The following is a 57,671-nucleotide window of genomic DNA, read 5'->3' as shown; positions in this document are numbered from 1 at the left end:
CCCGGAACGCAACACCCAGCCCTGCAATGGCCAGCATTGGCAGGTCATTGGCACCATCGCCCACGGCAATGGTTTGCTCCATCTGCAAGCCTTCCTTGCGTGCCAGCTCGGTCAGCAGATCAGCCTTGCGCTGTGCATCGACAATCGGCTCTACCGCCACACCGGTGACCTTGCCATCGACGACTTCCAGCTCGTTGGCATAGACATAGTCAATACCCAGACGGGCCTGCAACTGCTTGGCGAAGTAGGTGAAGCCGCCGGACAGGATGGCGGTCTTGTAGCCCAGGCGCTTGAGCTCGGCAAACAGGGTCTCGGCACCCTCGGTCAAACGCAGCGACGCACCGATTTCATCCAGCACGCTGACATCCAGCCCTTTGAGCAACGCCAGGCGCTCCTTGAAGCTGGCCCGAAAATCCAGCTCGCCGCGCATCGCGCGCTCGGTGATCTCCGAGACCTGCTCACCCACACCCGCAGCCTTGGCCAACTCATCAATGACTTCGGCTTCGATCAGGGTGGAGTCCATGTCGAATACCGCCAGACGACGGTTACGGCGGAACAGCGAGTCCTGCTGGAAAGCGATGTCGACGTTCAGTTCCTGAGCCACGCTGAGAAATTCGGCGCGCAGGGCTTGGGGGTCGGCGGGTTCGCCACGTACCGAGAACTCGATGCAACCCTTGCTCTTTTCCACCGGCGTATCCAACGCAACGCGGCCGGACAGACGGTCGATGTGGTCGATATTCAGGCCGTATTGCGCGGTAATCGCGCTCACTCGCTGCACTTGCTCAGCGGTTACCTTGCGGGTCAGCAACGTAACGATATGCCGTGGCTTGCCCTGACCCTCTACCCAGGCCTGGTAATCGGCTTCGGAAACCGGCGTAAAACGCACCTGCTGATCCAGCTCGTAGCCAGCGAACAGGATGTCCTTGAGGACCGAAGAGGCATGCTCGCTTTCTGGAATTTCGACCAGAATGCCAAAGGACAGGGTGTCATGAATCACCGCCTGACCGATATCGAGGATGTTCACACCGCTCCTCGCCAGGACACCGGTGATGGCGGCGGTGAGACCCGGACGGTCCTCACCAGTGATGTTGATCAGGACGATTTCGCGCAAGACGGGCTCCGACTCGTTGAAAAAAAGCGCATTCTACCGACTTTCACTGACTATCGGGCACCGCCGATACTTTGCCGCCCTGTAGCTGCTCGCTATACTGCGCAGCAACTTAACCGACATAAAGAGCCGCGCTCTGTGAACCGGCCTACGCCTGTAAAAACCGACAACTTCTTCCTGCTGATCTTTCGTGCCCTGCGCCAGCGCCGAGTACCGTTGGCGCTGCGGATCGCCTGCCATAACGTCTTCCTGGTCGCCTTGGCACTGGTGATCTATGCCGTTGTGATGGGCCTGCAGTTCAAGGAAGCCATGCATGAACAGGCTGATGCCCTGGGCCAGAGCCTGACGACCCAGACGGCCACCTCGGCTACCGAACTGCTGGTGTCCAACGACATCCTCAGTCTCAACGTGCTGCTGGGCAACCTGGTGAAGAACCCGCTGGTGGCCCACGCGGCCATCTACAGCGTCGATAACCGGATTCTGGCCGAGGCTGGCCAGCGCCCGAAAAACGGCCTGCTGGGCGAAGCGGAAGGCCTCTACCAGACCAAAATCACCTTCCAGGACGTGACGGCAGGGCAACTGCGCATCAGCCTGGACATGAGCCAGTTCCAGCAACCGCTGACCATCAGCCTGCAAAGCATGGGCATTCTGGCCGGTATCCTGCTGGCACTGGCACTGGCCTTAAGCCTTCGTCTGGGGCGTTTCATCTCCACGCCGCTGCTGCAACTGCGCGTATGGCTGCGTGACCTGAATGAATTCACCCCGGCCACTGAGCGCCAGGACGAGATTGGCGACCTGGCGCGCCAACTGCATGCCCGCTTCGCCCCGCCGCCGCGTGAGGTAGAGCCAGAAGCAGAGGATGACGACTTGCTGGAAAGCGAGGCGGACGAACCGACATTTGAAGTGCGTAATCTGCGCGACCCAAGCTTTGACGAAACCCCGGCCATTGCACGCCCTACCGTCCGAGCTGTCGTGGACGAGGACGAGGACGACGAGGCGTTCGCCGACCTGCATGATGACACCGACGTCGCCCGCCCGGCCCCGCAAGCAGTTGCACGCCCACCGCAGGCCAGTGCAGTTCTGGCCATACAACTGGGCTCGCAGGAACAACTGCGTCGCCTACCACGCGCGCGCCTGACTGAACTGCTGGAACGCTACCGCGACTGCCTCGACCAGGCCGCCTCGCTGTATGAAGGCGAAGTGCAGACGCTCAATGACGGCAGCACCCTGATGCTGTTCCACCGCCAGGACAGCGGTGACGACTACCTGACCAACGCCATTTGCTGCGGCGAACTGCTGCGCGCACTCGGCCATGCACTGCAGATCGAGGTCGCGGACAGCGGCATCACCCTGCAACTGCAGCTGGGTCTGGTGTTGGGTGAAGGCCTGCATGGCCTGAGCCAGATCGACCTGCTGCTGACCGAAAAGGCCCAGGATGCCCTGGCCTTGTCCCAGCACAGCCGCAATTTGTTGCTGGTCGAACGCAAGATCAGCGACGACGCCCTGATTCGCCAGCGCGCCCGCATTCGCCCGATCGCCAGCCCTGAAGGGGCCTGCTGCGTCGAACGACTGATGGAACCTTATCCATCGATGCTGGAACGCCAACTGGCACGCATGCACGAAAGCCGCGTCAAGAACTAGCCCACCCACCGAGGCAGGCTTGCCTGCGATGACGTTAGCGCAGGCGCCAGTGATTACGCGGCGCCTGCATCGTTGGCAAGCCAACAGGGGGCCGCGCAGAACGCTACATTTCCCTGTGGGAGCAGGCTTGCCTGCGATGGCGTCAGCACGGGTACCCGTAAGTGCGCAGCGTCGACGGCCTGAACCCGCATCGCTGCGGGCTCGTTCTTCAGAAGCGGAACACTTCCATTTCGGTGCGGATTGGCGAAGCCAGCGGGATCTTCGACTTTTCAGGCCCCTCCTTGCGCACCTGCACAGGAGCAGCCTTGCGTGGTGTTTCTTCGACCACAGGCGGCTGATTGGCCAGCGGTTTGAGCGCAGCGCTCAACTGTTCAGACAATCGCTGCAGCAACACACCCTGAGCCTTGACCTGATCAGCAGAGCTACCCAGATGCCGTTCCTCAAGGTGGATGATACGGTTGTCACGAACCTTGCCACGACGGTCAATCAAACGCCACTGGGCATCCAGAATGGCAGGCTGATGCACGCCCGAATCCAGACGTGTGATCGACAGCAACACTTGCACGTCAGGACTGAAACCCGAGGTGGCCGGCGCCAGCACGACGCGATGGCTGTCCAGACGCCAGGCCAACTGACGTACCAGCAGTTGATCGATGTCAGCTGACAGGCTGCCTGCCCAACGACCATCGGTAGCAGCAGTCAGGCTGCCATCCGCCTGACGCTGCAGGAAGGTTTCACGTTGCAAGTAATCAGCAACCGACACCGGCCCCAGCACAACGGCCATGCCGCCCGCCTGTTTAGGCTGCTCAGGCTGACCATCGTCGAGCTGATACAGCGCAACCGGTTGATGCATGCTACAGCCAGCCAGGCCCAATACCCCTGCCAGCAGTAGAACAAATGGAAGGCGCAGAAAAGTCATCATCCCATCCAGGCGGTCGCCACTCGGCTCACCGCAGTGATACACATAAATTCACTCGGGCACCCAGCTACCTGGGCACCACAAGGCGCCTATCATCCGCGAATATGCGGCGCGACTCCAGCATTTGTGCCGTATACCCGACCAAAAAAGCCGGGTATGCGGCCCACGAGCACACTAGCCAAGGCTCTCGACCAGCAACGCGTCAACCCGCTGGAAACCACGTGGCAGCTTGCTACCGCGCCGCCCTCGCTCACCCTTGTAGTGCTCCAGGTCATCAGCCTTGAGAGACAGGGTACGCTTGCCGGCCTGCAATACAAGGGTTGAACCCTCAGGAACGACCGCCAAATCAGTGACGTACTCTTCGCGGCTAGCAACCCGCTCACCTGGAATACCAATGATTTTATTGCCCTTTCCTTTGCCTAACTGCGGCAAGTCGCTGACCTTGAACACCAGCAACCGACCTTCGGTCGTGACGGCTGCCAGCCAATCCTGCTCACGATCGGACAAGGCGCGCGGCGCAATGACCTTGGCACCATTGGGCAAGCTGAGCAGCGCCTTGCCCGCCTTGTTTTTGGCCTGCAGGTCTTCGCCCTTGGCCACAAAGCCATAGCCGGCATCGGAAGCGATCACATACAGCGCGTCATCGTCAGGCAGCAGCACGCACTCAAAAGTAGCCCCTGGCGGCGGTGTCAGTCGGCCGGTCAGCGGCTCTCCCTGCCCCCGCGCCGACGGCAGGGTATGAGCCGCCACCGAATAGCTGCGGCCTGTCGAGTCGATGAATACCGCGAATTGGTTGGAACGCCCCGCAGCGGCAGTCTTGAAACCATCGCCGGCCTTGTAGGAAAGCCCCGTTGCATCGATGTCGTGACCTTTGGCGCAACGCACCCAGCCCTTCTCCGAGAGCACCACGGTAACCGGCTCGGTCGGCATCAACTCGTTTTCCGAGAGGGCCTTGGCCTCGGCACGCTCGATGATCGGCGAGCGGCGATCATCGCCGTAAGTCTCGGCATCCTTGATCAGTTCCGTGCGCACCAGCTTGCGCAGCTTGGATTCGCTACCCAGCAAGGCGATCAGGCGAGCCTGCTCTTTGGCCAACTCGTCCTGCTCATTGCGAATTTTCATTTCTTCCAGCCGCGCCAGTTGGCGCAGGCGGGTTTCGAGAATGTACTCCGCCTGGGTTTCGGTCAGGCCGAAACGGGCGATCAGCGCAGCCTTCGGCTGATCCTCGGTGCGGATGATATGAATCACTTCATCCAGGTTGAGGAACGCCACCAGCAAACCTTCCAACAGGTGCAGGCGCCGCTCGACCTTGTCCAGGCGGAACTGCAGACGACGACGCACAGTACCAACCCGGAACTCCAGCCACTCGCTGAGCAGCGCCCGCAGATTCTTGAGCTGAGGGCGACCGTCAAGGCCGATGATGTTCATGTTGACCCGGTAGCTGGACTCCAGATCCGTGGTCGCAAACAGGTGCTGCATCAACTCGTCGAGGTCGACCCGGTTGGAGCGGGCGATGATCACGATCCGGCACGGGTTTTCATGGTCAGATTCGTCCCGCAGATCGGCCACCATCGGCAGCTTCTTGGCTTGCATCTGCGCGGCGATCTGCTCCAGCACCTTGGCGCCGGAGACCTGATGCGGCAACGAGGTAACGACGATATCGCCATCCTCGATGCGGTAGACCGCGCGCATGCGCACCGAACCCCGACCGGTTTCGTAGATTTTCAGCAGGTCGGCCCGTGGCGTAATGATTTCCGCCTCGGTCGGATAGTCTGGGCCCTGGATATGCTCACACAGCTGTTCGACGGTCGCTTTCGGCTCATCGAGCAGCCGCACACAGGCACTGGCCACTTCGCGCAGGTTGTGGGGCGGCACGTCAGTCGCCATGCCCACTGCGATACCGGTGGTACCGTTGAGCAGAATGTTCGGCAGACGTGCTGGCAGCACGGCAGGTTCGTCGAGGGTACCGTCAAAGTTCGGCACCCAGTCGGCGGTACCCTGGCCCAGCTCACTGAGCAGTACTTCGGAGTAACGCGACAGGCGTGCCTCGGTGTAACGCATGGCGGCAAAGGACTTCGGATCATCCGGTGCGCCCCAGTTACCCTGGCCATCGACCAGTGTGTAGCGGTAACTGAACGGCTGAGCCATCAACACCATGGCTTCATAACAGGCCGAATCACCATGGGGGTGGAATTTGCCGAGTACATCACCAACGGTACGTGCTGATTTCTTGTGCTTGGCGTCAGCATCCAGCCCCAGCTCGCTCATGGCATAGACGATACGTCGCTGCACCGGTTTCAGGCCATCGCCGATATGTGGCAGCGCACGGTCCATGATCACGTACATGGAGTAGTTGAGGTAGGCCTGTTCGGTGAAGTCAGCCAGTGACCGGCGCTCTACGCCATCGAGGCTGAGATCAAGGGAGTCGCTCATGCGGGCCTCATCATTTCAAGGTCTGGCGCAGCAGCAAGGTGCCGCTGCGCTGGGTAAATTCAAGTCGTTTCAGGGCACTCATGCCCAACAGCACCTGCTCGCCGCCTAGCCCCGGCACCACCAGGGCACGCACATCGAGCAAGCGAATATCGCCCAACTGCAGTTCGTCCAGCCGCGTGCGGTAACCCTCTGTACGGCCATTGGCAGTGCTCAGGGTGACCGGAGCGCCGCGCTCAAGACCGAGCCGGGTTGCCAGACGCTCGGGGATAGCCACATCGGTCGCCCCGGTATCCAGCATAAAATGCACCGCCTGACCATTGATCTGGCCATCGGCGACGAAGTGACCCTGGCCATTACCGACCAGTTGCACCTCGATGTAATCCTCGCCCCGCACCGAACTGACGACCTTGTTCGGGTTTTCCTGACGCTGCTCCCACTGCCCGAAAAAGCGTGTCGCCAGAAACAGACCGGCGGCCCACGCCAGAATCAGGAACACCCGACCGGCACGCTTGCCCGGGGCCTGGCTCATGGTTTGGCGCTCCAGCCGTCCTTGGGCGCAGCAAAGCGCCAGACGATCGGGCGACTTTCGCCATCGGCACGGCTGCCACCATTGTTATCCAGGCCTACCCAGGCACCTTCAGCGTCAATCACCAACGCTTCAGCCAGGCCGAAGGGCTGTGAATAGCGACGCGGCTCCGTCAAGGCTTCAGCAGCAAACGACCAGCAGCGCTCGACCACGGCCGTGGCGGGGTCTCGGCGGCAGATTCGAAACGCATTGCGTTCCAGGGTGAACAGCTTGTCATTGAACAACGCCAGGTCGGCAAAATCACGCTCCCAGGCTTTCGCGTTGGGCATCTGCGACGGCTGAAGTTCAGCCCCCCCTTCACTGAGCAATACACAACCGCCATTGCAGTCCCAGGTCGTCTGCTGTCGCTTGATCAACAGCAAACCGCGCCTTTCACGCTCGGCAGCCAGCCAGATACGGTCACCGGACGGGTTGACGGCAAGCCCCTCAAACAAGGCATTGAAGTGCAGCAGCATGCCACTGCCACGAGCCTGACGAATAACGCCGGGGTCAATTTTCAACCAGTTTGGCGCACCATCAACCGGCACCTGAAGTACGGCCGCATGGGCCTCGCTGACCAGGTACTTGTTGCCAGCGGCGTCACAGCTCACGGCTTCGAAATCAATCGAGCCACCCCGCACCCAGGACGCAGCCCAGTTACGCATGCGCACCCCCCAAGGCAATGCGCTGGTCGGCGCAGGGGGCAACACCATTGTGCTAGCGATGGCCTGCCAGACGGGCGCCGAGGTGTCCAGGCGGTACAGCAGGTCATCATCACGATCCGAGACCGCCCACAGGTCCTTGCCACACAAGGCCAGCCCCGAAAGGTTGCCGCCACGCATGCCGTCGACAGGATGCTCGGCCTGGAGTGTCAGTTCCGGCCAGGGCGCAGCCAGCGTCGGCAAGGCGAAAAGCAGCAGCACGCTCGCCAGCAGCGAACGAATCAAGCCATGACCTCGGCCAGATTCCCTTTGGTTTCCAGCCAGTTCTTGCGGTCGCCCGCACGCTTCTTGGCCAGCAGCATGTCCATGATCTCGCTGGTTTGCGCGAAATCATCCAGGGTCAGTTGAACCAGGCGCCGGGTGTTTGGGTCCATCGTGGTTTCGCGCAGTTGTGGCGGGTTCATCTCACCCAGACCTTTGAAGCGCGTCACCTGAGGCTTGCCACGCTTCTTCTCGGCGACCAGGCGATCGAGAATGCCATCGCGCTCCGCCTCGTCGAGGGCGTAGTAGATCTCCTTGCCCAGGTCGATCCGGTACAACGGCGGCATGGCGACGTAGACATGGCCCGCCTCGACCAGCGGGCGGAAGTGCTGAACGAACAACGCGCACAGCAAAGTGGCGATATGCAGGCCGTCGGAGTCGGCGTCGGCCAGGATGCAGATCTTGCCGTAACGCAGTTGGCTCATGTCACTGGCACCTGGATCGACACCGATGGCGACTGCAATGTTGTGCACTTCCTGGCTGGCCAGGACTTCACCACCATCGACCTCCCAGGTATTGAGGATCTTCCCGCGCAACGGCAGGATCGCCTGGAACTCCTTGTCCCGTGCCTGCTTGGCCGAGCCGCCTGCCGAATCACCCTCGACCAGGAACAGTTCAGCGCGCATCGGGTCCTGCCCGGCGCAGTCAGCAAGCTTGCCGGGCAGGGCCGGCCCTTGAGTGACACGCTTGCGCTCAACCTTCTTGCTCGCCTTGAGGCGACGCCCGGCGTTACTGATCGCCAGTTCGGCCAGTTGCATGCCCAGCTCTGGGTGGGCGTTGAGCCACAGGCTGAAGGCATCCTTGACCACGCCGGAGACAAACGCAGCCGCCTCGCGTGAGGACAGGCGTTCCTTGGTCTGCCCGGAGAACTGCGGTTCCTGCATTTTCATCGAGAGCACAAAGGTAATGCGCTCCCAGACATCTTCAGGCGCCAGCTTGACCCCACGCGGCAGCAGGTTGCGGAACTCGCAGAACTCCCGCATGGCGTCGAGCAGCCCCTGACGCAGGCCGTTGACGTGGGTACCGCCCTGGGCGGTCGGGATCAGGTTGACGTAGCTTTCCTGAACGCTGTCGCCGCCTTCGGGCAGCCACAGCAAGGCCCAGTCCACGGCTTCCTTGTTACCGGCCAGGCTGCCGCAGAACGGTTCGTCCGGCAGACGCAGGTAGTCGCTGACCGAGTCGACCAGGTAGGAACGCAGGCCGTCTTCGTAGTGCCACTCGACTTTCTCACCACTGGCCTTGTCCTCGAAGCTGACCAGCAACCCCGGGCACAACACCGCCTTGGCCTTGAGCACATGCTTGAGGCGGCTGATGGAGAACTTCGGCGAGTCGAAGTACTTTGGATCGGGCGCGAAGTAGACGCTGGTACCCGTGTTGCGCTTGCCGACCGTACCGACCACTTCCAGCTCGCTGGCCTTGTAGCCGTCGGCGAAGGTCATCTGGTACTCGTTGCCATCACGCTTGACCTTGACCCGAACCTGACTGGACAAGGCGTTGACCACCGAAATACCGACCCCATGCAAACCGCCGGAGAACTGGTAGTTCTTATTGGAAAACTTACCGCCCGCGTGCAGTTTGGTCAGGATCAGCTCGACCCCGCTGACCCCTTCTTCAGGGTGGATGTCCACCGGCATGCCACGACCGTCATCCGAGACTTCCAGAGAATGGTCGGCGTGCAGGATTACCTGAACCGACTTGGCGTGCCCGGCCAAGGCCTCGTCGACACTGTTGTCGATGACTTCCTGAGCAAGGTGGTTCGGCCGGCTGGTATCGGTGTACATGCCCGGGCGCTTGCGCACAGGGTCAAGGCCGGAGAGGACTTCGATGGCGTCTGCGTTATAGGCGCTAGCGCTGGGATTGGCCATGGGTTCTCGTCGTCATTCGTAGGTAAAAATAAGCAATCAAAATACAGAAAAATCGAGCGTTTGATACTGTTTCGGCGCAATTCCTGCAAAGTTCAGCAAGGCCGGCAAACGTTCGGCGAAGCCCTGGAAGCTATGGTCGCCCCCTGCCTGGATCCGCAAGGCGCATGCCCGGTAGAAGGCTTCGGCACGGCGATAATCAAGGGTTTCATCAGCGGTCTGCAACCAGACCTGGAAGCGCTCGGCATCGCGTGGCGGGGCCACTTCCAGTTCGGCCAATGCGTGCACATGATCGACCGTCAGTTCCCATGTTTCACCGGTGTAGAGGTTCTGCTGGCTACCCAGGTAGCCGTCGAACAACTGGTGCGGATTGACTGCCGGGTTGATCAACAGAGCCTTCAGACCGTGGCGCTCGGCCAGGCTGGTCGCATAGTAGCCGCCGAGTGAGCTGCCGACCAGTAATGGCGCACCGAGTTCGGCGATGGCTGCTTCCAGTTGCGCGATTGCCTCACGGGGATGGTGGTGCAGCGCCGGAACCCGAAGCTGTTCCTCCAAGCCCAGCTGCTGCATGACCGCCACCAACTGAGTGGCCTTTTTCGATGACGGCGCGCTATTGAACCCGTGGATATAAAGAATCGAACCCGACATACCACCCCCGCGCATCGACATGGCCCACACTGCGGGCGCAAAAGCATGCAGTTTAGCGTGTCCGGCGGGCGTTGGATCAGCTTTGGAGACTTCGCAACACTTTGTACTCAGTAACCCGTGCTACCGTAGTCCACCGTGAAGGCAAAATCGCTGACACGGGACACGCCGGTATCGATCTGACCGTTGCCGTGGAGTCGCAACCAGCGGTACCCCGGCGCCTGTGCACCTACGGTGAAGTCTTCGCTGCCTGGCTCGAACTGAATACAGGTGGACGGTGAGGCGAGCAGACGAATGTCACCACGCTGTTCATCCCACTCCTGATGGACATGCCCCCAGAGTACTGCCCTGACCTGTGGATAACGCTCAAGTACGGCGAACAGGGCATCGCCATTACGCAGGCCGATCGGCGCCAACCAGGCGCAGTCAATCGAGACCGGATGATGATGCAGGCAGACCAGATGATGGCGCTCGGGCGCCGTGGCCAGCGCCTGCTCAAGCAATTGCAGTTGATCATCGGCCAGCAGGCCTGGCACGGCACCCGACACCGCCGAATTGAGCAGAATGACCCGCCAGGCGCCGATATCCATGACCGGTTCAAGCGCATCCGAGCCTTGCGCGGCCTGCGCCATGGGCAAGGGCTCGTCATGATTGCCCGCCAACCAGCGTACCGGTGCAGAAATTTGCTCGCTCATCTGGCGAAACCGCTCGTAGGACGCCTGCGTACCGTCCTGGGACAGATCGCCCGTTGCCAACACCAGATCGATACGTGGCTGCTCGTTCAGCACCTGCCCGATGACCCGCTGCAGGCTGTCACCGGTGTTCATGCCAAGCAGCGTGCTGCCTTCATCGGCAAACAGATGGCTGTCGGAAAGCTGGACCAGTAGCACTGAGGCATCACTGGTGGAAGTCGATTGAGGTTGCAAGGCTCGCTCCTGGGGCGGATTCGGCACGATTATGGTGGCGAGGAAACGTCGGAGCAAACCCGTTACACGACCGGCTTCACATTTTTAACGCACCGCCGCCAACTCGTGCCCACAGGCCAGGCAGTGGCTCAGCCACTCGCCGAGGAACAGGTTGAGCTGAGCCTTTTCATCCGGCTGATGCATCTGCGTGTTCGGATAAGGGTAGATGCTGCGAAAGCGTCGGGCATGCTCAGCGCTGACCACTTCGGCCATGCGCGCATCATGATAGACCTGCACCTCCAACTGCGGCACCGGCAACCAGGGCAGGCTGTGTTCCTGACGTACGCGGAGCGTGGTGGTGTAAGGACAGGCAAGGACAACATCGAGCACCAGAACGCCAAGCATCTGGTCGCCCTGGGTCATACCGATACGGCGCGAGCTTTGGGTGTTGCGCATGTCCGGCAACAGCCGCATCAGGCGCGCATAGTTGGCCTCGCAGGCAGCCTGCAAGCCCACCAGATCGACCCGATAGCGCTCACGCAACAGATTCACGACCATAGCCCCCTGACTTCATCGCGGTTCAACGCCAACCATTGCAAGGCAATGATGCTTGCCGCGTTGATGATTTGCCCATCGCGCACGGCCTGAAGGGCATCCTCGAATGCCCAGACCTTCACGCGAATATCTTCGCCCTCAGCCTCCAAACCGTGCAAGCCACCCGCCCCCACGCTGCTGCAACGGCCAAGGTACAAATGAACGTACTCATCACTGCCGCCCGGCGATGGAAAATACCGCGTCATGGGCCACAGGGCAGTGAACTTCAGGCCAGCTTCCTCCTCGGCTTCGCGGTGTGCAACTTCTTCCGGTTGTTCGTCCTTATCGATCAGACCAGCAACCAGTTCTATCAGCCAAGGGTTCTCAACCTTGCCTATGGCACCGACGCGAAACTGCTCGATCAGCACTACTTCATCACGCTGCGGGTCGTACGGCAGCACACACACGGCATCGTGACGCACAAACAGCTCACGGCTTATCTCCCGCCCCATGCCGCCTGCGAACAGCTCATGACGCAGGCGCACCTTATCGAGCCGGTAAAAGCCCTTGTAGCAGTTGTCCCGTTGAACGATCTCAACGGCGCTGGGCACAGCACTAGCCTTGTCTGTCATGGAAATCCTCATTGCTTCGGTGTACCGCTTGGCGCCATCCTAACGCGCACTCGGCCAGCTTTCACCTCTTTAAAGATACCGGCGAGGCTGCGAGGATAGGCAGCCCGCTGGTCTATTCAGCTTAGTGGCGAACCGAAGGCGCCGCCGACGGTCAAAGCCCGATTACCTTAGCCTTACAGGGACCATCATGACGCTTGCGAAACTGACTTCCGTGGCCGTACTGGCACTGGCGCTGGGCGCTTGCCAAAGCGTGTTCCAGCCCAACATGCGTACGCCACTGGAGGTCAAACGCGAGGCCTGGGAACACATCAAGCCAGGCTGCAACAACACCGACTGCCCGCTGGTAAACATCGACACGATTCACTTCCCGGCACAGCCAAAGCTGGATGCACTCGTCGAGCGGCGCCTGTTGCAAATGACCCAGGACAACAACCGCACAGCACTGCCTGCCTCGCTCAAAGCCTACGAAGAACAGTTTTTGCGTGACGCAGAAAGCCGCAACAGCAGCTACCTGCAAGCCAAGGTACGTGAACAGCATGACGGACTGGTGATCATTGAACTGTCCAGCTACCTGGACACCGGCGGTGCCCACGGTATGCCCGGGCGCGGCTTCATCAACTACTCGCGCCAACAGGACAAGGTACTGACGTTGCAGGACATGCTCCTGCCTGGTCAGGAGGAAGCCTTCTGGCAGCAAGCGCAACTGGCTCACAAGAGCTGGCTGGCGAGCGTCAAGATGGATCAGGACCCGGAGTTCGTGCAAACCTGGCCCTTCCGCAAGACCCCACACATTGCCCTGACGTACGGCGCGCTGGTGCTCAAATATGAGGTCTACACCATCGCGCCCTACTCCATGGGCCACACTGAGCTGAAGATCCCTTACCCGCGCCTGAACGGCATCCTCAAGCCGGAGCTTTTTCCTGGCCGCGGCTGAATACGCCCGCTGAGAGCCCGTACAACAACCCTGCCGAAAGCAATGCGGGCAGGGTTGCGCCGACTTCAGGGTAGTAATTCGCCAGCAGGTGGTAGATCAGCACACCGCCGCACCAGGCCAGCAATGCCCCCCAGTGCAGTGCCCGTATGCTGACGTCCGCACGGCGGCGGCGCCAGATGAAGTGATCCACCAGCACGACGCCAAACAGCGGGGCAAACACCGAGCCAATCAGCAACAAGAAGTTCTGGTACTGCGCCAGTGGCGCAAAACACGCGATCAGTGTGCACACCAGGCCGATGACCAACGCCAGATGCTCGACTTTCAAGGGCAGCAGCAGGCCTGTCGAAACAGCGGCCGAGTGAATATCGGCAAACGCGTTTTCCGACTCGTCGAGCAAAATCAATAACAAGGGAATGCCCAGGCCAGCACCGGCCAGGGCCAACAGCAGTGCATTGGTTTCACCGCTTGGGGCAAATGCCAGGGTGTACGCTACGCCCAGGCTCATCAGCCAGAAGTTACCGATAAAAAAGCCGAGCGCCGTGCCACCGAACACCCGCGAAGCACGCTGACCGAAACGCGAGTAGTCGGCAATCAACGGCAGCCAGGACAACGGCATCGCAATCGCGATATCAAAGCCCAGTGCAAATGACAGCGAACCATCTCCCGTACGTTGCCAGAGGCTGGCCAGATCTGCCTTGGCGAACAGGTTCCAGGTCAGCCACAGGCAGGCACCCAGCAGCAACCAGATGCCCCACTTGCGCAGGATCCGCCGTACGAAGGTCAACGGGCCACTGACGGCCAGCAAGGTCGCCAGGCCACCAAAGAACAGCGTCCAAAGCAACGGACCGGCCCAGAGACTCCCGTCACCGAACGCCCGCGCCCCTAACAAGCTGGCGGCATCGCGCATGACAATGATCTCGAACGCGCCCCAACCGATCAGTTGCAGCAGGTTCAACAGTGCCGGCAAGGCCGCCCCCTGCCGCCCCAGGCTCAACCGCAAAGCGGCCATGGCCGAAAGGCCGGTATCACTGCCGATGACGCCGACCGCCGCCAGCAACAACACGCCCACGGCCGTGCCGAGGATAATCGCCAGTAACGCACCCGCAAGCCCCAGCCCCGGACCAAGCAAGGCGCCGGTCTGCAGCACCATCAGGCCAATGCCAAGGGAAAACCACAGGGAAAACAGGTCACGTGCACCGAAGGTACGCTGATGACTGGGAACAGGATGGTCGGGGGAGTAGTGGCTGGATGTGCTCACGGCGATGGTCTCGACAGGGAGAGAGTCAGGTAGTCGTTTGAATCCCATTGCGGCCAAGCCAACCCCCACAGGCACCGGCATGTGCAGTGCCTGTAGGGGTTGGCCTGGTTGCGAGGCGGTGCGCATGGCGCGCCGCCCCAGGGTGTCCTTAGACCTTTTTGTACAACTGGCTGCCTTCCTGGCGGAACCGCTCGGCCTGCTCACGCATGCCTTCCTCGACCGATACATCCAGAGCTTCGATGCGTTGGTTGGCGGCGTACTCGCGCACTTCCTGAGTGATCTTCATCGAGCAGAACTTCGGCCCGCACATGGAGCAGAAGTGCGCGACCTTGGCCGAATCCTTCGGCAGGGTTTCGTCATGGAAGCTGCGTGCAGTGTCCGGGTCCAGGCCAAGGTTGAACTGGTCTTCCCAACGAAACTCGAAGCGCGCCTTGGACAAGGCATTGTCACGGATTTGCGCCCCCGGATGGCCCTTGGCAAGGTCGGCAGCATGCGCGGCGATCTTGTAGGTAATGATGCCGGTCTTGACGTCATCCTTGTTCGGCAGGCCCAAGTGTTCTTTGGGCGTCACATAGCAGAGCATGGCGCAGCCAAACCAGCCGATCATCGCCGCACCGATACCGGAGGTGATGTGGTCATAGCCAGGAGCGATGTCCGTGGTCAGTGGGCCGAGGGTATAGAACGGCGCCTCGTCGCAGCACTCCAGCTGCTTGTCCATGTTCTCTTTGATCAACTGCATCGGCACGTGGCCAGGGCCTTCGATCATGCACTGAACGTCATGCTTCCAGGCGATCTTGGTCAGCTCGCCAAGGGTTTCCAGCTCACCGAACTGCGCTTCATCGTTGGCGTCGGCAATCGAACCCGGACGCAGGCCGTCACCCAGCGAGAAGCTGACGTCGTAGGCCTTCATGATTTCGCAAATTTCGTCGAAATGGGTGTATAGGAAGTTTTCCTTGTGGTGCGCCAGGCACCACTTGGCCATGATCGAGCCACCACGGCTGACGATACCGGTCACACGCTTGGCGGTCAGTGGCACGTAACGCAGCAGCACACCGGCGTGGATGGTGAAATAGTCCACACCCTGCTCGGCCTGCTCGATCAAGGTGTCACGGAACAGTTCCCAGGTCAGGTTCTCGGCGACACCATTGACCTTCTCCAATGCCTGGTAGATCGGCACGGTACCGATCGGAACCGGCGAGTTGCGGATGATCCACTCGCGGGTTTCATGAATGTGCTTGCCGGTGGACAGGTCCATGACAGTGTCCGAACCCCAGCGAATACCCCAGGTCAGCTTGGCCACTTCTTCTTCAATGGACGAGCCCAGGGCACTGTTGCCAATGTTGCCGTTGATCTTCACCAGGAAGTTACGCCCGATGATCATCGGTTCCAGTTCAACGTGGTTGATGTTGGCCGGAATGATCGCACGGCCACGGGCAATTTCCTCGCGGACGAACTCCGGGGTGATCTCTTTCGGAATACTGGCACCGAAGCTGTGACCGGCGTGCTGCTGCTTGAGCAGGCCTGCGGCACGGGCTTCTTGCAGCTTCATGTTTTCGCGAAGGGCAACGTACTCCATCTCGGCCGTGATGATGCCCTTGCGCGCATAGTGCATCTGGCTGACGTTGGCACCGGCCTTGGCCCGACGCGGGTTTTTGACGTGGGCAAAACGCAGTGCGGTCAGCTCCGGGTCACTCAGGCGTTGCTGGCCGAAATGCGAGCTGAGGCCGTCGAGGCGCTCGGTGTCGCCACGGGCTTCGATCCAGGCCGAGCGCACGTCGCCCAGGCCTTTACGCACATCGATCACCACGTTCGGGTCGGTGTAAGGGCCCGAAGTATCGTAGACCAGCACCGGAGCGTTAGGCTCGCCACCGAAGTCGGTCGGCGTGTCGTCCAGGCTGATTTCACGCATCGGCACACGAATGTCAGGGCGCGAGCCTTCGACATAAATTTTTCGCGAACGGGTAAAAGGTTGCACGGACTGCTGATCGACCTGAGCCGATTCACTCAGGTTGGCGTATTTTTCTTGTTTACTCATCACAGGCTCTCCAGACGGCATCCAGCGGTGGAATGTCGGAGTGAACCTGAAAGGCACGGACGCACCTGGACTGGTGCTGTGCCATAGTCGGCGATGCCTGGCAGCCTGAAGCTGACTCGACATTCCCGGACCCTGGCACAAGAGGGCTCGCGGGAAGGCGAGCAATCTTGTTCCCTACGCAGGCGCTAACCTGATCAGGTTCAACGGGATCCGGAATTATCCGATCTCAGCCTCAACACAAGGCACCCCGACAAGAACCGGGTCAGTCTAGACTGGAGTGACGCGTAAAGCCACCACTGTAAAACTGCGTACGATCAATGGCGGATATGGCAGATTGTTGCAACATGCCAGCGCAACTACACTGCACTACGCTCTGAACTAAGCGACTATCTAACTCGTTCAAGGATTGCCCTATGCTGCGCAAACTTTCACTGGCCCTTGCCGTGTCTTGTGCTACCAACGGAATGGCCTGGGCAGCAGAAGCGCCCTTGTCCGCAAAGACCGACCTGGTCAGCGTCTATCAAGAAGCAGTCAACAATAACGCCGATCTGGCAGCGGCCCAGGCCAACTACGGTGCTCGCCGCGAGGTCGTACCCCAGGCGCGTGCCGGGCTACTGCCAAACCTCTCGGCCGGGGCCGAGATGCAGAGCACCCGCACCCAGTTCGATGAACCCTCGACCACCGCCAACCGCAGTGGCAACTCGTGGCAAGCGACCCTGTCGCAGCCGATTTTCCGTGCCGATCGCTGGTTCCAGTTACAAGCGGCACAGGCCGTCAATGAACAAGCGGCACTGGAGCTTTCGGCTACCGAACAGAATCTGATTCTGCAGAGTGCAGACAGCTATTTCAGCGTGCTGCGTGCCCAGGACAATCTGGCGGCGACCAAGGCCGAGGAAGCCGCGTTCAAGCGCCAGCTGGACCAATCCAACGAACGCTTTGACGTGGGTCTGTCGGACAAGACCGACGTACTGCAGTCCCAGGCCAGCTATGACACGGCGCGGGCCAACCGGATCCTTGCCCAACGTCAGGTCGAAGACGCCTTCCAGGCACTGATCACCCTGACCAACCGTGAGTACAACGCGATCCAGGGCATCGTCCATACCCTGCCCGTGCAGGTGCCGGTTCCGAACGACGCCACCGCCTGGGTCGACACCGCCGCACGGCAGAACCTGACCTTGCAGGCGACCAACTATGCCGTCAGCGCCGCGGAGGAAACCCTGCGTCAACGCAAGGCCGGGCATGCCCCGACGCTCGATGCAGTGGCCAACTATCAGAAAGGCGACAACGACAACCTGGGGTTCAGCAACCCAACGCCGGGTGTTCGATACGGAGGCGATGTCGAACAACGCAGCATTGGCCTGCAGTTGAACATTCCGATCTACAGTGGCGGGCTGACCAGCTCGCAGGTGCGTGAGGCCTACCAGCGCCTGAACCAGACTGAACAGCAACGCGAGAGCCTGCGCCGCCAAGTGGTGGAAAACACCCGCAACCTGCACCGTGCAGTGAACACCGATGTGGAGCAGGTGCAAGCGCGCAAGCAGTCGATCATCTCCAACCAGAGCGCACTGGAAGCGACCGAGATCGGCTACCAGGTCGGGACACGCAACATCGTCGACGTACTCGATGCCCAACGTCAGCTGTACACCTCGGTGCGGGACTACAACAACACCCGCTACGACTACATCCTCGACAACCTGCGCCTCAAGCAAGCCGCTGGCACACTGAGCCCGCAGGACCTGCAAGACCTGACGCGCTACCTGAAAGCCGACTATAACCCGGACAAGGACTTCCTGCCGCCAGACCTGGCCAAGGCCGCACAAGCGAACTTCGAGCGCCGCCCCTGACCGCATCACCGGCAAGCCGCACACGGGACCGCAATGGACCGTGCTGGCGTGCCGGTGACATCCTCAGAACAACCGCGCCAACCCGTCCAGCAAGCGCTGCAATGCCCCCTGGTTGGCGCGCATCACTGACAACCCGGCATCACCCATGCGCCGAGCGTCGATTGGCAATTCAATCAAGCGGCGCACCTGTGCAGCCAGGCCTTGCGCGTCGTCCACTTCCTGCAAAGCCCCCGCTTCACGCAACATCGCTGCGATTTCCAGAAAGTTGAACAGGTGCGGCCCACTGAGCACCGGCTTGGACAAGGCCGCCGGTTCCAGGACGTTATGCCCACCATTGGCGACCAGGCTACCGCCGACGAAGGCAATGTCTGCCAACGCATACAGGAACAGCAACTCGCCCATGGTGTCACCGAGCAGTACCTGGGTTTGCTCAGTGACCGCTTCGCCACTGGAGCGGCGCTGTGTCACACACTGCTGCTGACAGAGTTCGAACACAGCGTTGAATCGCTCAGGGTGACGCGGCACGAGAATCAGCAAGGCGTCGGCGTGGTGTTCCAGCAGTTGCCGGTGCGCCTGCAGAATGATCGCGTCTTCGCCCTCATGGGTACTCGCCGCGATCCATACTGGGCGCCGATCCGCTTGCCACTGGGCACGTAACTGACCGGCACGGACCAACAGCTGAGGATCGATGCTCAGGTCGAACTTGATCGACCCGGTAACCTCAACACATTCGGGACGGGCGCCCAACTGACGGAAACGCTCGGCCTCGGCCTCGGTCTGAACTGCAATCAGGCTCATCTGCGCCAACATCGGCTGGGTCAGCCTGGCAAATCGCCCGTAGCCACGCGCAGAGCGCTCAGACAACCGGGCATTGGCCAAAGCCACCGGTATACCTCGTTTGGCGCACTGGTTGATGTGGTTGGGCCAGAGCTCGGTTTCCATGATCACCGCCAGGCGCGGCTGTACGTGATCCAGAAAACGTGCCGCCGCCCAGGGCAGATCGTACGGCAGGTAGCAGTGCTGAACGCGCGGCTCATCGGCAAACATAGCCCTGACCCGCTCGGAGCCGGTCGGGGTCATGCACGTGATGGTGATGGGCAGCTGTGGATAACGTTTGAGCAAGGCCCGCACCATCGGCGCTGCAGCAATACTTTCGCCCACCGACACGGCATGCACCCAGATGCCGCCGGTCTGCATCGGTGCAAGGCCCTTGGCAAAGCGCTCGCCGATACGTTTCGCATAGGCTGGCGCCTTGCGCGAGCGCAGGTACAGGCGCAGCGCGACCAGCGGCAGGCCCAGGTGAAACAACAGGGTATAAAGGGTTCTGTTCATGGCGCCGCAGTGTACTAGCCAATGGCGCGCAAGTGCAGTGCGAAGCGTTCAGCCAACCACTGTGCGGCCGGCCCCAGGGGCTCATCCCGCCGCCATGCCAGTTCCACCACCAATGCTGGCGGCGTCCATTCGCTGGCCAACTCGACCATCTGCGTCTGGTAAGTCGGGTACTGCACCACATGCCGGGGCAACCAGGCCCATCCCAGACCTCGCATCAGCAGCTCGGCGATGGCGTAGAAACTGTCTGCACGCCAGATCTGCGGGCTGATCGGCTCACCACCGGGGTAGCCGCTCTCCTGAGGGGTAATCAACAACTGACGGTGCTGCGCCAATTGCTGCCGACTGACCCACGGCAGTTGCGCCAACGGGTGATGGATCGCACACACCGTGACCATCTCGACGCTGCCCAACGCCCGACGTTCCAGCGCGGCAGGCATATGGTCATGATGGAACAGCAACCCGAGGTCTGCCCGACGCTCAACCAACTTGCGCGCCACATCCCCCTGTGCCCCGCTGGCCAACTGCACTTCAAGCAGCGGAAAACGCTGGGCCAGTTCATCCAGGCTGTCAATCACCGGCTGATAAGGCATGGCCTCATCCTGGGCCACACGCAATTGCGCCTCCTGCCCGCGCATCAGCGCCAGGGCCCGGCCATCCAGGCGCTCGCATTGGCGCAACAGTTCGCGGGCGTCCTCCAGCAACGCCGCGCCTGCTTCGGTCAGGCGCGGTTGGCGGCCGCTACTGCGCTCGAACAGGACGACCCCCAGGTCCTCTTCCAACAAGGCAATGCCACTGCTGATCGCCGACTGCGCCTTGCGCTGCTCACGGGCAACAGCGGAAAACGAGCGCAACTCCGCCACCCGCACGAACAGCCGCACCTGCTCCAGACTCCACTGCTCGCTCATCGCAACCTATCTCCAATCCAGATAGCTAATGACTTTACCGCATTCGGCCATCCTCTAGAATGCCCACCAACTACAGAGGACACCCACCATGAACGCCTACACCTACCTCGCTATTGCCATCTTCGCGGAAGTCATTGCCACCGCCTCCATGAAAGCTGTCAAAGGCCTGAGCACACCACTGCCCCTACTGCTGATGGTCTGTGGGTATGCCGTGGCGTTCTGGATGCTGACCCTGGTCGTGCGCAGCATTCCGGTGGGCATCGCGTATGCGATCTGGTCAGGGCTGGGTATCGTCCTGATCAGCATCGCCGCATTGCTCCTCTATGGCCAAAAGCTCGATACCCCCGCCATCCTGGGCATGGCGATGATTGTCGGCGGCGTGGTGGTGATTCAGGTGTTCTCAAAAAACGCCGGGCATTGATGCCAGGCAGGGTGCAAACCGCCACAGGCTGTATACTGCGCTCCTGTCCCAGCTTGTGAGGTTTGTACATGCCATCGGTTATTTCTACCGACGTCCTGATTGTCGGCGCAGGGGTCGCAGGCCTCTGGCTCAATGCGCGCCTGCGTCGTCAGGGCTATTCGACGGTTCTGGTAGAGCGCGACAGCCTCGGTGGCGGGCAAACCCTGAAATCCCAGGGGATCATCCATGGCGGCGCCAAGTACGCCCTGCACGGCGCCCTGACCGGTGCCTCGGAAGCCATTGCCGACATGCCTCGGCGCTGGCGCGAAGCCCTGGCCGGTAGCGGCGAACTGGACCTGTCCGGCGTGCGCCTGCTGTCAGAAGCGCACTACCTGTGGTCCCCGGGTACCCTGGCGGGCAATCTCACCAGTTTCTTTGCCAGCAAGGCCGTGCGCGGCCGGGTCGATCAGGTCAAGGGCGAGCAGCTGCCACCTGCCCTGCAGGATCGCGCCTTCAAAGGCAAAGTCTATCGCCTGGCCGAACTGGTCATTGATGTCCCCAGCCTGCTCGATCGCCTGGCGACCCTGGCCGGTGACAGCCTGCTCGCCGGTGAGCGGATCGAGCCGCTGCGTGAAGGCGATGAACTGGTCGGCCTGCGGGTCGATGGCCGCGAGATCCGTGCGCAGCGCGTGGTGCTGAGCGCGGGCGCCGGCAACGCCGAACTGCTCACGGCACTTGGCCTTAGCCAGCCGGCCATGCAAACACGCCCCCTGCACATGGTGCTGGCCAAAGGGCCAAGCCTGAAACCCCTCTATGCCCATTGCCTCGGTGGCGGCCCCAAACCACGCGTCACCGTCACCACCCACCCGGCGGCCGATGGCCAGTGGGTGTGGTACCTGGGCGGCGACCTTGCAGAAGCAGACGGCGTTGCACGCGAACCGGATGCACAGGTCGCGGCAGCGAAGAAGGAAGTGGCCAGCCTGCTACCCTGGGTCGATCTCAGTCAGGTGCGCTGGGCAACCCTGCGGGTTGATCGGGCAGAGCCGGCACAGTCAGGCCTGGTACGCCCAGACAACGCCTTCCTCGCCGAGCAGCAGCGCTTGCTGGTCGGCTGGCCAACCAAACTGGCACTGGCCCCCGACTTCGCCGATCGCGTAATGGCCAGCCTGACGCGCGACGGCATTACGCCAGGGGCCTGTAGCACACTGCCGGAACTGCCAAAGCCGCCCATTGCTCCACCTGTCTGGGAACAGTTGCTGCCATGAACCAAGCCACCCTGCATGACCTGCACCGCCCGCTGGGCAGCCTGGGCCTGATGGTCTCGCCACTGGGCCTGGGCACCGTCAAACTGGGCCGCGACCAAGGCGTGAAATACCCCAACGGCTTCACGATCCCGGATGACCGTGAAGCCCGTCAGCTGCTCGACCAGGCCCGCGACCTGGGCATCAACCTGATCGACACCGCGCCCGCCTATGGCCGCAGCGAAGAACGCCTTGGCCCGTTGCTGCGTGGCCAGCGGCATGAATGGGTGATCGTCAGCAAAGTGGGCGAAGAGTTCGACAACGGCCTTTCGAGCTTCAACTTCAGCGCGGCCCATACCCGCCTCTCGGTCGAGCGCAGCCTGACGCGCCTGGAAACCGACTGTATCGACCTGGTACTGGTGCACTCTGACGGCAACGATCTGCGTATCCTTGAGCAGGAAGGCGTTTACGAAGCCCTCGCGCAGCTCAAGCAGGAAGGCAAGATTCGCGGCTTTGGCCTCTCCGGAAAAACCGTCGCCGGTGGTTTGAAGGCTCTGGAACAAGGCGATTGCGCCATGGTCACCTACAATCTCAACGAGCAGGGCGAACGACCGGTACTGGACTATGCCGCCGCGCACGGTAAAGCCATTCTGGTGAAGAAGGCACTGGCCAGCGGCCATGTCTGCCTGCACGCGGACGAAGATCCCGTGCGTGCCAGCTTTGAGCTACTGTTTGCCCATCCCGGCGTTAGCAGTGCTATTGTCGGCACCATCAACCCCGTACACCTGGCCCATAACGTGGCCACCGTTGCCCAGGTATTAAGCAAGCGCTGAGCCGCCGTCGCGGCCGACCCCAACGCAAGAAGGAGCCGACATGCCGCGAACGCTGATCCGCAAGAACCCCAGCAACTTCAAGACACTGCCGCTCCATGTCGAAGCCAGCCCGGAAGGGCTGAGCTACCAGAGCATCGGCAAACCGCTGAATTTTGCCCAGACCCTGCAGCGGCGCAAACCCATCCAGTTGGGCGATCACCAACACTTCGTGGCCGAGCTGGCCAACCTCGGGGTGTCGGTGCGACTGACGCTGCAATGGCAGAACCGCGACTATTGGGTACTGGTGCGCCAGCGCCGCCAGGACCGGGGCGATGTCGTGCTCAAGCTGATCTCCGGTTATGTCCCCGCTCAGGAACTGAACCTGCCGCTGCACACTGCGATACAGGAAGTGGCCGAGGAATGCCTGCTGGAGACGCCCGAGGGGTGGCTGAGTGGACGCTTCAACGAAACCTGGTTACCGGCGCCCTATGCTGAAGCCCTGCACTACCGTGACACCCTGCCCTTTGTCGTGACGCCACTTTCAGGTGCCGCACAGCCCGTACACTGCGCCAACCTGCAACTGTTGGAACGGCCACGGGCCTATGTGCATCTACCCACGGCGTCGCTACAACTGGTCTATGACCTGCGCCTTCAGGTACCCAAGGAAGCGAGGTCGCTGAGCCTGTTCCACGTCGACGAACGCCTGGAAGGTGACCAACTGGTCGCTCGGCTGAATCGCAGCCGGCCCGACCTTTACCTGATGCCACTCGAAGACGGGCGACCGCTGGCTGAGCTCTACACGCTGAAGAAGGATCGTCTGAACCCGGCCAGCACCCGCGGCGTGTATCTGGCTGAGAGTTTTGCCCGGCAGGACGGCTGGGTCGTCAAGGAAGAGCGTATTCGCTGGAAGGACTGGCTCAGGCAGGAAGGCCTGAGCCCGGCCCGCAGCGAGTCCGGGCTGAGTCGCCTGACGGGCAAGGCCAGGCAACTGCTGCAGATGGCCCGTGGCAGCCTGCACAAGTAGCGCAGGCTGTTCGGGTCAGTTTTTGCGGATCTTCTCGACGATCGCTGTGGTCGAGCTGTTTTCCACCAGCCCCAACACCTTCACGGTTCCGCCATAGGCTCTGACGATCTCGGCGCCGACCACCTGGTCAATACCATAGTCGCCACCTTTGACCAGCACGTCCGGCTTGAGCTGGCTGAGCAGGTTCTCCGGGGTCGCTTCAGGGAAGCTGATGACCCAGTCGACAGCACCCAGGCCTGCCAGCACCGCCATCCGCCGGTCCACGCTGTTGATCGGGCGACCTGGCCCTTTCAGGCGGCTGACCGATGCATCATCGTTTACCGCCACGATCAGTCGATCACCCTGGGCACGCGCCTGCTCCAGGTAGGTCACGTGGCCCGCGTGCAGAATGTCGAAACAGCCGTTGGTGAACACGATTTTCTCGTTGTGCGCCCGGGCATCATCGATGGCCAGCAGCAACTGCTCCAAGCCCAACACGCCGCGTTCGGAACCTTCCTCGCGCTGAATGGCGCGGCGCAGCTCCGGTGCACTGATGGCTGCAGTACCGAGCTTGCCCACCACGATACTGGCGGCCAGGTTAGCCAGGCCCACTGCCTGCGGAAGTGCTTCTCCGGCCGCGATGGCCGCCGCCAGGGTGGAAATGACCGTATCGCCAGCACCGGTGACGTCGAAGACTTCACGCGCACGCGCAGGCAAGTGCAAGGCCGGTTGCTCTGGACGCAGCAGGGTCATGCCATGCTCGCCACGAGTCACCAGCAACGCACCCAATTCAAGTTCGCGCATCAACTGACTGCCCTTGGCGACCAACTCGGTCTCGTCAGCGCAACGTCCAACGATGGCCTCGAACTCGCTCAGGTTAGGCGTGATCAGGCTGGCACCACGGTAGATGGAGAAATCCTTGCCCTTGGGATCAGCCAACACCGGAATACCTTTGGCACGGGCGGCCTGGATCAGGCTTTGATGGTTCTTCAAGGCACCCTTGCCGTAGTCCGACAACACCAGCACCTTGACGCCGTCCAGCAAGGCATCGACTTCGGCACCGAGCGACAACGGGTCGGTGGCAAAAGGTTCTTCAAAGTCGATACGCAGCAACTGCTGGTGACGACTCATCACCCGCAATTTGACGATGGTCGGCTGATGGGCAATACGCTGGAAGATCGAACGGACACCGGCCGCCTTCAGGCTATTGGTCAAGCTGTCGGCCGCTTCGTCCTGGCCGGTAACGCCGATCAGCAACGCCGGCGCACCCAGCGCAGCAATGTTCAAGGCAACGTTCGCTGCACCGCCCGGGCGGTCCTCGATCTGTTCGACCTTGACCACCGGCACCGGGGCCTCAGGCGAAATACGTGAGGTGCCGCCATGCCAGTAGCGGTCGAGCATGACATCGCCGACCACCAATACCGGGGCTTGATCGAAACGCGGCATGGACAACTTCATGGGTAACCCATATACAAAATGAACAGGGGCGGAATATTAGCACAGGCGAAACAGAGGCTTGATTGCCGCTGTACACGCGGGCGCTCACACGCCGATTGGCAGCCGGGGCACAGCAGGCCCCGGCATTCATGCATCAAGTGATGTCGGCCTTGCTTGGCTCGTCCAGCCCCATCGCATGCAGGCGGGCGTAATAGCCGTTCTCCGCGATCAACTGGCTGTGTGTACCGCGCTCGACGATACGCCCCTGATCCATCACGAGAATCAGGTTGGCCTTTTCGATGGTCGACAGTCGGTGGGCGATCACCAGGGTGGTTCGGCCTTTCATGACCTGATCCAGCGCAGCCTGAATGTGCCGCTCCGACTCGGTATCCAGCGCCGAGGTTGCCTCGTCAAGAATCAACAGCGGGGCATTCTTGAGCAATGCCCGAGCAATTGCCAGGCGCTGACGCTGGCCACCGGACAACAGCACGCCGTTCTCACCAACCTCGGTGTCGAAACCCTGCGGCAACTGCTCGATGAAGTCCTTGGCATAGGCATCGGCAGCCGCTGCTTCGATCTGCTCACGCGGTGCTCCGGCCAGGTCGCCATAGGCGATGTTGTTGGCCACAGTATCGTTGAACAAGGTGACGTGCTGGGTGACCTGGGCAATGTGCCGACGCAGGTTACGCAGGCGATACTCCTCGATTTCCACGCCGTCCAGCAGGATCTGGCCCTGCTCGTGGTTGTAGAACCGCGGAAGCAGGCTGGCGAGGGTCGACTTGCCGCTGCCGGAACGCCCCACCAGTGCGATCATCTGACCGGGCTCGGCACTGAAACTGATGTCATTGAGCACCTGACGCTCGGTGCCCGGGTAGGTAAAGCTCAGGTTGCGCACTTCAAGGCGACCGCTGACGCGCTCACGCTCCACCGTCCCAGTGTCACACTCGGGCTCAACATCCAACTGCTCGAAAATACTCTCGGCCCCGGCCACACCCTTCTGGATGGTCGAGCTGACTTCCGACAACTGGCGAATCGGCTTGGGCAACAAGCCCGCGGCAGTAATGTAAGCCACCAGATCACCGGCAGAAGCATCTCCGCGCAAGAACAGCACCAGGAACATCAGCACGGCCATGGCCGAATAGATCACCAATTGCAGCATTGGTGTATAGATCGCACCAGTCTTGGTCATCCGCAGCTGTTTGTTGGTGTTGCTCTGACTGGCGTTGGCAAACCGCTCCTGCTCATAGCGTTCACCCCCAAAACTGCGCACCACGCGATAGCCTTGAATGGTTTCCGAAGCGACATGGGTCACATCCCCCATGGCCACCTGGATTTTCTTGCTCTGCTTGCGGAATTTCTTGCTGGCGGTACCGACCATGACTGCAATAAGCGGCAGGATCGCCAGCATGACCAGCGTCAGCTTCCAGTTCATCCACAACAGGTAGATGAACAGGAAAACAACGGTCAGGCCTTCGCGAATCACCACCTTGATCGCATCGGTCGCCGCCCCCGTGACCATGGTCACGTTGAAGGTAATCCGCGAGATCAGATGGCCGGAGTTGTGGCTGTCGAAGTAGCGATTGGGCAGAACCAGCAGATTGTTGAACAGCTCAACCCGCAGGTCATGCACCAGGCCAAGGGAAACCTTGGCCAGAAAGTAGTTACCCAGGAAGGAGCCGAGCCCCTGCCACGCGGCAATGGCCACGATCAGCAAGGGCACCGCCTGGAGCAACTGCAGGTCGCGCAGGTACGGCACATTGGGGAACAACACCGCTTCGGGGTTGCTCAAGCCGTCGACGAAGTATTTGAGAATGCCCGCCAGCATCGGCTGGGTCGAGGCAAAGATCACAAAGCCAACAATGCTCAGCAGGAAAATGCCTATATAAGGCTTCACATAGCTCAGCAGCCGAAAGTAAATTTTCAGACTGGAGCCCTGCTCCGCCTCTCGCGGTGTTTCAGCCATCTTCGAGCTCACTGTTCTGGTAGAACGGAAAATTTTATCACAGCCGACGTGATGGGCATGCCATCACAGGAACTCGGCTCACCGTAAAGAGCAATCACAGGCTCATGATGCCCGCACTGCCAATGAATCAAAGCATCCTGCCATGGTGCATTCCTGAAGTTTTCGGCATTATGGCCTGTCATTTTGCGTGCCATTTTCAACAAGGCCTCAACCATGCAATGCTCCCGACTCACTCAGGCCGACCTCGAACAGCTGATACTCGGCGCCCAGATCCTGGAGGCCGATAGCTTTGGCGCGAAAGTCTACCTGCTCGAGAACGGTAATATTCTTAAACTCTTCAGGCGCAAGCGTTTTTTCTCTTCGGCGCTGCTGCGACCCTACTCCCGTCGCTTCATCGACAATGCCCTACGCCTGGAAGCATTTGGCATCCCCACACTGCATGTACTAGCCCATTACCGACTCGACGAACCCGGCAAGACTGCAGTGCTGTACCGCCCGCTGCCCGGCAAGACCTTGCGCCAAATCAGCCAACAGCCCGGCTTCAGCTGGCAGAAAACGCTGCCGGAAATGGTGTCGCTGATTCGCAAGCTGCACCACTGCGGGATCTATTTTCGTTCACTGCACCTGGGCAATATCGTCGTGACACCCGACAGTCACCTGGGGCTCATCGACGTAGCGGACATGAAATTTCTCCGGGCACCCTTGCCTGAACGCATGATCAAACGCAACGTGCAGCATTTTGCCCGTTACCTGTCTCGCGAGCAGCTCAGCGAAGCGTTTCCACTCGTTGAGCTGGAACATGCGTTACTGGCCCGCTGAAGCAGACACCGGAGCCAGCAGATCGCGGGAGGTCTGGCTGAACGTTTGCCAGGCCTGCACGGGTGCCAAGGCTCGGTACTGGGCACTCGCTACCTCGACGGCAGGTAGCGCAGCACAGCGCTCGATGGCCTGCGCCCATGCCTGGGTATCACCCACGGGCGCGTAGCATCCATCCTCGCCCAGTTGCTCGCGGAAAACGGCCAGATCGCTGCATAGCACCGGCACACCGGCCAGAACAGCCTCCTGCAGCACCAGGCCCAGCCCTTCCGAATAGGAGGGAATCAACACCCAGTCGAAAGCGCGATAGAGCTGATCACAGCCAGAAAAGTGCCCCGGCAGAATGACCTTCCCGAGCAGCCCGAGTCGCTCGACACGCGCTTCAAGATTCACGCGCTCAGCACCCTCACCAAGAATAAACAAACGCAGATCGGGGTGCGCCCTGGATGCCTGGGCAAAGGCATCGATCAGATAATCGAAACCCTTGCTAGCGACCAGGCGCCCGACAGCGCCCATTACCCTGACCCCGTCCGTACTCACCCCCAGTGTCTGCCGAGCCTGTTCACGTGCGAACAGTGCGGCTTCAAAGCACGAGGGCTCAAGCGCGCTGCGCAACACGGTCACCGGCAAGCCTGTCGTGCCTTGCAGTGCATCGGCAAGCGTGCGAGAAACGGCAACCAACGTCAGCTGAGAGGTAGGGAGGGACTTGAGCAACGAGACATCAGCCGTACTCAGACGTGTCTCGCCATGAAAAAGGACGGCAACCCGGACACTGGGCAAGCTGCGCAGGACCGGGAGCAACAAGCGCGCTACACCCACACCGTCGAGCAGCACCGCACCGGCATCAGCCTCCAGCAAGGCCTTGCGAAAACGCGCGCGCAACCAAGGGCCAAGCAGTTTCCAGACGTGCCGCCCCTTGATCAAGCGCGAGGACAGGTTCCATTCCAGGCTTGGCGATCCAGCACTGTCGGACAAGGCACGGCCTTGCAGCAACCAGTTGATGACTGAAGTTCCGGGCGCCGCCAGCGAAAGAATCTGCTGATGGACCTTGTGCACTGAAACAAAAGGCGAGCCACCAGCCCACATGATGTTGATCACGTTCATGAGGCAGCACACTCTGCTTCACGCCATACGAAAATGACACAGGCGAACGCATCCACTGAAAAAGCCAATGTCATCTCCATTGATAAAATCCATTCCACACTTTACTGCACAATCCGAACAGCGCGCATGAACACGACGAATACATGACGCCAAAAAGGCAGGATATTGCCACAAACCGAGCGCCTGATGCGGAGCAGTTCTGCCCTTCGCCGCCTGCACCTGGCTAACCCCACAAGCGCAAAAGGCTCAGGTTGAAGTAATCGAAGACGTTACGCCGGCATGCCTGCTGAAACCAGGGCATACCGGCACATTGCCTGGGCCACTCAGAAACCCAGGCTTAGCCGTAGGCGCTGCCAACCGGTCAACGCCGGGCGAGGCCGAAGAGGCGGTTGCAACTGTTCGACAATGCTGCGTCCGACCTGAGCAAAACTGAAGCGCGAAACCGCAAGATCACGGCCGTTGACAGCAATACGCTGCGCCAGCGCAGGATCTGCACGCAGGATGTTCAACTTTTCCTGCAACTGGGGAATGCTGCCATACAGCACGACGTTGTGCATATCCTGCAAACCCAGCGCACGGTTTTCGGCATCGCCCTGATCGTAAGCGAGCAGTACGCAGCCACACGCCATGGCTTCGAAGTTCTTGATCATGTACTCGCCCATGCCAACATCAGCGCTTACAAAAAAACGAATCCGGTTAAGCGTATCGCAGTACTCTTCACCCGATTTTGTTCGGGTAACGACCAGATTTTCGACCTGAGCCAGTTCATCGAGCAAGGCTTTGCGACCGCTGTAGGCAACGCTGTTGGTGCTGCCAACGAATGCCAACTCGATGTCCCGCTCACGCCCCTGATCAGCCAGCAACTGCTGGTCATACCCCTTGGGCACGAACACTGCATCAAACCCTTCCTGCCGCAGACGCTCGCTGACCATGAAGCCGGAGCTGATCACGCGCGCCCAAGGCAGCTTGCGATAATGCTTGCTGAAAGCACCGGTGTACTTGCAGGGAATGTAATTCTGGTAAGCATCGTGCTCGAGGATGACCAGGTTGGGAACCGTACGAATGAAACCGACCTGCCGTATCTCCTGCTTGAAGCGCAGGAAGAAGATGATCCGGTCATACTGGCTGACGTCGATTTCACGGCGAAAGTACGCACGTAGATTGCGCTGATCGGCGCTGGTCAACCAACGCAGGTCGCACTCGCAATGCGCAGCAACCCCTTCGTACAAGCGATCCAGAATGGCCCGCTGTTCCTTCTGCACCAGAAATAGAACTTTCATTGTCTTCCTTACGGCGCATGCGCTACCGCTATCAATCACGCCCTGGACCTACAGATCCCGGCGCCAGAACAATTCATGTCGACGCACTGCTTTACGGAAAAACTCATTCTCACCGTAGGGCGACGCTTTGCGGCCTGCCAGCCAGCGCTGCAACAGGCGTCGCAGGCGCCGCTTGAACGGGGGAGCAGGCTGCAGGTCATGCATCATGCCCAGCGCCATGGCCTTGTCACGCTGTGCATTCAGGTCAAGCACCAGGCTATGCGGAGTCCAGCCTTGGCCAGCCTCCATTTGCGGTGGCAACGCCACGCCTGCACCGCTGTCGCCCATCGGCCAACGATCGTTGTCATGCAGGTGGTTGGCGTAGCACAACAGGGTTTCAGGCTGCCATTCAAGGCCTTGCAAGGCTTCAAGCACCGCCGCCTGAGCGCACACGTGATCGGGGTGAGGGTCGAGTGTAGGGTGCGGCATCACCAGCACCTGTGGACGCGCCAGCACAATCAGCGCTCGCAAGTCAGCCAGCAGGTTGTTCCAGGTCGGAGCACCATCGTGATCGCCTGGCAAGGCAAGACTATTGAACTGCCGGAACAGCCGCGTGTCGGCCATCTCGGCTTCCCGAGAAGCCATTGGCTGATCCGGTGCGGCTTGCATGGCGGGCAACTGCAGGCAGAAGTACCCCAGCTGTACGCACTGCGCCTGCGGTACACCCGCCCAGCGTGGCACCGCAATACTGTCCCAGGCACGCAGACGCCCCTTGAGGCGTGCAGCCTCGGCACGCTCAAGGCCCATCTGCTGGTAATGCTCTGCCTCGATCTCACCCGCCGTCAGTGTCACGATCCAGGATTCTGCGGCCTTGCTGTAAAGGCCATAGGCGGCCAGCTCGGCATCATCGGCATGGGGCGCAATGACCATGACCCGCCGCGGGTGCAGGTCACCGCTGCGCACAACCCACAGTTGCGATGCATCCAGCACCCGACAATGCCGGCCACGCAGGCGCAGATTACCCGCCATGACAGCCGCCGCCTGGCCCGTCAGGTTGAGGTAGCGCATGCCTCGCACACCGCGCTCGAACGTCTGCAGGTCTGGGACGTCACCGCCCAGCACCTCGACGGCAGGGTCGAAGAAACGCCCTAGCCAGGTGCACTTAAGGCGGACCTGAAGAATCAATGTTTCGTCACCCGTTACTGGCAGTGGCTGAGTCACGCGCAGGGCCTGGCCGACCAGTGACACCGCAACCGGCTCACAGCCTTCAGGGAAGGTGTACTGGTAATCCTCGGCTGGCGAATAGAACAAGTGGTCGGCGAACCACGCTTCGTGGGCCACCCACAGCAGCGGCAACAGCACCAGTGGCAACCACCAGTGAACGCCGACACCCACGCCGAGCAGCACGAGCAGGCCGAGCAGCAAGCCCAGACGCTTGTTGCGCCGATGGCGCTTGAGCAACTGTTGCTTGCGGCTCACACCTGAAACACCGGAACGGGGTTGCACCATCGGTCCTTGTACTCGCGATCGGAACGACCGAAAGAAAACCGCAACGGCTTGTTCCGCGCACGGGCGTCTTCCCAGGCGCTCTGTGTGTTGAGGAAGCTCAATACGCTGCCAGGGCTGAACGCCTTGGTTTCGGGATCGACACCGCCATTGACGTACTCAACGCTGATCCATTCCGGCGCTTCAACCCGATACACCAATTGAATGGCGATGGGGGCACCGTCAAGAAACAACACCGAACCGATCAACAGCTCACGCAAGCGCTCAAGCACTTCGGCCATACGCTCGGCACCGGTGGCCGGGAACGTCCAGCGGCGCTGGAACAGGTCGCAGTACATGGCCGCCAGCTCCGCACTGCTGAAGTCGGTCACAGGACGAACCTGCCCACCCGCCTCTTCCAGCAGACGCAACTCGCGGCGCTGGTTGTAACGGAATTTCTTCGACAGGTCTTCCGGGGTCCTGGCCATGGCCAAGGACTCCACTTGCGGTTTGAGGTTGGCGAAACGGCCCTGATTCAACTCGGAGAGGTAACGCCCGGCATGCCGCAGCGGCACCTGAGCATCGGTCGCAGCAGGCAGAATCAACTCGGCATTACCCAAGTCGAACAAGCCTTTCTTGCCCGCACGCTTGAGCACGTCCTTGGACAGCGCCAGGTAGCGCCCCCAGGTTGGAATCACCGCCTTCAGCTCACCCTGTGCTTCCCAGGCCAGGTAGCGCACCGGGATCTCGGCAAGGTCAGCCAATTGCGCGACCACCAACGGGTGAGTGGCAACGCTGCCACCAAAACGCTGCCAGGCCTGTTCATAGGCAGCAGCATCTACTTCGTGCCAGCCACGTTCGCGCCAGCCTTTGATTCGATTGAGCATCAAGCCTCCGCAGCCAATGCGCTGACGGCTGGCAGCTGCCAGAAGGACTCACGTACGGCAACATCGGAAAAACGTTCACGCAGACGCTGCAGCATGCGCTCGGCGCAGGCCTGGCGTTGCGACTCATCCAAGCCGGCCAGGTGCTGCAGCCCTTGAGCAAGGCGCTCGGCATCACCCAGTGGGAACAGAATACCGACCCCCTCGACGACCTCCTTTGCCCCACCACAAGCTGTCGCCAACAGCGGCAAGCCAGCAACCATGGCCTCCAGCAGAACCATCCCGAACGGCTCGTGATCGGAGCTCAGGGCAAAAGCATCGAATGCGCGGAAATAGCGACGACCGTCTGCTACCTGGCCCAGGAAATCGACCTGTCCGGCGATTCCCAGTTCGGCAGCCAGCGCCTTGAGGCTCTCGTCCAGGCGCCCCTTGCCCATGATCGCCAGACGAGCACCGGCCGGCAGCCCCGGCAGCGCCTTGGCAAAGCCGCGCAGCAGCGTGGCTTGGTCCTTGTCCGGGTGCAGGCGACCGACGTTGGCGACGATCCAGGCCTGCGGGTCCAACCCCAGGGCCTGACGCGCTTCGGCAGCAGGCAATAGGCTCGCCTGCAGTGCCTCGATGTCGACACGGTTGTAGAGGGTCTGGATACGCTGCTCCGGCCACTTGGGCAAACAGTGGCGCATGTCGTCGCGCACTGCATCAGAGACGCCGAGCAGGCTCAGGCGTCGACGGAACAGGTTGGCAAACAACTGCCGGCTGCCACGCTTGTAATCGCTGAATGCGTGATGCACACCGATCACCGGCACATTCGTCGCCAGCAAGGCCACATAGATCGGCTTGAAACGGTGGGCAATGCAGAAGCTGAAACGGCGGCTGGAAGCGATCCGGCGCAATGCGCGAATCGCCCCCAGCTTCAGGCCGCGAATGGCCTTCGAGCTGAATTCCATGAACAGCACTTCGTCAGACGCACAGCCAGCAGCCACCTGTGGATCGGCAGCACCGGTCAGGAAAACCGTGGTAACCCGGTAACCCGTGCCCGCAAACAGGCTGGCATACTGACGGGCACAGTCCAGGAACGGCCCGTCATAACCATGACAGAACTGCAGGACATGCCGCTCAGCCGATGGTGTCATAACTGTCCGCACCGTCCTTGACCACCAGAATGTCTTCCATGATCAGGTATTGCAGGTCGGAGCCGAAGAACATGTTCAAGGCGTCGGTCGGCGAGCAGATCATCGGTTCGCCACGACGGTTGAGCGAGGTGTTCAGCGACACACCGTTACCCGTCAGGTCTTCCAGCGCTTTCATCATGTCGTAGTAACGCGGGTTGTACTCACGCTTGAGTACTTGTGCCCGCGAAGTGCCGTCTTCATGGACAACTTCCGGCACGCGGGTTTTCCACTCCTCCGCCACTTCAAAGGTGAAGGTCATGAATGGCGCCGGGTGATCGACCTTGATCATCTGCGGGCCAACCGTGTCGAGCATCGACGGGCAGAATGGCCTCCAGCGCTCGCGGAACTTGATCTGCTCGTTAATCCGGTTAGCCACGCCCGGCACGCTCGGGCAGCCAATGATCGAACGACCACCCAGGGCACGTGGCCCAAACTCCATGCGGCCCTGGAACCAGGCCACGGGATTGCCGTCGACCATGATCTTGGCGATGCGCTGCGGCATGTCGTCGATCTTGCGCCATTTTGGCTGGCTCGGATGACGGGCACAGGCGGCGATCACGTCCTCGTTGGAGTACGCAGGGCCGAGGTAGACGTGCTCCATCTTCTCGACCGGAACGCCACGGGCGTGCGACACATAGGCCGCCGCACCGACAGCGGTACCGGCGTCACCGGAAGCCGGTTGAACGAACAGCTCCTTCAGGTCCGGACGGGCGATGATCTTCTGGTTCAGCTTGACGTTCAGCGCACAACCACCGGCAAACGCCAGCTTGCCGGTTTCCTTGAGGATGTCGCCCAGGTAATGGTCGATCATCTGCAACGCCAGTTTTTCGAACAGCGCCTGCATGCTGGCCGCATAGTGGATGTACGGCTCGTCGGCGATATCGCCTTCACGCTTCGGCCCCAGCCACTCGATCAGTTTTGGCGAGAAGTAGAAGCCCTTGCCCTTCTCTTTATGGCGGCGCAGGCCGATGACGTTGGCGTATTCGGTGTTGATTTCCAGCTCGCCATTCTCAAAGCTGGCCAGGCGCGAGAAGTCATACTTGCTGGCATCGCCATACGGCGCCATGCCCATGACCTTGAACTCGCCATCGAGCATTTCGAAACCGAGGAACTCGGTGATCGCACCGTAAAGGCCACCGAGGGAGTCCGGATCGAAGAACTCCTTGATCTTGTGAATCTTGCCGTTTTCGCCATAGCCGAAGAACGTGGTGGCGTACTCGCCCTTACCGTCGATCCCGAGGATCGCAGTCTTCTCCTTGAAGCCAGAGCAGTGGTAAGCGCTGGAAGCGTGAGCCAGGTGGTGCTCGACCGGCTCGATCTTGATCTTCTTCGGATCAAAGCCCAGTTGCTCCAGGCACCAGACGATTTTCTTGCGGTAACGCTTGTAGCGGCGGTTGCCCATCAGAATCGCGTCAAGGGCACGATCAGGGGCATACCAGTAACGCTTGGCGTAGTGCCAGCGAGCCTTGCCGAACAGGCTGATCGGGGCAAACGGAATCGCGACGACATCGACGTCGGACGGTTTGATCCCGGCCTGCTCCAGGCAGAACTTCGCCGATTCGTAGGGCATGCGGTTCTTTGCATGTTTATCGCGCACGAAGCGCTCTTCTTCAGCGGCAGCAATCAGTTTGCCGTCGATATACAGGGCCGCGGAAGGATCATGGCTAAGGGCGCCGGACAGGCCAAGAATCGTCAATGCCAAGGGTCTAGCCTCTTCAAACTTTTAAAATGTGCCCCTGCGCGTGTGGCAAGCGGCAGCCAAAGAGCGGGATTATAACGTAAAGCAGCGCGCAACCCAGCACTGCGCGCCGACTCATTCAGCGATCAACCAGTCCATACGCCAGCTGCCTTGTGTCTGACCGAGTACTTGCGCAAGCCATGGCAGCAGCTCGCGCAACTCCTCTTCCAGCCCCCATGGCGGATTGGCAATGGCCAGGCCGGAACCGTTCAGGCTTTGCGGGGTATCCAAGGGATGCACCAGCAATTCAACCCGCAGCAGTTTCGGCGCCCCTGTACTGGTCAGGTCCTGATAAAAGCGCGTCAGTTGACGCTCTTCCTTGATCGGGTACCAGATCGCCGCGACGGTCTGTCGCATACGGCCGATGGCCTCTTTCATGGCCTGACTGCATCGCTTGAGCTCATCGAGTTGCTCAAAAGGCGGGTCGATCAGCATCACCGCACGCTTCTCCTGAACGGGCAGCAAGGCACGCGGCACGTGCCAGCCTTCGCCAAGGTGCACTGCAACGCGTCGATCACCTTTCATGTTCTCTTTGAGCAGACGACCGTCTTCCGGGTGTTTTTCGTTGAGCAGCACGCGATCCTGATCACGCACCAGACGCCGCGCCAGCTCAGGCGAACCTGGGTAATAGCGCAGTTCGCCATCCCGGTTCATGCGTTTGAGGATGCGCAGGTAATCGGCAGCCAACTCGGGCAGGTCGTCACGCCCCCACAGGCGCCCGATACCCTCAAGGTACTCGCCGGTGCGTGTCGCCTGATCGCCCTGCAAGTCATACAAGCCAAGGCCGGCGTGGGTATCGATATAGGCGAACGGCTGCTCCTTGCGCGACATCAGCGCAATGAGGCGGGTCAACACAAGGTGTTTGAAGACGTCGGCATGGTTGCCGGCGTGGAAGGCGTGACGATAGTTCATGGCAACTCCTGCAAGGCCGACAAGTTTACCCTGTCGCAGGGGCCAGGCAAAACGACAACGGCCCGACCCCTGGAAGAGATCGGGCCGTTGTCAGGCACAGACCAGCATTAACCGATCAATGACCTTTCTTGAACGCCTCGTCGGCCTTCTCAAAACGGGCAACCATACCTTGCGACGGACGACCCAGGGTGCTGACCAGCAGGATTGCCAGGGCGCCCAGGATGAAGCCCGGGATGATTTCGTACAGACCCAGCAGGGCGAAATGCTTCCAGACAACCACGGTAATCGCACCGACCAGGATACCGGCCAGCGCACCATTACGGGTCATGCCTTTCCACAGTACGGAGATCAGTACCACAGGACCGAAGGCAGCGCCGAAGCCCGCCCAGGCATAGCTCACCAGGCCCAGGACCTTGTTCTCAGGGTTGGCGGCGATACCAATCGCAATCAGCGCTACGGCCAGCACCATCAGACGACCGACCCAGACCAGCTCAAGCTGAGAAGCACTCTTGCGCAGGAAAGCCTTGTAGAAGTCTTCGGTCAACGCACTGGAGCACACCAGCAACTGGCAGCTCAGGGTGCTCATTACGGCAGCCAGAATAGCCGACAGCAGCACGCCTGCGATCCATGGGTTGAACAGGATTTTGGCCAGTTCGATGAACACACGCTCATGGTTCTCGGTCACAGGACCGGCCAGATCAGGGTGCGCCGAGAAGTAGGCAATACCGAAGAAACCGACGGCACAGGTACCGACCAGGCACAGGATCATCCAGGTCATGGAGATACGGCGAGCCTTGGCGATCGACTTGACCGAATCTGCCGCCATGAAGCGCGCCAGGATGTGCGGCTGACCAAAGTAACCCAGACCCCAGCCCATCAGCGAGATGATGCCGATAAAGGTAGTGCCTTTGAGCATGTCGAAGTTCGCCGGGTCTTGCGCTTCGATGGCCAGGAAGGTCGTATCGACGCCACCGGTGGCGAGCAGAACAATGATCGGCGTCAGAATCAGCGCGAAGATCATCAGGGTCGCCTGAACGGTATCGGTCCAGCTCACAGCGAGGAAACCACCAACAAAGGTGTAGGCGATCGTGGCGGCTGCACCTGCCCACAGGGCAGTTTCATAGGACATGCCGAAGGTGCTTTCGAACAGACGGGCACCTGCAACGATGCCGGAAGCACAGTAGATTGTGAAGAACACCAGAATCACCACCGCGGAGATGATCCGCAGCAGGCCGCTCTTGTCTTCAAAACGGCTGGTGAAGTAGTCCGGCAGGGTCAGCGCGTCACCGTTGTATTCGGTTTGAACACGCAGGCGCCCGGCAACGAACAGCCAGTTCAAGTAGGCACCGATGATCAGGCCGATAGCGATCCAGACCTCCGACAGACCCGACATGTAGATCGCGCCTGGCAGGCCCATCAGCAGCCAGCCGCTCATGTCCGAGGCACCCGCCGAGAGCGCGGTTACCACGCTACCCAGGCTGCGGCCGCCCAGAATGTAGTCGGAAAGGTTGTTGGTGGAGCGATAGGCCATGAAGCCGATCAGCACCATCGCCAAGATGTAGATCACGAAGGTGATCAGGGTTGGGTTGCTTACACTCATGATGTTGCGCCCTGGAATTTGTTTTTATGGTAGCCGCAGTTGGCTGATGCCGCCGGCAAAGCCGTTCATTCCCTGAACGCTCGTCACGGGTAGCACTGAAGCCCAACCGCGCATGGAGTGATGCGAAGACTTCCAGATAAAGCCCCGCACGGGTACACCTGACCTCAAGCGAGGTTGCACCGAGGCCGCGAATGCTATGCAACAACGCAAAGAAGGTGCAACCAATTTCTGCAATCCAGTTGCACCTCGTCGGATATTTCCGATGACGACCACTTTTTGCTCCCTTATGGAGCAAAAAGCACGATCTACAGAAGTAAATGCACCCTAAACAGCCAAAACGGCTGAGCCCCTCAAACTGTCGGACGAGCTGCACTTTTTTTGTACGAAAATTGGGTTGCACCAGGTTGCACCCTGACCCCGCCACAGCTAATCTTTGCGCCAGCTAGTGCCACATCACGTGGCGATAATGAGGATAAGAAATGGCGACGACCACCCTAGGGGTCAAACTCGACGACCCGACCCGTGAGCGACTCAAAGCAGCTGCGCAGTCCATTGACCGCACGCCGCACTGGTTGATCAAACAGGCGATTTTCAATTACCTGGAAAGGCTCGAGGGTGGCGCCACCCTGACCGAACTCGCCGGACAGGCCCACAACCACGCTGACGAAGCCGGCGAAGTGCAACCTGATCACGCTCACCAGTGCTTCCTCGAGTTCGCCGAAAGCATCCTGCCGCAGTCCGTTCTGCGCTCGGCCATTACATCGGCCTATCGCCGCCCCGAGCAGGAAGTCGTGCCGATGCTGCTGGAGCAGGCTCGCCTGCCGGCAGCCATGGCCGATGCCGCCAACAAACTGGCCGCCGGTATCGCCGAGAAGCTGCGTAACCAGAAGAGCGCCAGCGGTCGCGCCGGTGTCGTTCAGGGCCTGCTGCAGGAGTTCTCCCTGTCGTCCCAGGAAGGCGTAGCACTGATGTGCCTGGCCGAAGCGCTGCTGCGCATCCCGGACAAAGGCACCCGTGACGCCCTGATCCGCGACAAGATCAGCACTGGCAACTGGCAGCCGCACCTGGGCAACAGCCCGTCGCTGTTCGTCAACGCGGCCACGTGGGGCTTGCTGCTGACCGGCAAACTGGTCTCGACCCACAACGAATCCGGCCTCACCGCTTCGCTCAGCCGCATCATCGGCAAGAGCGGCGAGCCGATGATCCGCAAGGGCGTCGACATGGCCATGCGCCTGATGGGCGAGCAGTTCGTCACCGGCGAAACCATTGCCGAAGCGCTGGCCAACGCCACTCGCTTTGAAGCCAAAGGCTTCCGCTACTCCTACGACATGCTTGGCGAAGCCGCACTGACCGAGCATGACGCACAGAAATACCTGGCCTCTTACGAGCAGGCGATTCACTCGATCGGCAAAGCGTCTCACGGCCGTGGCATCTATGAAGGCCCGGGCATCTCGATCAAGCTCTCGGCCCTGCACCCTCGCTACAGCCGCGCCCAGTACGAGCGCGTGATGAACGAGCTGTACCCACGCCTGCTGTCGCTGACCCTGCTGGCCAAGCAGTACGACATCGGCCTGAACATCGACGCCGAGGAAGCCGACCGCCTGGAGCTGTCGCTGGACCTGCTCGAGCGCCTGTGCTTCGAACCACAACTGGCGGGCTGGAACGGTATCGGCTTCGTTATCCAGGCTTATCAGAAGCGCTGCCCACACGTCATCGACTACGTGATCGACCTGGCACGCCGCAGCCGTCACCGCCTGATGATCCGCCTGGTGAAAGGCGCGTACTGGGACAGCGAGATCAAGCGCGCCCAGGTCGAAGGTCTGGAAGGCTACCCGGTCTACACCCGCAAGGTGTACACCGACGTTTCCTATATCGCCTGCGCCCGCAAGCTGCTGTCGGTACCGGAAGCCATCTACCCGCAGTTCGCTACCCACAACGCCCACACCCTGTCGGCCATCTATCAGATCGCCGGGCAGAACTACTACCCGGGTCAGTACGAGTTCCAGTGCCTGCACGGCATGGGTGAACCACTGTACGAACAAGTCGTGGGCAAGGTTGCCGATGGCAAGCTGAACCGTCCATGCCGCGTGTATGCCCCGGTCGGTACCCACGAAACGCTGCTGGCCTACCTGGTTCGCCGCCTGCTGGAAAACGGCGCGAACACCTCGTTCGTCAACCGTATTGCCGACCACTCCATCTCCATTCAGGAACTGGTGGCCGACCCGGTTGCAACCATCGAGCGCATGGCCACCCAAGAGGGCAGCGCTGGCTTGCCGCACCCACGCATTCCATTGCCGCGTGAACTGTATGGCAGCGAGCGGGCGAACTCCGCCGGCATCGACATGGCCAACGAACACCGCCTGGCTTCGCTGTCCTGTGCTCTGCTCAGCAGCGCCCACAACAACTGGTTGGCCGCGCCGATGCTCGGTTGCGCTGCCAGCGCCGGCACTCAGCAGCCGGTACTGAACCCCGCCGATCATCGCGATCAGGTCGGTCACGTTCAGGAAGCCAACATCGAAGACGTCGACAACGCCATTCAGTGTGCATTGAATGCCGCACCGATCTGGCAGGCCACGCCTCCGGCAGAACGCGCCGCCATTCTGGAGCGCGCCGCCGACCTGATGGAAGCCGATATCCAGCCGCTGATGGGCCTGCTGGCTCGCGAAGCTGGCAAGACCTTTGCCAACGCCATCGCCGAAGTGCGTGAAGCCGTAGACTTCCTGCGCTACTACGCAGTGCAGGCACGCAACGACTTCAGCAACGACGCCCACCGCCCACTGGGCCCAGTGGTCTGCATCAGCCCGTGGAACTTCCCACTGGCAATCTTCAGCGGTCAGGTCGCAGCTGCGCTCGCCGCAGGCAACCCGGTACTGGCCAAGCCTGCCGAACAAACCCCGCTGGTCGCAGCGCAAGCGGTACGCCTGCTGCTCGAAGCCGGCATTCCAGAAGGCGTGCTGCAACTGCTGCCAGGCCGCGGCGAAAGCGTCGGTGCCCGCCTGGTTGGTGACGAGCGCGTCAAAGGTGTCATGTTCACCGGTTCCACCGAAGTCGCGCGTCTGCTGCAACGCAACATCGCCGGTCGTCTCGACAACCAGGGCCGTCCGATTCCGCTGATCGCCGAAACCGGTGGCCAGAACGCCATGATCGTCGACTCCTCGGCACTGACCGAACAAGTGGTCATGGACGTGGTGACGTCGGCCTTCGACAGCGCCGGTCAACGTTGCTCGGCACTGCGCGTGCTGTGCCTGCAGGAAGACTCGGCTGACCGCGTGATCGAAATGCTCAAGGGCGCCATGGCGGAATACCGCATGGGCAACCCGGAACGTCTGTCCGTGGACATTGGCCCGGTGATCGACGCCGAAGCCAAGGCCGGCATCGAGAAGCACATCCAGGGCATGCGCGAGAAAGGCCGCTCGGTCTATCAAGTGGCTATCGCCGATACCGAAGAATGCAAACGCGGCACCTTCGTCATGCCGACACTGATCGAGCTGGAAAGCTTCGATGAGCTGCAACGCGAGATCTTCGGCCCGGTACTGCACGTCGTGCGCTACAAGCGCAAGGAGATGGACCAGTTGATCGACCAGATCAACGGCTCCGGTTACGGCCTGACCCTGGGCGTGCACACCCGTATCGACGAGACCATTGCCAAGGTCGTCGGCAGCGTCAACGCCGGCAACGTCTACGTCAACCGCAACATCGTCGGCGCCGTGGTCGGTGTACAACCGTTCGGCGGTGAAGGCCTGTCGGGCACCGGCCCGAAAGCAGGTGGCCCGCTGTACCTGTACCGCCTGCTGTCGACCCGTCCGGCCAACGCCATCGAACAATCGTTCAAGCGTACCGACGGCGAAAACACGCCAGACACCCAGATGCACGACAGCCTGACCAAGCCACTGCAGGCCCTGAAAGCCTGGGCTGGCAGCAACCAGATGGTCGAGCTGGGCGCACTCTGCGAGCAGTTTGCCGAGCAGTCGCAAAGCGGGATCACACGCGTCCTCACCGGCCCGACCGGCGAGCGCAACAGCTACACCATCCTGCCACGCGAGCATGTACTGTGCCTGGCCGAAGGCGAAGCTGACCTGCTGACACAACTGGCGGCGGTACTGGCGGTCGGTAGTTCGGCGGTATGGCCAGACAATGCACTGGGCAAAACCCTGCGCACTCGCCTGCCAAAAGACGTACAAGCCCGCATCAAGCTGGTGGCCGAGTGGAACAAGGACGACGTCGTATTCGACGCTGTTCTGCACCACGGCGACTCCGACCAACTGCGCAGCGTTTGCGAGCAGGTGGCCAAGCGTGCCGGTGCCATCGTCGGCGTCCAGGGCCTGTCCTCGGGCGAAACCACGATTGCTCTGGAGCGCCTGGTGATCGAACGTGCACTGAGCGTCAACACCGCTGCAGCGGGTGGTAACGCGAGCCTGATGACCATCGGCTAAGCGATTCGCACCCAAACAAGCAAAAGAGGCGCGTTCGCGCACCTCAGACAGCTGACAAACCCCCGCTCTTTAGCGGGGGTTTGTTTTTCAAGCCAAAGACAGTAACCGCCACAGCGTGCTGGCGCTAACCACTGTGGAAGTTGGCTTTATCAGCAAGCTGCAGCGCGCCCACCAAACGTGCGAAGACTCCAGAATTTCATTAGTTCAGACGCAATAGCCAACACCACCATTAACACCGTGCTACGGTCCGGAAAAAATTGAGCACCCAGCACTAAAACCGACACTGAGGGCGCAATGAAAAAAATCCTCAAGGGCATCTGCAAGTAGCCAACCCACCTCGCGGCATCTCGCTGGGCCAAGAATAAAAAACAGCTGACAAATAACGACACCTGCAACACCCAATTCAGTACGAGCTTCAGCGCTTGGGCAGGCCCCAGGTCACCCCAATAAGCCAATGTCATTTCCCACGCAGCCAGGTACGGCACTTTGTCGTGCCGTAGATTTGTCGTCACGTACAACGCGATGTAGAGAACATCAAACCATCCCCATGCAAACCATACCGTCGACTTGCAGCCACTGTCTTTTGCGCTCATTCAGTACAAACCTTTCTTCTGCCCACATTGGCGCTTCGGCCGAACGTGACACGCTGACGTAAGTTGAAGTTCGCGTATTTCGATTTGCACGGCAGCGACCTAGAGACGTGTTGGTTTGCCATCAAGCCAGATCGAACAATCCCTTTGATGTAGTCCGCATCCCAGCGGCAAGTAGGACGCATCCCAAACCCCAAAAAAGGCACTCAATGCACAGCGCGCTTTTTCCTCACCCGGAAAGTAACGGGCTGCCATAATGAGGGCGCATCACGAGTGGTTCTGAGGGGGAGCCACCGCGCGCACGGAGGTTCACCCATGTTCGATGTCACCGCATTGCTGCGCCAGCGCTTCGCAGCCTTGCGCAGCACCGCCGAATTCTTCTCGCTGCGCTATGTGCAGGAGTCCCGACAACACCTGTCGGTACGCAAGAACGTCGCCGAGCCACCCAGCCTGGGTTGCGATGAAGGGGCGATGCTGACAGTACGCCTCAACGGCGTGGAAGCCTATGCAGCAACCGCCGACCTGTCCCAGGCGGGCCTGCAACGCGCGCTGGAGCAGGCCGAAACACTGGCCCGAAGCATCAACGGCCACGCCCTGCTCAACCTGAGCCAGCAGCCGGTGACCAGCGCTCAGGCCGACTACTGCTCCCCCAACCTTGCGCAGCCGTTTCCCAGCCTTAGCGACTGCTATGCGCTACTGGCCAGCGAATCAGCCAGCGTACCGGCGGACTCGCGCCTGGTGAATTGGCAGGCCAGCCTGGGCATCACCACGGTCGAACAGATTTACCTGAACAACGCTGGCGCGCAGCTGCGCCAGGCCCAGCGCTTCGTTTATCCAGGGTTCGGGGTCACCGCCTTTGACGGTCAGGACAGCCAAAGCCGCAGCCTGGGCCGGGAAAATTTCGGCCAGCAGGGCGGGTTCGATGTGATCGAGCGTTGCGGGCTGATAGGTGCCGGCGCCTTGGTCGCCGACCAGGCACTGCAACTGCTGCTGGCACCCAATACGCCCAGCGGCGTACGCGACCTGCTGTTGATGCCCGACCAGATGATGCTGCAGATCCACGAGTCCATCGGCCACCCGCTTGAAATGGACCGCATCCTCGGTGACGAGCGCAACTACGCGGGCACCAGCTTCGTCAACGCCAGCGACTTCGGCCATTTACAGTACGGCTCTACGTTGCTGAATGTCACCTTCGACCCCGATATCCCGGAACAACTGGCCAGCTATGCCCATGACGATGATGGTACGCCGGCACACAAGACCTTCCTGATCCGTGACGGCCTGCTACTACGCCCCCTGGGCAGTGCGTTGTCGCAGTTTCGCTCCGGCCTCGATGGCGTTGCCAACAGCCGCGCCTGTGGCTGGAACCGTGCACCGATCGACCGCATGGCCAACCTCAATATCGAGCCGGGCGAACAGAGCCTGGCGCAACTGATCAGCGGCATCGAACACGGCATTCTGATGAAAACCAACCGTTCGTGGTCCATCGACGATGCGCGCAACAAGTTCCAGTTCGGCTGCGAGTGGGGCCAGTTGATCGAAAACGGCGAGCTCAAGGGCGTGGTCAAAAATCCAAATTATCGGGGCGTTTCAGCACAGTTCTGGCGCAACCTCAGCGCCGTGGGCGATGCCAGCACCTTCCAGGTACTCGGCACACCTAACTGCGGCAAGGGCGAACCCAACCAGGTGATTCGGGTCGGGCATGCCTCACCGGCCTGCGTGTTCAGCCAGATCGACGTATTCGGAGGAGATGCCTGATGGCCTACCTGGAACATTTCCAACGCCTGGTGAACAGCCTGCGCGATGCCGTACGCGCCCCCGAACACTTCACCCTGAGCTACAGCGCCGAGCAGTCGCAGTTCATTCGTTTCAACCATGCCCAGGTCCGCCAGGCCGGCAACGTCGCGCAGGCCAGCGCCAGCCTCAAACTGATCGACAGCGGACGTCAGGCCGACTTTCAACTCACCCTCAGCGGGGACAGCGACGTTGACCTACAACGCCTGCAGCAGGCCCTGGCACAACTGCGACAGACCTTGCCGCTGATCCCGGTCGACCCCTACCTGAAACTGAACGAGGCCGTCTGGCATAGCCACAACGTGCAGAACACGCCTCTGCCAGACACCGCCGAGGTACTCGCCCAGATCGCCGCAGGTGCCACGGGGCTGGACCTGGTCGGGATCTACGCAGCAGGCCCGATCTGCCGAGGCTTCGCCAGCTCATTTGGCGCCTTTGGCTGGCATCAGGCCAACAGCTTCAACCTCGACTGGAGCCTGTTCCATGCCAACGGGCAGGCCGTCAAAGCCAACTATGCCGGCCAATGCTGGGACGCCGCGACATTGGCCTTGCGCCTGCATCAGGCCCGCGAGCAACTGGACTACCTGGACCGCCCACTCAAGGTCCTCGCACCCGGCCAGTACCGTGCCTACCTGGCGCCCGCAGCGCTGGACGAAATCATCGGCATGCTCTGCTGGGGTGGTTTTTCCGCCCAGGCCATCGCCAACAAGGACAGCCCGCTACAACGTCTTTACGCCAGCGATGCACAGTTGAGCCCGCTGATCGGCATCGCCGAACAGGTCAGCGGCTCGCTCAGCCCAGCGTTCTCCGAGGAAGGCTACCCGCGCAGCGACCTCTCGCTGATCGCACAGGGCAAGGCCCACCAACGACTGGTCGGTGCCCGCAGTGCAGCCGAGTTCGAGTTGCTGGCCAATGGCGCCGACAGCGATGAGTCACCCTGCGCACTGAGCATGGCCCCCGGCGAACTGGCGGCGGATGCAATCCTCGCCCAACTGGGCACAGGCCTGTACATCAGCAACCTCTGGTACCTGAACTACTCAGACCTGCCAGCAGCGCGCATGACCGGCCTGACCCGCTTCGCGACCTTCTGGGTTGAGGACGGGAAAATCCAGGCACCGGTCAGCACCATGCGCTTTGACGACAGCGTCTACAGCCTGCTCGGTACGCAGTTGGAAGCACTGACCTGCGACCGCGAGCTGATCCTGTCGACCAGCACCTATGACCAACGCCAGACCCGCTCTACGCACCTGCCGGGCGCGCTGGTCAAATGCCTGACGCTGACCCTGTGATAGCTACTTATCGCCGGCAATACCGGCGATAAGGCCCCACCTCGGAGAGAGGCCCTATGCCTGATCGCGCGCCCCTAGACAGCACCACCGCCCGCTGGATTCCCTGGGTGGTGGCCATCGCTTTCTTCATGCAGTCACTCGACGGCACCATCCTCAACACCGCCCTGCCCGCCATGGCCCGCGACTTGGCCGAAGACCCCCTGCGCATGCAGTCTGTCATCATCGCCTACATGCTCACTGTGGCCTTGCTGATTCCCGCGTCGGGCTGGATCGCCGACCGCTTTGGCACCAAACGGATCTTTTTCGGCGCGATTTTGCTGTTCAGTATCGGCTCGCTGCTCTGCGCCTTGGCCGACAGCCTCGGGATGCTGGTCGCCGCACGGGTGATCCAGGGGCTGGGCGGCGCGCTGATGCTGCCCGTCGGACGCCTGGTGGTGTTGCGCGCCTACCCACGCTCCGAGCTGGTGCGGATCATGAGCTTCATCACCATTCCCGGCCTGCTCGGCCCACTGCTGGGGCCGACCCTGGGCGGCTGGCTCGTGGAAATACTCAGCTGGCACTGGATCTTCCTGCTCAACCTGCCCGTCGGGGCGGTGGGTTGCTATGCCGTGTGGAAATTCATCCCCGACTTGCGCGGTACCGAGCGCACGCGCTTCGACGGCATGGGTTTCCTGCTGTTCGGCGCGGCAATGGTGCTGATCACCATTGCCATGGAGGGCTTGGGCGAGCTGCACCTGCCACACCTGCGGGTGATGTTGCTGCTGTTCGCCGGCATGGCCTGCCTGGCAGCCTATTGGCTGCGCGCCGGCAGTACGGAGGACCCGCTGTTCTCGCCTCGTTTGTTTCGCACCCGGACCTTTTCGGTGGGTATTCTTGGCAACCTGTTCGCCCGCCTGGGCAGTGGCGCCCTGCCTTTTCTGGTGCCACTGCTGCTGCAGGTCGCGCTGGGCTATTCGCCTTCAGAAGCCGGCATGAGCATGATTCCGCTGGCGGCCGCGGCGATGCTGGCCAAGTCGGTGGCCCAACCCCTGATCGAGCGCCTCGGCTACCGTACGATCCTCACCGGCAACACCCTGCTGCTGGGCGTGCTGCTGGCCAGCATGGGACTGGTCGATGAACAGACGCCCTACGCCGTGCTGCTGGTCCAATTGGCACTGCTTGGGGCCGTCAACTCGCTGCAATTCACTGCAATGAATACCGTGACCCTGATCGACCTTGACGATGCCAGCGCCAGCAGCGGCAACAGCCTGCTTTCCGTGGTGGCACAACTTTCGCTGAGCCTGGGTGTCGCCTGTGCCGGTGCGCTGCTGGGCGGGTTCACCGCAGCGGGCAGTGCCGAAGGGGTGGAAAGCACACTGGGTGCGTTCCAACTGACCTTCCTGACCATCGGCCTGATGGCCATGTTGGCCGCAGCGATCTTCATGCAGCTGTCAAAGACGGACGGAAGGCGTGCCCGTCGTCTGGAACCTGAAATCGAGCCTTAGGGCGAATGGCCACGAGGCTGGTACACTGCGCGACATTTTGTTTTGCAGGCCCGCCTCGTGACCACCATTGCCACCGCCTTCGATACCCTGCCGCTGTCCAGCGCCATGCTGGCCAACCTGGACGCCCTCGGCTACGCCCAGATGACCCCGATTCAGGCCCAGAGCCTGCCGGTGATTCTCAAGGGCATGGACCTGATCGCACAGGCCAAGACCGGCAGCGGCAAGACCGCCGCTTTCGGCATCGGCCTGCTCAACCCGATCAACCCGCGCTACTTCGGCTGCCAGGCCTTGGTGCTGTGCCCAACCCGTGAGCTGGCCGACCAGGTCGCCAAGGAACTGCGGCGGCTGGCCCGCGCCGAAGACAACATCAAGATCCTGACCCTCTGCGGCGGGGTTTCGCTCGGCCCGCAGATCGCCTCGCTGGAACACGGCGCGCATATCATCGTCGGTACCCCGGGGCGGATTCAGCAGCACCTGAGCAAAGGCACCCTGGTGCTCGACGGGCTCAACACCCTGGTACTCGATGAAGCAGACCGGATGCTCGACATGGGGTTCTACGACGCCATCGCCGACATCATCGGGCAAACGCCGAAACGCCGTCAGACCTTGCTGTTCTCGGCAACCTACCCGGCCGGCATCAAGCAACTGTCGGCAGCCTTCATGCGCGACCCGCAGCAGGTCAAGGTTGAAGCCCTGCACGCCGACAACCAGATCGAACAACGCTTCTACGAAATTGATCCGGAACAGCGCCTGGAAGCCGTAACCCGCGTACTCGGGCATTTCCGCCCACAGTCCTGCGTGGCGTTCTGCTTTACCAAACAGCAGTGCCAGGAAGTGGTGGAGCACCTGCAGGCCAAAGGCATCGTCGCCGCGGCCCTGCACGGCGACCTGGAACAGCGCGACCGCGATCAGGTCCTGACCCTGTTCGCCAACCGCAGCAGCTCGGTCCTGGTCGCCACCGACGTCGCCGCCCGCGGCTTGGACATCGACGCTCTGGACATGGTCATCAACGTCGAACTGGCCCGTGATGCCGAGATTCATGTACACCGTGTCGGCCGTACCGGACGCGCAGGCGAGAAAGGCCTGGCCGTAAGCCTGGTGGCGCCTGCCGAAGGTCATCGCGCCCAAGCGATCGAAGCCCTGCAAAAGGCGCCGCTGCGCTGGGAACAGCTCGACAGCCTCAAGCCCCAGAGCGGCGCCCCGCTGCTGCCGGTCATGAGCACCCTGTGCATCGCTGCCGGCCGCAAGGACAAACTGCGTCCGGGCGACATTCTGGGTGCCCTGACCGGCGATGCCGGTTTGCCCGGCACTCAGGTCGGCAAGATCGCGATCTTCGACTTCCAGGCCTTTGTCGCAGTGGAACGTGCGGTGGCCAAGCAGGCCTTGCAGCGCCTGAACAGCGGCAAGATCAAAGGGCGCTCGTTGCGCGTGCGGATCGTCTGATCCCATTACCCGCAAAGCCGGCTCCCGCCCCTGCGGGAGCGGGCTTGGCTGGCGACAGGACGACACGGTTTCAGCTTTCTACCCCGAGGATTTTGCAGTGCGTTCCACCGAAGTCATCATCATCGGCGCAGGCGCCGCCGGCCTGATGTGCGCCCTGACCGCCGCCAAGCGTGGCCGTCAGGTTGTATTGCTTGACCACGCCAACAAACCGGGCAAGAAAATCCTGATGTCGGGTGGTGGCCGCTGCAATTTCACCAACATGTACACCGAGCCGAGCAATTTTCTCTCGCAGAACCCGCATTTCTGCAAATCCGCGCTGGCACGTTACACCCAGTGGGATTTTATCGAGATGGTCAGCAAGCATGGCGTGCCGTACCACGAGAAGAAACTCGGCCAGCTGTTCTGCGACCATAAATCCAGCGACATCCTCTACATGCTCCTGGCCGAGTGCGATGCCGCAGGCGCCGAATTGAACATGAACACCCGCATCGATCAGATCGAAAAACTCGAAAGCGGCTATTTGCTGGAAACCAGTGCAGGCAAGCTGCAATGCCAGTCGCTGGTGATCGCCACCGGCGGCTTGTCGATCCCGACGCTGGGGGCGACCGGCTTTGGTTATCAGGTGGCGCGTCAGTTCGGTCACAGCGTACTGCCGACCCGCGCAGGCCTGGTGCCCTTCACCATCACCGACCAGCTCAAAGCGCTCTGCACCGAGCTGTCCGGCACCTCGGTCGACTGTATCGCCAGCTGCAACGGCGTCAGCTTCCGCGAAAACCTGCTGTTCACCCACCGCGGCCTCAGCGGCCCGGCGATCCTGCAGATTTCCTCGTTCTGGGAAGCCGGTGATACGCTGGAAATCAACCTGCTGCCGGACCACGACGCGTTGACCTGGCTGCAACAGCAGCAAGCCGAACGCCCCAACAGCGAGCTGAAAACCCTGCTCGGTGAACTCTTCACCAAGAAAATGGCCAACCTGCTGGCCGAGCAGTGGTTCGTGTCCAAGCCAATGAAACAGTACACCCCGGCTGAACTGGCTCAGGTCGCGGAGAAACTCGGCGCCTGGCAACTGGTTCCCGCCGGCACTGAAGGCTACCGCACTGCCGAAGTGACCCTGGGCGGCGTCGACACCCGCGAGGTGTCCTCCAAAACCATGGAGTCACTCAAGAGCCCTGGCCTGTATTTCATTGGCGAAGTGCTGGATGTCAGCGGCCACCTCGGTGGCTTCAACTTCCAGTGGGCGTGGGCTTCGGCCTACGCCGCCGCACAATTCGTCTAACCTTCGCGGTAGAATCGGCGCATCACGGAACAAATTTTGCTGGGACATTACCGCGACGGCAGCTTGCCGTCGCGACCCGCTCAATTTCGATCACTGCCCTGCAGGCCTGACTCCCGCCATGTCATCCACATCGTTGCGCCATTCACTGCGTCGCCTCTGGGCTCTGGATAAATTCAGCTACAGCATCCGGGTATCGATCGCCCTGACCGGAAGCATGGCGCTGTGTTGGTACCGGGACGAAATGGGCCTGCTGATCCCGCTGTTCCTCGGTATCATTGCCAGCGCCCTGGCAGAAACCGATGACAGCTGGCAAGGCCGACTCAACGCCCTGGCCGTTACCCTGGTCTGCTTTACCGTCGCCGCGCTGTCGGTAGAGATGCTGTTCCCTTACCCCATTGTGTTTGTCTGCGCCATGGCATTGGCGGCCTTCGGCCTGACCATGCTCGGCGCACTGGGCGAACGCTACGGCGCGATCGCCTCGGCGACGCTGATTCTCTCGGTGTACACCATGATCGGTGTCGACCAGCGCGGCGGCGAAGTCACCGACTTCTGGCACGAACCCTTGCTGCTGGTAGCCGGCGCTGCCTGGTACGGCCTGCTCTCGGTTCTCTGGCAGGCCCTGTTCTCCAACCAGCCCGTGCAGCAAAGCCTGGCCCGGCTGTTTCGCGAGCTGAGCCGCTACCTCAAGCTCAAGTCCACGTTGTTCGAGCCGATTCGTCAGCTGGATGTCGAAGCACGACGTCTTGAACTGGCACAACAGAACGGTCGGGTGGTGGCCGCGCTCAATGCCGCCAAGGAAATCATTCTGCACCGGGTCGGCAATGGTCGCCCTGGCTCTAAAGTCAGTCGCTACCTGAAGCTGTACTTCCTCGCCCAGGACATCCACGAGCGCGCCAGCTCGTCGCACTACCCGTACAACGCATTGGCCGAGGCGTTCTTCCACAGCGATGTCCTGTTTCGCTGCCAACGCCTGTTGCGCCAACAGGGCGTGGCCTGCCAACAGCTTTCAGAATCGATCCAGCTGCGTCAGCCATTCACCTACGACACAGGGTTTGCCCAGGCCCAGGAAGACCTGCACGCCTCACTCGAGCACCTGCGCAGTCAAAACAACCCAGCCTGGCGCGGCCTGCTCCGTTCGCTTCGCGCCCTGGCGGCCAACCTGGCCACACTGGACCGTCTGCTCAGCGACGCGAGCAACCCCGACAAACTGGCTGACAATAGTGACTCCAGCCTGCTCGACCGCTCGCCCCACAGCCTGGCGGATGTCTGGAATCGGCTACGCCAACAGCTGACGCCGACGTCATTGCTGTTTCGTCACGCGTTGCGCCTGCCGCTGGCACTGTCGATCGGTTATGGCATGGTGCACCTGATCCACCCCACCCAAGGCTACTGGATCATCCTCACCACGTTGTTCGTCTGCCAGCCCAACTATGGCGCCACGCGACGCAAGCTGGTGCAGCGGATCATTGGAACGGGGATTGGCCTTACCGTTGGCTGGGCATTGTTCGACCTGTTCCCCAACCCGCTGATCCAGTCGATGTTCGCAGTTGTCGCCGGCGTGGTGTTTTTCGTCTACCGAACCACCCGCTACACCCTGGCCACGGCAGCGATCACTCTGATGGTGCTGTTCTGTTTCAACCAGATCGGTGACGGCTACGGGCTGTTCTTGCCACGCCTGTTCGATACGTTGATTGGCAGCCTGATCGCCATCCTCGCAGTCTTCCTGTTCCTGCCAGACTGGCAGGGGCGGCGGTTGAACAAGGTGCTGGCCAATACCCTGAGTTGCAACAGCATTTATCTGCGCCAGATCCTCCAACAGTATGCCAACGGCAAGCGCGACGACCTGGCCTACCGCCTGGCGCGCCGCAACGCCCACAACGCCGATGCGGCGCTGTCGACCACCTTGGCCAACATGCTTATGGAGCCCGGGCATTTCCGAAAGGAGGCGGATGTCGGTTTTCGATTCCTGGTGTTGTCGCACACCCTGCTCAGCTACCTTTCAGGCCTCGGCGCCCATCGCGATAGCGTCCTGGCGGCCGAGGCACGTACCGATCTGGTCGAAGGGGCCGGGGCACGCCTGGCAGACAGCCTCGATGAAATCGCCGTCGGCCTGTCGACCAAACTACCCGTTGCGATTCACAGCGATGACGAGGAAGCCCTCGCCAGCAGACTGGAACAGGTACCCGAGGAAATCGACGAAACCCAACGTCTGGTCCAAACCCAGCTGGCCTTGATCTGCCGCCAACTGGGCCCGCTGCGCACCTTGGCGGCGCATCTGATCAAAGAGTCTGCGGCCTGATCACAAACCGTACTGTTTGAGCAGGCGGGCATAGCTGCCATCGGCCCGCATCGCCACGATAGCCTGATCGAACGCGGCAACGATTTGCTGATGACGAGGGTTTTTCAGGCTGACCAGAATGTGCAGGCTGTTTTCACTGAGCGGCTTGCCGAAAAACTCAACGCTGTCGCGAACAGGCGCAGGTTCCTGCTTGAGAAAATGGCGAGCGACGTACTCGTCCTCAAGGGTCAAGCTTACCCGGCTTGCTGCCAGCATTCGCACCGCCACCGAAAAGCTGCGCACCGGGACCTTCTGCAAGCGGCTATCGGCATCGAAGCTGAGGGAGTATGCATAGTCACGAACGACTGCGATCGGATAGGGATACAAATCCGCCAGGGTCTGGAAGGTAATCGCTTCATCCCTGCGCTTGAGCAAGCGTATGCGGTTGGTCAGGTACCCGGCCGAAAATTCCCCTATCCGAGTACGTGAGTCGTTGTACCACGCATTGACCAGGATGTCGTAACGGCCCTCGCCCACGCCCATCAATGCCCGCGCCCAAGGGACCTGCTCAAATTCGCTGTCATAGCCGGCACGCTTGAGCGCTGTGGTAACAAGCGCCGTAGCCAGCCCGCCCCCTTCCAGGCTGGCATCGGTGAACGGAGGCCAGGCATCCGCCACAAGCTTGAGCTTGTCCGCTGCGATCAGGGGGGATGTTGCGCAAAGCATTCCAAGCAAAACCAAGACTCGAAGCAATACAGACATGCTCAAATCCCTTAGCGAGCACCCTGCCCGCGCCAATGTCCAACTGCCTGAAAATGCACCTGGTGCCAGAACTCTAGAAGGCGAATTCAGATTACACAAAGATGAAGGGCTCGGGCAGCAGAAATAATAGCTATTTGCCTTCACCGTTGATCGGGCGCACAACAGACACAATCCGCCGCAACTTCAGTCTCGTCGTGGGCACATTGCTCTGCCATGATGAGTCATTGACATCAGGACGAGGCCTATCATGCCCATCGAATGGCTCTGCAAACACCACTCGGACCTTGGCAAGGAACAGCTCTACGCCATCCTCAAACTGCGCTCGGAAGTATTCGTCGTTGAACAGAAATGCCCCTATCTGGACATCGACGGGGAAGACCTGGCCAGTGACACCTGCCACTTGATGGCATGGCAGGACGACACGCTGGTGGCTTATCTGCGCCTGCTCGACCCCACGTCGCAGGGCGGTGACGTGGTGATCGGTCGGGTGGTGATCGCACCGCACGCACGCGGAAAAGGCTTGGGGCATGAACTGATGGAGCAAGGTTTGAAGCATGCCGAGCAGCTCTGGCCCGACGTGCCGGTGTACCTGTCAGCACAAGCACATCTGCAGGACTACTACGCCCGTCATGGTTTCAAGGTCGCAGGTGAGGCCTACCTGGAGGACGGTATTGCGCATGTCGGCATGCGCCGCTAGCCACTGACCTCCACGGCACATGGCGCAGTCGTCTGCGCAGCGGTATCAGGGATAACCCAGCACCTCGCGGATCTGCCCCAGGTGCTGGAGGACCCACTGAGGATCAATCGCTCCCCAGTCACGAATACGGTAATGCCCGGCATGATTGCGCGCCCCAGCCTGCTGTTCGAACTCGCAGAGGATGTCCAGGTCACTCAACGCGGCAATCGTGTCCTGAGCGGTACGCCGTGGCATGCCGGTGGCATCCATCAGGGCGGGAACGCTGCTGGCGGTCTGGCTGTCGATCAACCAGGCAACGTACAGGCGGCGGTAGAAGCTGGTCTTGGTCTTGCTCACATCCATCGGCAAATCCTTGTCAGTCAGGCCTGGGCAGGCAACTCCCGCCAGGTCAGGTAAACACGCAGGTCAAACTCCAGTTGATGGTAGCCCGGCTGCATGTATTCACAGAGCTGATAGAAGGCCTTGTTGTGCTCGGCCTCCTTGAAGTGCGCCAGTTCATGAACCACGATCATGCGCAGAAACTGCGGGGCCGCCTCCTTGAACAACGAAGCAATACGTATCTCTTTCTTCGCCTTGAGTTTGCCTCCCTGCACCCGCGACACCGCCGTGTGCAAACCCAGTGCCCGGTGGGTCAGGTCGAGCCGATTGTCGAACAGGACCTTATCCAGGTTCGGCGCATTGCGCAGGTACTCCTGCCTGATGGCTTGGGCATAGGTGTACAACGCCTTGTCGCTCTGCACCTGATGCCGCTCGCTATAGCGCTGCGCCAGATAATCGCCGAGGCGGTTGCTGGCGATCATCTGGCGCACCTGATCTTGCAGGTTGGCGGGGTAGGCTTGCAGGTACTTGAGGGCGGTCATGGCTACAGCTGAATAGATAAAGACGCAGTGTAACCAACTACCTGTGCTGCCAGTCAAAAAACGCCGGAAAAGCCCCCGCATCCTCGGTCGTCAATGGGTGCGCCACCAAAAAGCCCTGGACGTACTCACAGCCATTGGCCTGAAGCCAGTCGGCCTGAGCACGTGACTCGACCCCCTCGGCAATCACGCTGATTCCGTACTGCCGACACAATTCAATGACGGCGCGAACCAGTACTGCATCCATCGTCGACTCGGGCAACCTGGCAACCAGATGGCGGTCGAGTTTAAGGGTGTCTATCGGCAAATCGCGCAGCATGCGCAATGAACAGTCGCCGGCGCCAAAGTCGTCCAGCGCCACCCGCACTCCCAATTGCCGTAGGCGCTGCAATTGCTTTAGCACGATATCGTTACTGAAGTTCAACGATGTTTCAGCAACCTCGAGCTCCAACTGCGCGGGTATCAGACCATGGCCCTGAATGACCCGCCCGAGCTCTTCGGCTAGGTTCGGCATGGAGAACTGGGCCCGACTCAGGCTGATACTCAACACGACGTCAGCCCCTAACACATTCCCCCAGGCCTTGCGCTGCGCGGCGCCCTGCTGATAGATCCAACTGGCCAGCCGGGTAATCAGCCGCGCCTCCTCCAGCAACGGAATGAACAACCCTGGCGGCACATCGCCAACACTTGGGTGCTGCCAGCGCAACAGCGCCTCGAAGCCTCGCAAGCGGCCATCGGCAAATGCAACCTGCGGCTGATAGACCAGGTTGAAATCGTGGTTCTCGATAGCATCACGCACGCTGTCTTCGAGCATCAAGCGCGAACGCGCACGCCCATTGAGCTCCTGATCGTAATAGCGGTACTGCTGACGACCCGCCTGTTTCGCCGCGTACATGGCAGCATCGGCAGCACGCAGCAGCCCGGCAAGGCCTGTGTCGCAATCAGGGCACGTGGCAATGCCGATGCTGACGCCCAAGGTGACTTCCATGCCATCGATCAATTGGCAGATCGACATCCGTTCGATCAGCCTTTCCGCGAAACGAGCCGCCTGCTCCGGGTAGTCCAGCGCATCAAGCAGGGCGGTAAACTCATCACCGCCCATGCGCCCGAGGATCGCATGCGCCCCCAGGCAATCCTTCAGTTGCTCGGCCACCCAATGCAACACCCGGTCGCCGGCTTCATGACCCAGCGTATCGTTGACGCGCTTGAAGCCATCCAGGTCCAGGTACATCAGGGCCTGCGCCTTTTGGGAATGCTCACTGCGCAGCAACACGCTCTCTGCTGCCTGACAGAACCCCCGGCGATTGAGCAGGCCGGTCAACGGATCAGTGACCGCCTGATGTTCAAGCTGCTGATGCAGGTTGCGCACTACTGACATGTCCAACACCGTCACAACCATCGCCTGCTGCTCGCCAGGCAGCGGCGCGCAGGACAATGCCACCGGCAGCAACTGGCCGGTTCCGGTACGCAGCACAGCATCATGCAGGCGGTAGATTTCACGGCTCTGGTAAGCCTGGTAGAACGCTGAATCGCGCCATAGGGTAGCCTCTGGCGTCTGCAGGAAGGTCAGCAGATCCACACCTTGCAAACGCTCGACGGGCATTTCAAGCAAGCGTGAAATCGCCGGATTTGCAAACTCGATGAGGCCATTCTCGGCCACGACCAGGATGCCTTCAGCGGCATTTTCAAGCACCGACGCATTGAAAGCGCGCGCCGCCTCCAGATCGCGACTCAGGCGTTGCAGCTCACGGCGATTGCGCTGCTGTTCAAGCAGTGTCTGCACCTTGGGCTTGAGAATTTGCGGGTCAAAAGGCTTGAACAGGTAATCAACAGCCCCGCTGGCATAGCCCTTGAGCACAGACGCCTGGGACTGCTCATTGGCTGTCAGGAAAATAATCGGGGTCATGCGTGTACGCTGGCTGCCACGCATCAGGCGGGCCACTTCGAATCCATCCATCTCCGGCATTTGCACATCAAGCAGTACGAGGTCCACTTCATGCTCGAGCAGCGCGCTCAGCGCTTCTCTCCCGGAGCTTGCCGTCAGTACCTGCCAGTCTCGCCGGGCCAACAGCGCCCGCATGCTGATCAGGTTTTCAGGGTAATCATCAACGACCAGCAACACCGAGTTGCCGTTTTGATGCTGAGTATGCGCGCAATCCATGCTGCTTCTCTTATGAGACCGATCTCTACTTCGGCTGAAATATGAACCTAACTCTAGTCGTGGCGGCCATAAATCTGAAGCCAGCATCCCGTGATCACGTAATGAAACGGGCGCTCACCGACTAACGGTCTGTCCGAGCGAGCCAACACGGTCCTGTGCTTGGCTCGCAAAATCGAGTAGGAGGCGAGTTCACACCCGCCGTCCTCTCACACCACCGTGCGTACGGTTCCGTACACGGCGGTTCAG

The 57,671-nt window shown here is 60.9% G+C and carries 46 protein-coding genes and 1 riboswitch (1 of these 47 running past the window's edge); of the genes, 16 read left to right on the top strand and 30 right to left on the bottom strand.

Going from position 1 to position 57,671, the window contains the following annotated elements:
- Nucleotides 1-1,111 carry the 5' portion of a phosphoserine phosphatase SerB gene (gene serB / locus CYD26_RS08280; protein WP_065758741.1) on the bottom strand. The gene continues 104 nt to the left of window position 1, outside the view, so only the first 1,111 of its 1,215 coding nucleotides appear in the window; its start codon is at nucleotides 1,109-1,111; the stop codon falls past the left edge of the window.
- Nucleotides 1,112-1,246: 135 nt separating this feature from the next.
- On the opposite strand from serB, the gene CYD26_RS08275 reads away from it, so the two are divergent.
- The gene (locus CYD26_RS08275; RefSeq protein WP_065758740.1) at nucleotides 1,247-2,749 is read left to right on the top strand and encodes a HAMP domain-containing protein; all 1,503 of its coding nucleotides are present in this window, start codon (nucleotides 1,247-1,249) and stop codon (nucleotides 2,747-2,749) included.
- 208 nt (nucleotides 2,750-2,957) lie between these two features.
- On the opposite strand, the gene CYD26_RS08270 is transcribed toward CYD26_RS08275, so the two are convergent.
- From CYD26_RS08270 to CYD26_RS08230, 9 genes are all read right to left on the bottom strand, one after another.
- Entirely contained in the window at nucleotides 2,958-3,668 is a 711-nt protein-coding gene (locus tag CYD26_RS08270; RefSeq protein ID WP_065758739.1) for a membrane integrity-associated transporter subunit PqiC, read from the bottom strand.
- 174 nt (nucleotides 3,669-3,842) lie between these two features.
- Nucleotides 3,843-6,101 carry a DNA topoisomerase IV subunit A gene (parC, locus tag CYD26_RS08265; protein ID WP_102052355.1) on the bottom strand — a complete coding sequence of 753 codons (2,259 nt, stop codon included), beginning with the start codon at nucleotides 6,099-6,101 and terminating at the stop codon, nucleotides 3,843-3,845.
- A gap of 10 nt (nucleotides 6,102-6,111) precedes the next feature.
- Nucleotides 6,112-6,630: a TIGR02281 family clan AA aspartic protease gene (locus CYD26_RS08260; protein WP_065758737.1), complete on the bottom strand. Its 519-nt coding sequence runs from the start codon at nucleotides 6,628-6,630 to the stop codon at nucleotides 6,112-6,114.
- Nucleotides 6,627-7,613, bottom strand: coding sequence for an esterase-like activity of phytase family protein (locus tag CYD26_RS08255; protein WP_178081697.1), 987 nt, complete (start codon nucleotides 7,611-7,613; stop codon nucleotides 6,627-6,629). Before CYD26_RS08255 ends, CYD26_RS08260 begins: the two co-directional genes overlap by 4 nt.
- Entirely contained in the window at nucleotides 7,610-9,514 is a 1,905-nt protein-coding gene (parE, locus tag CYD26_RS08250) for a DNA topoisomerase IV subunit B (RefSeq protein ID WP_065758735.1), read from the bottom strand. Before parE ends, CYD26_RS08255 begins: the two co-directional genes overlap by 4 nt.
- Before the next feature lie 36 nt (nucleotides 9,515-9,550).
- Nucleotides 9,551-10,159 carry a YqiA/YcfP family alpha/beta fold hydrolase gene (locus CYD26_RS08245; RefSeq protein ID WP_102052383.1) on the bottom strand — a complete coding sequence of 203 codons (609 nt, stop codon included), beginning with the start codon at nucleotides 10,157-10,159 and terminating at the stop codon, nucleotides 9,551-9,553.
- Between the two features lie 107 nt (nucleotides 10,160-10,266).
- Entirely contained in the window at nucleotides 10,267-11,082 is an 816-nt protein-coding gene (cpdA, locus tag CYD26_RS08240; protein ID WP_102052354.1) for a 3',5'-cyclic-AMP phosphodiesterase, read from the bottom strand.
- 84 nt (nucleotides 11,083-11,166) lie between these two features.
- Nucleotides 11,167-11,619, bottom strand: coding sequence for a DUF1249 domain-containing protein (locus tag CYD26_RS08235; RefSeq protein WP_065758732.1), 453 nt, complete (start codon nucleotides 11,617-11,619; stop codon nucleotides 11,167-11,169).
- On the bottom strand, nucleotides 11,610-12,227 hold the full coding sequence (locus tag CYD26_RS08230) for an NUDIX domain-containing protein (protein ID WP_065758731.1): 618 nt from the start codon (nucleotides 12,225-12,227) through the stop codon (nucleotides 11,610-11,612). Before CYD26_RS08230 ends, CYD26_RS08235 begins: the two co-directional genes overlap by 10 nt.
- Nucleotides 12,228-12,414: 187 nt before the next feature.
- Here CYD26_RS08230 and CYD26_RS08225 point away from each other — a divergent pair, with 187 nt between their 5' ends.
- A complete protein-coding gene (locus CYD26_RS08225; RefSeq protein WP_065758730.1) occupies nucleotides 12,415-13,161 on the top strand; it encodes an RsiV family protein in 747 nt (248 codons plus the stop codon).
- Here CYD26_RS08225 and cytX read toward each other — a convergent pair.
- Both cytX and thiC read right to left on the bottom strand, forming a co-directional pair.
- Nucleotides 13,130-14,467 carry a putative hydroxymethylpyrimidine transporter CytX gene (cytX, locus tag CYD26_RS08220; RefSeq protein ID WP_371917203.1) on the bottom strand — a complete coding sequence of 446 codons (1,338 nt, stop codon included), beginning with the start codon at nucleotides 14,465-14,467 and terminating at the stop codon, nucleotides 13,130-13,132. The two genes, CYD26_RS08225 and cytX, sit on opposite strands and share 32 nt — an antisense overlap.
- A 100-nt stretch (nucleotides 14,468-14,567) precedes the next feature.
- Nucleotides 14,568-16,454 carry a phosphomethylpyrimidine synthase ThiC gene (thiC, locus tag CYD26_RS08215; RefSeq protein ID WP_102052353.1) on the bottom strand — a complete coding sequence of 629 codons (1,887 nt, stop codon included), beginning with the start codon at nucleotides 16,452-16,454 and terminating at the stop codon, nucleotides 14,568-14,570.
- 154 nt (nucleotides 16,455-16,608) lie between these two features.
- A riboswitch (TPP riboswitch) is annotated at nucleotides 16,609-16,714 on the bottom strand.
- A 153-nt stretch (nucleotides 16,715-16,867) separates the two neighbouring features.
- Here thiC and CYD26_RS08210 point away from each other — a divergent pair.
- Nucleotides 16,868-18,298: a TolC family outer membrane protein gene (locus tag CYD26_RS08210; protein ID WP_102052352.1), complete on the top strand. Its 1,431-nt coding sequence runs from the start codon at nucleotides 16,868-16,870 to the stop codon at nucleotides 18,296-18,298.
- A 63-nt stretch (nucleotides 18,299-18,361) separates the two neighbouring features.
- On the opposite strand, the gene waaA is transcribed toward CYD26_RS08210, so the two are convergent.
- Together waaA and CYD26_RS08200 are read right to left on the bottom strand one after the other, a co-directional pair.
- Nucleotides 18,362-19,630: a lipid IV(A) 3-deoxy-D-manno-octulosonic acid transferase gene (gene waaA / locus CYD26_RS08205; RefSeq protein WP_065758727.1), complete on the bottom strand. Its 1,269-nt coding sequence runs from the start codon at nucleotides 19,628-19,630 to the stop codon at nucleotides 18,362-18,364.
- Nucleotides 19,631-19,644: 14 nt separating this feature from the next.
- Nucleotides 19,645-20,535, bottom strand: coding sequence for a LysR family transcriptional regulator (locus CYD26_RS08200; protein ID WP_065758726.1), 891 nt, complete (start codon nucleotides 20,533-20,535; stop codon nucleotides 19,645-19,647).
- 88 nt (nucleotides 20,536-20,623) lie between these two features.
- On the opposite strand from CYD26_RS08200, the gene CYD26_RS08195 reads away from it, so the two are divergent.
- The 4 genes from CYD26_RS08195 (at nucleotide 20,624) to CYD26_RS08180 (ending at nucleotide 24,012) form a co-directional block, all read left to right on the top strand.
- Nucleotides 20,624-20,956: a multidrug efflux SMR transporter gene (locus CYD26_RS08195; RefSeq protein WP_102052351.1), complete on the top strand. Its 333-nt coding sequence runs from the start codon at nucleotides 20,624-20,626 to the stop codon at nucleotides 20,954-20,956.
- 68 nt (nucleotides 20,957-21,024) lie between these two features.
- Nucleotides 21,025-22,200, top strand: a complete 1,176-nt coding sequence (locus CYD26_RS08190) for an FAD-binding oxidoreductase (RefSeq protein ID WP_065758724.1) — start codon at nucleotides 21,025-21,027, stop codon at nucleotides 22,198-22,200.
- On the top strand, nucleotides 22,197-23,009 hold the full coding sequence (locus CYD26_RS08185) for an aldo/keto reductase (RefSeq protein WP_065758723.1): 813 nt from the start codon (nucleotides 22,197-22,199) through the stop codon (nucleotides 23,007-23,009). Before CYD26_RS08190 ends, CYD26_RS08185 begins: the two co-directional genes overlap by 4 nt.
- A gap of 40 nt (nucleotides 23,010-23,049) precedes the next feature.
- The gene (locus CYD26_RS08180) at nucleotides 23,050-24,012 is read left to right on the top strand and encodes a metal ABC transporter ATPase (RefSeq protein ID WP_065758722.1); all 963 of its coding nucleotides are present in this window, start codon (nucleotides 23,050-23,052) and stop codon (nucleotides 24,010-24,012) included.
- A gap of 15 nt (nucleotides 24,013-24,027) precedes the next feature.
- On the opposite strand, the gene hldE is transcribed toward CYD26_RS08180, so the two are convergent.
- The 3 genes from hldE to CYD26_RS24980 form a co-directional block, all read right to left on the bottom strand.
- Entirely contained in the window at nucleotides 24,028-25,449 is a 1,422-nt protein-coding gene (gene hldE, locus CYD26_RS08175; protein WP_065758721.1) for a bifunctional D-glycero-beta-D-manno-heptose-7-phosphate kinase/D-glycero-beta-D-manno-heptose 1-phosphate adenylyltransferase HldE, read from the bottom strand.
- 133 nt (nucleotides 25,450-25,582) lie between these two features.
- On the bottom strand, nucleotides 25,583-27,391 hold the full coding sequence (msbA, locus tag CYD26_RS08170) for a lipid A export permease/ATP-binding protein MsbA (RefSeq protein ID WP_102052350.1): 1,809 nt from the start codon (nucleotides 27,389-27,391) through the stop codon (nucleotides 25,583-25,585).
- A gap of 8 nt (nucleotides 27,392-27,399) precedes the next feature.
- Nucleotides 27,400-27,606: a hypothetical protein gene (locus tag CYD26_RS24980; RefSeq protein ID WP_145991787.1), complete on the bottom strand. Its 207-nt coding sequence runs from the start codon at nucleotides 27,604-27,606 to the stop codon at nucleotides 27,400-27,402.
- On the opposite strand from CYD26_RS24980, the gene CYD26_RS08165 reads away from it, so the two are divergent.
- Entirely contained in the window at nucleotides 27,605-28,210 is a 606-nt protein-coding gene (locus CYD26_RS08165; protein ID WP_065758718.1) for a lipopolysaccharide kinase InaA family protein, read from the top strand. The genes CYD26_RS24980 and CYD26_RS08165 overlap by 2 nt on opposite strands.
- Here the strand turns inward: CYD26_RS08165 and CYD26_RS08160 are convergent.
- From CYD26_RS08160 to putP, 8 genes are all read right to left on the bottom strand, one after another.
- Nucleotides 28,196-29,311 carry a glycosyltransferase gene (locus tag CYD26_RS08160; RefSeq protein ID WP_099773400.1) on the bottom strand — a complete coding sequence of 372 codons (1,116 nt, stop codon included), beginning with the start codon at nucleotides 29,309-29,311 and terminating at the stop codon, nucleotides 28,196-28,198. The two genes, CYD26_RS08165 and CYD26_RS08160, sit on opposite strands and share 15 nt — an antisense overlap.
- Before the next feature lie 323 nt (nucleotides 29,312-29,634).
- A complete protein-coding gene (locus CYD26_RS08155; protein WP_065758716.1) occupies nucleotides 29,635-30,591 on the bottom strand; it encodes a glycosyltransferase in 957 nt (318 codons plus the stop codon).
- A 48-nt stretch (nucleotides 30,592-30,639) separates the two neighbouring features.
- Nucleotides 30,640-32,049 (bottom strand): PIG-L deacetylase family protein, encoded by a 1,410-nt coding sequence (locus tag CYD26_RS08150; RefSeq protein WP_102052349.1) that lies wholly within the window; start codon nucleotides 32,047-32,049, stop codon nucleotides 30,640-30,642.
- Entirely contained in the window at nucleotides 32,046-32,942 is an 897-nt protein-coding gene (locus tag CYD26_RS08145; protein WP_102052348.1) for an antimicrobial resistance protein Mig-14, read from the bottom strand. The genes CYD26_RS08150 and CYD26_RS08145 overlap by 4 nt, the downstream gene beginning before the upstream one ends.
- Nucleotides 32,942-34,072, bottom strand: a complete 1,131-nt coding sequence (locus CYD26_RS08140) for a glycosyltransferase (protein WP_065758713.1) — start codon at nucleotides 34,070-34,072, stop codon at nucleotides 32,942-32,944. Before CYD26_RS08140 ends, CYD26_RS08145 begins: the two co-directional genes overlap by 1 nt.
- A complete protein-coding gene (locus CYD26_RS08135) occupies nucleotides 34,056-35,813 on the bottom strand; it encodes a carbamoyltransferase (RefSeq protein WP_065758712.1) in 1,758 nt (585 codons plus the stop codon). Before CYD26_RS08135 ends, CYD26_RS08140 begins: the two co-directional genes overlap by 17 nt.
- Nucleotides 35,814-35,924: 111 nt before the next feature.
- Entirely contained in the window at nucleotides 35,925-36,761 is an 837-nt protein-coding gene (locus CYD26_RS08130) for a 23S rRNA (adenine(2030)-N(6))-methyltransferase RlmJ (protein ID WP_065758711.1), read from the bottom strand.
- 115 nt (nucleotides 36,762-36,876) lie between these two features.
- Nucleotides 36,877-38,361, bottom strand: a complete 1,485-nt coding sequence (gene putP, locus CYD26_RS08125) for a sodium/proline symporter PutP (RefSeq protein ID WP_102052347.1) — start codon at nucleotides 38,359-38,361, stop codon at nucleotides 36,877-36,879.
- Between the two features lie 479 nt (nucleotides 38,362-38,840).
- Here putP and putA point away from each other — a divergent pair, with 479 nt between their 5' ends.
- Nucleotides 38,841-42,794, top strand: a complete 3,954-nt coding sequence (gene putA, locus CYD26_RS08120; protein WP_099773395.1) for a trifunctional transcriptional regulator/proline dehydrogenase/L-glutamate gamma-semialdehyde dehydrogenase — start codon at nucleotides 38,841-38,843, stop codon at nucleotides 42,792-42,794.
- Between the two features lie 149 nt (nucleotides 42,795-42,943).
- Here the strand turns inward: putA and CYD26_RS08115 are convergent, their stop codons facing one another.
- A complete protein-coding gene (locus CYD26_RS08115; RefSeq protein WP_065760297.1) occupies nucleotides 42,944-43,387 on the bottom strand; it encodes a hypothetical protein in 444 nt (147 codons plus the stop codon).
- A gap of 312 nt (nucleotides 43,388-43,699) precedes the next feature.
- Between CYD26_RS08115 and CYD26_RS08110 the strand changes: the two genes are divergently transcribed.
- The 6 genes from CYD26_RS08110 (at nucleotide 43,700) to yccS (ending at nucleotide 52,969) form a co-directional block, all read left to right on the top strand.
- A complete protein-coding gene (locus CYD26_RS08110) occupies nucleotides 43,700-45,142 on the top strand; it encodes a TldD/PmbA family protein (protein WP_102052346.1) in 1,443 nt (480 codons plus the stop codon).
- Nucleotides 45,142-46,467, top strand: coding sequence for a TldD/PmbA family protein (locus CYD26_RS08105; protein WP_102052345.1), 1,326 nt, complete (start codon nucleotides 45,142-45,144; stop codon nucleotides 46,465-46,467). Before CYD26_RS08110 ends, CYD26_RS08105 begins: the two co-directional genes overlap by 1 nt.
- A gap of 56 nt (nucleotides 46,468-46,523) precedes the next feature.
- Nucleotides 46,524-47,951, top strand: coding sequence for a multidrug transporter subunit MdtD (mdtD, locus tag CYD26_RS08100; RefSeq protein ID WP_065760294.1), 1,428 nt, complete (start codon nucleotides 46,524-46,526; stop codon nucleotides 47,949-47,951).
- A 105-nt stretch (nucleotides 47,952-48,056) separates the two neighbouring features.
- Entirely contained in the window at nucleotides 48,057-49,394 is a 1,338-nt protein-coding gene (gene dbpA, locus CYD26_RS08095) for an ATP-dependent RNA helicase DbpA (protein ID WP_256587994.1), read from the top strand.
- A 97-nt stretch (nucleotides 49,395-49,491) separates the two neighbouring features.
- Complete coding sequence (locus CYD26_RS08090; protein WP_102052344.1) at nucleotides 49,492-50,670, top strand: NAD(P)/FAD-dependent oxidoreductase; 1,179 nt, start codon at nucleotides 49,492-49,494, stop codon at nucleotides 50,668-50,670.
- A gap of 118 nt (nucleotides 50,671-50,788) precedes the next feature.
- Nucleotides 50,789-52,969: a YccS family putative transporter gene (gene yccS / locus CYD26_RS08085; RefSeq protein WP_065760292.1), complete on the top strand. Its 2,181-nt coding sequence runs from the start codon at nucleotides 50,789-50,791 to the stop codon at nucleotides 52,967-52,969.
- On the opposite strand, the gene CYD26_RS08080 is transcribed toward yccS, so the two are convergent.
- Nucleotides 52,970-53,710, bottom strand: a complete 741-nt coding sequence (locus CYD26_RS08080; RefSeq protein WP_102052343.1) for an ABC transporter substrate-binding protein — start codon at nucleotides 53,708-53,710, stop codon at nucleotides 52,970-52,972.
- A 247-nt stretch (nucleotides 53,711-53,957) separates the two neighbouring features.
- Between CYD26_RS08080 and CYD26_RS08075 the strand changes: the two genes are divergently transcribed.
- Complete coding sequence (locus tag CYD26_RS08075) at nucleotides 53,958-54,407, top strand: GNAT family N-acetyltransferase (RefSeq protein WP_065760290.1); 450 nt, start codon at nucleotides 53,958-53,960, stop codon at nucleotides 54,405-54,407.
- A 45-nt stretch (nucleotides 54,408-54,452) separates the two neighbouring features.
- Here CYD26_RS08075 and CYD26_RS08070 read toward each other — a convergent pair whose 3' ends face one another.
- Genes CYD26_RS08070 through CYD26_RS08060 form a run of 3 tightly spaced genes read right to left on the bottom strand, consistent with a single transcriptional unit; the run spans nucleotide 54,453 to nucleotide 57,425 of the window.
- Nucleotides 54,453-54,749 (bottom strand): helix-turn-helix domain-containing protein, encoded by a 297-nt coding sequence (locus tag CYD26_RS08070; RefSeq protein WP_102052342.1) that lies wholly within the window; start codon nucleotides 54,747-54,749, stop codon nucleotides 54,453-54,455.
- A 17-nt stretch (nucleotides 54,750-54,766) separates the two neighbouring features.
- On the bottom strand, nucleotides 54,767-55,267 hold the full coding sequence (locus CYD26_RS08065; RefSeq protein WP_065760288.1) for a YgjP-like metallopeptidase domain-containing protein: 501 nt from the start codon (nucleotides 55,265-55,267) through the stop codon (nucleotides 54,767-54,769).
- 37 nt (nucleotides 55,268-55,304) lie between these two features.
- Nucleotides 55,305-57,425 carry a bifunctional diguanylate cyclase/phosphodiesterase gene (locus CYD26_RS08060; protein WP_102052341.1) on the bottom strand — a complete coding sequence of 707 codons (2,121 nt, stop codon included), beginning with the start codon at nucleotides 57,423-57,425 and terminating at the stop codon, nucleotides 55,305-55,307.
- Between the last annotated feature and the right edge of the window lie 246 nt (nucleotides 57,426-57,671).

The sequence above is a fragment of the Pseudomonas sp. FFUP_PS_473 genome, assembly GCF_002858665.1.
Lineage (GTDB): Bacteria > Pseudomonadota > Gammaproteobacteria > Pseudomonadales > Pseudomonadaceae > Aquipseudomonas > Aquipseudomonas defluvii.
This window is presented reverse-complemented; position numbering and strand designations above follow the sequence as displayed.

Coding starts and splice junctions, on each gene's coding strand:
- CYD26_RS08080 (WP_102052343.1), bottom strand. CDS start 53,710: ATGTCTGTATTGCTTCGAGTCTTGGTTTTGCTTGGAATGCTTTGCGCA.
- CYD26_RS08160 (WP_099773400.1), bottom strand. CDS start 29,311: ATGAACGTGATCAACATCATGTGGGCTGGTGGCTCGCCTTTTGTTTCA.
- CYD26_RS08155 (WP_065758716.1), bottom strand. CDS start 30,591: ATGAAAGTTCTATTTCTGGTGCAGAAGGAACAGCGGGCCATTCTGGAT.
- mdtD (WP_065760294.1), top strand. CDS start 46,524: ATGCCTGATCGCGCGCCCCTAGACAGCACCACCGCCCGCTGGATTCCC.
- CYD26_RS24980 (WP_145991787.1), bottom strand. CDS start 27,606: ATGGTTGAGGCCTTGTTGAAAATGGCACGCAAAATGACAGGCCATAAT.
- CYD26_RS08225 (WP_065758730.1), top strand. CDS start 12,415: ATGACGCTTGCGAAACTGACTTCCGTGGCCGTACTGGCACTGGCGCTG.
- thiC (WP_102052353.1), bottom strand. CDS start 16,454: ATGAGTAAACAAGAAAAATACGCCAACCTGAGTGAATCGGCTCAGGTC.
- CYD26_RS08180 (WP_065758722.1), top strand. CDS start 23,050: ATGCCGCGAACGCTGATCCGCAAGAACCCCAGCAACTTCAAGACACTG.
- msbA (WP_102052350.1), bottom strand. CDS start 27,391: ATGGCTGAAACACCGCGAGAGGCGGAGCAGGGCTCCAGTCTGAAAATT.
- CYD26_RS08270 (WP_065758739.1), bottom strand. CDS start 3,668: ATGACTTTTCTGCGCCTTCCATTTGTTCTACTGCTGGCAGGGGTATTG.
- CYD26_RS08195 (WP_102052351.1), top strand. CDS start 20,624: ATGAACGCCTACACCTACCTCGCTATTGCCATCTTCGCGGAAGTCATT.
- CYD26_RS08075 (WP_065760290.1), top strand. CDS start 53,958: ATGCCCATCGAATGGCTCTGCAAACACCACTCGGACCTTGGCAAGGAA.
- waaA (WP_065758727.1), bottom strand. CDS start 19,630: ATGAACAGAACCCTTTATACCCTGTTGTTTCACCTGGGCCTGCCGCTG.
- hldE (WP_065758721.1), bottom strand. CDS start 25,449: ATGAAGTTGTCCATGCCGCGTTTCGATCAAGCCCCGGTATTGGTGGTC.
- yccS (WP_065760292.1), top strand. CDS start 50,789: ATGTCATCCACATCGTTGCGCCATTCACTGCGTCGCCTCTGGGCTCTG.
- CYD26_RS08210 (WP_102052352.1), top strand. CDS start 16,868: ATGCTGCGCAAACTTTCACTGGCCCTTGCCGTGTCTTGTGCTACCAAC.
- CYD26_RS08230 (WP_065758731.1), bottom strand. CDS start 12,227: ATGACAGACAAGGCTAGTGCTGTGCCCAGCGCCGTTGAGATCGTTCAA.
- CYD26_RS08105 (WP_102052345.1), top strand. CDS start 45,142: ATGGCCTACCTGGAACATTTCCAACGCCTGGTGAACAGCCTGCGCGAT.
- cytX (WP_371917203.1), bottom strand. CDS start 14,467: ATGGGATTCAAACGACTACCTGACTCTCTCCCTGTCGAGACCATCGCC.
- CYD26_RS08130 (WP_065758711.1), bottom strand. CDS start 36,761: ATGAACTATCGTCACGCCTTCCACGCCGGCAACCATGCCGACGTCTTC.
- putA (WP_099773395.1), top strand. CDS start 38,841: ATGGCGACGACCACCCTAGGGGTCAAACTCGACGACCCGACCCGTGAG.
- CYD26_RS08115 (WP_065760297.1), bottom strand. CDS start 43,387: ATGAGCGCAAAAGACAGTGGCTGCAAGTCGACGGTATGGTTTGCATGG.
- parC (WP_102052355.1), bottom strand. CDS start 6,101: ATGAGCGACTCCCTTGATCTCAGCCTCGATGGCGTAGAGCGCCGGTCA.
- CYD26_RS08200 (WP_065758726.1), bottom strand. CDS start 20,535: ATGAGCGAGCAGTGGAGTCTGGAGCAGGTGCGGCTGTTCGTGCGGGTG.
- CYD26_RS08165 (WP_065758718.1), top strand. CDS start 27,605: ATGCAATGCTCCCGACTCACTCAGGCCGACCTCGAACAGCTGATACTC.
- CYD26_RS08190 (WP_065758724.1), top strand. CDS start 21,025: ATGCCATCGGTTATTTCTACCGACGTCCTGATTGTCGGCGCAGGGGTC.
- parE (WP_065758735.1), bottom strand. CDS start 9,514: ATGGCCAATCCCAGCGCTAGCGCCTATAACGCAGACGCCATCGAAGTC.
- CYD26_RS08060 (WP_102052341.1), bottom strand. CDS start 57,425: ATGGATTGCGCGCATACTCAGCATCAAAACGGCAACTCGGTGTTGCTG.
- CYD26_RS08185 (WP_065758723.1), top strand. CDS start 22,197: ATGAACCAAGCCACCCTGCATGACCTGCACCGCCCGCTGGGCAGCCTG.
- CYD26_RS08245 (WP_102052383.1), bottom strand. CDS start 10,159: ATGTCGGGTTCGATTCTTTATATCCACGGGTTCAATAGCGCGCCGTCA.
- dbpA (WP_256587994.1), top strand. CDS start 48,057: ATGCTGGCCAACCTGGACGCCCTCGGCTACGCCCAGATGACCCCGATT.
- CYD26_RS08070 (WP_102052342.1), bottom strand. CDS start 54,749: ATGGATGTGAGCAAGACCAAGACCAGCTTCTACCGCCGCCTGTACGTT.
- putP (WP_102052347.1), bottom strand. CDS start 38,361: ATGAGTGTAAGCAACCCAACCCTGATCACCTTCGTGATCTACATCTTG.
- CYD26_RS08065 (WP_065760288.1), bottom strand. CDS start 55,267: ATGACCGCCCTCAAGTACCTGCAAGCCTACCCCGCCAACCTGCAAGAT.
- CYD26_RS08235 (WP_065758732.1), bottom strand. CDS start 11,619: ATGGTCGTGAATCTGTTGCGTGAGCGCTATCGGGTCGATCTGGTGGGC.
- CYD26_RS08260 (WP_065758737.1), bottom strand. CDS start 6,630: ATGAGCCAGGCCCCGGGCAAGCGTGCCGGTCGGGTGTTCCTGATTCTG.
- CYD26_RS08110 (WP_102052346.1), top strand. CDS start 43,700: ATGTTCGATGTCACCGCATTGCTGCGCCAGCGCTTCGCAGCCTTGCGC.
- CYD26_RS08140 (WP_065758713.1), bottom strand. CDS start 34,072: ATGACACCATCGGCTGAGCGGCATGTCCTGCAGTTCTGTCATGGTTAT.
- CYD26_RS08145 (WP_102052348.1), bottom strand. CDS start 32,942: ATGCTCAATCGAATCAAAGGCTGGCGCGAACGTGGCTGGCACGAAGTA.